Raw genomic sequence first — 57415 nt, 5'->3', positions numbered from 1 at the left:
CGGGCGAAGTCGACCATCCGGGCCAGTCGTGACCGGGTCAGGTCCCACTCTTCGGGTGGGCCGGCCGAGTAGAGGACGTATTCGACGCCGTTCGATTCCCAGAACGCGGTGGCCACGCGTTTCGGGCCGGAGGTCGTGTTTTCGTCGAATTCCCAACTGACCGCCGGGTGACTTCGGATCGTCGTCGCGGAGAGGGTCACCCGGCGGTGGCCCGGCTCTCGTTCTTGCTGCGTGGCGGCCTCGGTGATGCGGTCCAGCAGGGGTTTCGACGAGTTGGTGACCGGTGCTCCGCCGAGCCGCACCTCGCGGCGCGGGGATGTCGGGTCGGTGGCCACCAAGGTGGTGTCGACCGTTCCGGCGGTGACCTGCCACTCGACCGGAATCGCCGTGGTGAGGCCGTTCGCCGCCTCCACGCGTTTGAGATCCGGGGGGAGGTCCGCGGTGGTGGTGACCACGGTGGGCGGGGCGGGCGGCGAGGGCTCCGCAGTGGTGGTTGTCGTCGTGGTGATCACCGGGAGCGCCGGTGTCGTCGTCGCGGCGGCAGCGGTCGGCTCGGACGGGCGGGCGTCCAGCGTCAGATAGCCCGCCGCGCCGGCCACGACGACGTACACGGCGGCGAAGGACAATGCCAGCGGTAGAGCGCCGATCGTTTTTTTCGCATTCACCGGACGCCTCGCCATCGCCGATAATCTGGACGTCAACACTGCGGCGAGTAAATCGGAGCACCGGCGATGCCTGTCAATGGGCCGAACGAGTGGACCGAACTGCGGGAATGGCTCGCGGCCCGCATCGCGCGGCCGATCGACCTCGCCGCTTTCGCCGAACACGACCGCGCCCGCCTCACCCGCTCGCTCGCCGCCCTCGCCACCGCGCTGGACGTCGGCTCCACCGCGCCCGACGTCGTGCGCGGCCAGCTCGACCTCGGCGGCAGCCCGCGCGCCAACGACATCCTGAGCACACACCTGGCCATCGCACTCGCCGCGCGCACCACCGAAGTCCGCGCCGTCACCCCGGACGGCGGCCTCGCCGTCACCGACCGCCGCCGGCTGGCCGAGTGCCGCGCCCTGGCCGGCGACATCCTCGCCCTGAGCCCGGACCCGGAGCTGATCGCGTTCGCCGCCGACCTGAACCGCCGGCTGGACCGCGCCGGGCGCTGGCGCTGGGTCGAACCGAACGTGTGGACGGCGGCCGTCGTCGCCCTCGCGGTGCTGGTGCTGCCGTTCGTCGGCAGCGCGATCGACAACCCCGTCGTCACCGCGGGCGGCGTGCTCGTCGGCGGCGCCCTGGTGTTCGGGTTCGTGATGGCGCACCGCCGACAGCAGTGGGCGGTCGACGCCGAGGACGCATTCCGCCGCCCTCGGGCGTGACCGCCGTCGCGCTGTGCTTGGATCACCCAGGTGAGCACGGTCTACGATTGCAGCGTCCAGGCTGATCGGGCGGCAGGCCTCGCCGCCGCCGCGGGCGCGGTGCGCTCCGGACGCCTCGTGGTCCTCCCCACCGACACCGTCTACGGCATCGGCTGCGACGCGTTCGACGCGTCCGCCGTCCGCTCCCTGCTGGAAGCCAAGGGCCGCGGCCCGGACATGCCGGTACCGGTGCTGGTCGGTTCGTGGACCACGATCGACGGTCTGGTCCTCAGCGTCCCCCGGCAGGCCCGCGCGCTGATCGAAGCGTTCTGGCCCGGTGGGCTGTCCCTCGTCCTGCCGCACGCGCCGTCGCTGGCGTGGGACCTCGGTCACACCCGCGGCACGGTCATGCTGCGCATGCCGCTGCACCCGGTCGCCCTGGAACTGCTCCGCGACGTCGGCCCGATGGCCGTCTCCAGCGCGAACAAGTCCGGCTTCCCGCCCGCCGGCACCGCCGCGGAGGCCGTGGACCAGCTGGGTGAAGACGTCAGCGTGTACCTGGACGGCGGTCCGGCCACCGAGAACATCGCCTCCACCATCGTCGACCTGACCGGCCCGGACCCGGTGGTGCTGCGCGAAGGCGCGGTGCCGATCGCCGAGGTGTCGAAGGCGCTCGGAGTCGAAGTCGAGGTCGCCCGCTAGTGGATCTTCCCGATCGGAGTAGCGTGGTGGTCCTATCGACTGAACCGCACCGCGTCGATCCACCCGACACCCCATTGCCGAGGGGCTAGCCTGCCGTGGGCCAGTTGCCTGCCGTGTCCAACGTCCTCCCCGTCCGGGAGTACCTGCTCGTCGCGCTCACCTCCGCGGTCGTGACGTTCCTGCTCGTCGGCCTGGTCCGCGCGCTGGCGTTCCGCATCGGCGCGGTGGCCTACCCGCGCCAACGCGACGTGCACGTCAAGCCCATGCCGCGGATGGGCGGGCTCGCCATGTACGGCGGCGTGCTGGGCGGGATGCTGCTCGCCCACCAGCTGCCGGTGCTGCGGGCGGCGTTCGACTTCTCCTACGACCCGTACGCGGTGATCGTCGGTGGCGGCGTGATCGTCCTGGTCGGTGTGCTGGACGACCGGTTCGAGCTCGACTCCCTGACGAAACTCGCAGGCCAGGTCACCGCGGCGGGCATCCTGGTGCTGTTCGGCCTGCAGTGGCTGCTGTTCTGGGTGCCGTGGGGCGACGACGGCGAGGGCACCGGCTCGCTGCTGTCGCTGGACCAGAACCAGGGCGCGATCCTGAGCGTGCTGCTGGCCGTGACCATGGTCAACGCGATGAACTTCGTGGACGGCCTGGACGGCCTGGCCGCGGGCATCGGTCTGATCGCCGCCGCCGCCACCTGCGTGTTCTCCATCGGCCTGCTGGCCAACAACGGCGGTGACGTGGGCGCGTACCCGCCCGCGCTGATCGCCGCCACGCTGGCCGGCGCGTGCCTGGGCTTCCTGCCGCACAACTTCAACCCGGCGCGCATCTTCATGGGCGACTCCGGGTCGATGCTGATCGGCCTGATGCTCGCCGCGGCCACCATCTCCGCCTCCGGCAAGATCAACTACGAGTCGGTGCGCGCGACCGACGTCCTCGGCCTGCTCTCGCCCCTGGTCGTGGTCGCCGCGGTGCTGTTCGTGCCGATGCTCGACCTGCTGATGGCCGTGGTCCGGCGCACCCGGCGCGGCGAGAGCCCGTTCTCCGCGGACAAGATGCACCTGCACCACCGACTGCTGGAGATCGGCCACTCCCAGCGCCGCGCGGTGCTGTTGATCTACTTGTGGGCGGGCGTGCTCGCGTTCGGCGCGGTGGCGCTGACGCTGTTCGACGTGGGCGTGGTCGTGTGGTGCCTCGGTATCGGACTTCTTCTCGCACTGTTGGTATCCGCGATACCAAGACTTCGCGAAGTACGCCGTCCGTGACCCCCCGATGGTGGGGTGAGTACCAAGACCTCTTTACACTCGGTCTCGACCAGTGGACTGCATTCGACCAGTGGGGGGTGACATGGGCCAGGACAGCTCTCAGGGCAAGACCGAGTGGACCCACGAGGCCGTTGTGCAGCGGCTCGCCGGCGAGATGTACCGCGGCGCGCTGTGGGCGACGCTCGCGACGGTTGCCGTCGGCGTGGTTCTCTGGACTGTGTTGGCCGGTGTCCCCGGCCTGGTCAGCGCCCTCATCGGTGGTGCGCTCGCCTGCTTGTCGTCGGTTCTGACGCTGGTGGTGATGCGCAAGACCGCCGCGCTGCCGTTGCAGATCATCATGGTCGCCGCGTTCGCCGGCCTCCTCGGCAAGATCCTGCTGTTGGTCGCGGCGCTGCTGGTCGTGCGCAGGTTCCCGGAGCTGAACGACAACGCGCTCGCCATCACGATGGTGTCGACCATCCTGGTCACCACCTTCATGGAGGTGCGCGCCTCCAAGCGCAGTCGCAGTCAGATGGTCATCCCGACCCCTGGAAACACCTGATCTACCGGCTGGTACGGTGCGCGCAAGACGGGACACCCAGGTAGGTGGGGTGCCTCTCGCAGGCGCTTGCGGTCCGTAAGGTACGTTAAGTCCCGATCGTGACGATTCCCCCGGCGGAGTGAACGCCGGCCGGGAGAACCGGAAGGAACACAGTGACCACGATGGTGCTGGCTGCGGGTGATGAGTTCGTCGCACCCGGTGTGAAGGACTTCTTCCTCCCACCGATCTTCGGCGAGGTCACCAAGCCCATGGCGCTGTTGGTGCTGTCGATCATCATCATCGGCGCCTTCTTCATCGCCGCGACCCGGAACCTCAAGCTCGTCCCGGGCAAGTTCCAGTTCGCCGCCGAGTCGGTGTACGACCTCGGTCGCAACTCCATCGCCCGGGAGCAGATCGGCGCCAAGGACTTCAAGCCCTTCGTCCCGCTGATCCTCACGGTTTTCACCTTCATCCTGGTGAACAACCTGTTCGGGCTCATCCCGATCGTCCAGTTCCCGACGATGTCGCACATCGGGTTCCCGCTGGCCGTCTCGGTGCTCGTGATCTACCCCGTGTACCACTTCGTCGGTTTCAAGCGCCACGGATTCGTGGGCTACCTGAAGCACCAGACCATGCCGCCGGGCGCGCCGTGGTACGTGCTCATCCTGCTGATCCCGATCGAGTTCTTCCAGAAGTTCGTCCTGAACCCGCTCACGCTCGCGATCCGAGTTTTCGCGGCCATGTTCGCGGGTCACCTGCTCTTGCTGGTGTTCACCCTGGCCGGTGAGTACCTGCTCTTCTCCGGCGGTATCACCGTCATCGTCGCGCCCATCGCGTTCGCCTTCGCCATCGCGTTGACGTTCCTGGAGGCGCTGATCATGGTGCTTCAGGCCTACATCTTCGCCCTGCTGTCCGCCAACTACATCGGCGCGGCGCTGGCAGAAGAGCACTGAGAAATCACAAGCCTCCGATCCGCGAGAGTTCGCGGACCGAGTTGGAAAGGGAACAGCACAAGTGAGCGCTATCGTTCTTGCGCAGGAAGCCGCGACTGGAGTCAGCAACGCGGGTCTGGCTGCGATCGGTTACGGCCTCGCCGCGATCGGCCCCGGCATCGGCGTGGGTCTGATCTTCTCCTCGGTCATCAGCGGCACCGCCCGCCAGCCTGAGGCCCGCGGCGTGCTGCTGGGTCTGGCGTGGACCACGTTCGCCATCGTCGAGGTGCTGGCGCTGCTCGGCTTCGTCGTCTACTTCCTCGCCGCCGGCTGATCTCCAGTTCATCGCATCAGAGAGGTTTGTGATGAATACCCTCATCTTGGCGCAGGAAGAGGCCATCAACCCGGTCCTGCCGCACACGTCGGAGATCATCCTCGGCCTGGTCTCGTTCCTGCTGCTGTTCTTCGTCATCAAGAAGTTCGTGACGCCGCGCTTCGAGACGTTGTACGCGGAGCGTGCCGCCAAGATCGAGGGCGGGATCGAGAAGGCCGAGCAGGCCCAGGCTCAGGCGCAGCAGGCGCTGGACGAGTACCGGGCGCAGCTCGCCGAGGCCCGTGCCGAGGCGGCCCGCATCCGCGATGACGCCCGCATCGAAGGCGAGCAGATCATCACCGAGCTGCGCACCAAGGCGCAGGAGGAATCGGCGCGGATCATCGCCCAGGGGCAGACCCAGCTCGAAACGCAGCGCGCGCAGATCGTCGCGGAGCTGCGCGGTGAGCTGGGCCGGCTGGCCATCGACCTGGCGGACCGGGTCGTCGGCGAGTCGCTGGAGGACGAGGTGCGTCGTCGGGGCACCGTCGACCGGTTCCTCTCCGAGCTCGACGGCACGTCGGCTCCGGTAGCCAAGTGAGGGAACGCCGATGACGCTGCACGCCGCAAGCCGTGACGCCCTGGCCGCCGCCGAACTGCGGCTGCTGGAGGTCGTCGACGCCACGTTGGACAGCGCGGCCCTGGGCAAGCTGGGTGACGAGCTGTTCGCCGTCGTGAGCCTGCTTTCGGCGCAGCCACAGCTGCGCCGGGCGCTGGCCGACAACTCCTCCGACCCCGAGTCCCGCGAACAGCTGCTGCACGGCCTGCTCGACGGCAAGGTCGACGACGTGACCGTGCAGGTGCTGGTCACGGTCGTCATCGCACGCTGGTCCAGCCCGCGCGAGCTGGTCGACGGCATCGAGTCGCTGGCCCGCACCACGCTGCTGGTGCGGGCGGAGCGGGACGGCGTCCTCGACTCGGTCGAGGACGAGCTGTTCCGGCTCGGCCGCATCATCGCGGGCAACCACGACCTGGAGCTGGCGCTGTCCGACCCGGCGGCCGACCCCGCCGGCAAGGTCGCGCTGGTCGACAGCCTCGTGGCGGGCAAGGTCGAAGCGACCACCAAGACCCTGGTGGACCAACTCGTCCGCGAGCCGCGCGGCCAGACGGTCGTCAGTGGCCTGAGCGACCTCGCGTCACTCGCGGCCAAGCGCCGGGAACGTTCCGTCGCCCACGTCCGCACCGCTGTCGAGTTGGACGCGGCGCAGCAGGACCGCCTCGAAGCCACGCTGACCCGGATCTACTCCAGGCCGATCGCACTGCACGTGGAGGTCGACCCCACGCTGCGCGGCGGCCTGCTGATCAAGATCGGCGACGAAGTCATCGACGGAAGCGTGGCCGGTCGGCTGGCGTCACTGCGCCGCGACCTCGCCGGCTGACCGACCGGAACCGCGGCCCACAAGCCCCTTTCCCAGAACGAAGTGAGAGCAGGAACGACATGGCGGAGCTGACGATCTCGTCGGACGAGATCCGCAGTGCGATCGAGAAGTACGTCTCGGCCTACTCCCCGGATGTGAGCCGGGAAGAGGTCGGCGTCGTCGCGGAGACCTACGACGGGATCGCCATCGTCGAGGGTCTGCCCGGCACCATGACCAACGAGTTGCTGGAGTTCCCCGGCGGCGTGCTCGGCGTGGCCCTGAACCTGGACGTCCGCACGATCGGCGCGGTCATCCTGGGTGACTTCGACAAGATCGAAGAAGGCCAGGAGGTCAAGCGGACCGGCCAGGTGCTCTCCGTGCCGGTCGGCGACGGCTTCCTGGGCCGCGTGGTGAACCCGCTCGGCCAGCCGATCGACGGCCTCGGTGACATCGTGGCCGACGAAAACCGCGCCCTGGAGCTCCAGGCCGCGTCGGTGCTGCAGCGGCAGCCGGTGAACGAGCCGATGCAGACCGGCATCAAGGCCATCGACTCGATGACCCCGATCGGCCGCGGCCAGCGCCAGCTGATCATCGGCGACCGCAAGACCGGCAAGACCGCGGTCTGCATCGACACGATCATCAACCAGAAGAAGGCCTGGGAGTCGGGCGACCCGAAGCAGCAGGTCCGCTGCGTCTACGTCGCCATCGGCCAGAAGGGCTCCACCATCGCGGGCGTCAAGACCGCGCTGGAGGAGGCGGGCGCGCTGGAGTACACCACCATCGTCGCCGCCCCCGCGTCCGACTCGGCCGGCTTCAAGTGGCTCGCGCCCTACACCGGCTCGACCATCGGCCAGCACTGGATGTACCAGGGCAAGCACGTCCTGATCGTCTTCGACGACCTGACCAAGCAGGCGGAGGCGTACCGCGCCATCTCGCTGCTGCTGCGCCGCCCGCCGGGCCGTGAGGCGTACCCGGGCGACGTCTTCTACTTGCACTCGCGCCTGCTGGAGCGCTGCGCGAAGCTGTCCGACGACATGGGCGGCGGCTCGATGACCGGCCTGCCGATCATCGAGACCAAGGCCAACGACGTGTCGGCGTACATCCCGACCAACGTCATCTCGATCACCGACGGCCAGTGCTTCCTGGAGTCCGACCTGTTCAACGCCGGTGTGCGCCCGGCCGTCAACGTGGGCATCTCGGTGTCCCGCGTCGGTGGCGCCGCGCAGATCAAGGCGATGAAGACGGTCGCCGGCTCGCTGCGCCTGGACCTGTCGCAGTTCCGCGAGTTGGAGGCGTTCTCCGCCTTCGCCTCGGACCTCGACGCGGCCTCGCGTGCCCAGCTGGAGCGCGGCGCGCGCCTGGTCGAGCTGCTCAAGCAGGGCCAGTACTCGCCGGTCCCGGTCGAGGAGCAGGTCGTCTCGATCTACCTCGGTACGAACGGGTACTACGACGACATCCCGGTGGCCGACGTCCGCCGCTTCGAGTCGGAGTTCCTGGACCACGTCCGGCGCAGCCACGATGTGATCTTCTCGGGTATCCGCGAGTCCAAGACGTTGTCGAAGGACGCCGAGCAGGGCATCGTGGACGCTGTCAACGCGTTCAAGCAGCAGTTCACCGCCTCGAACGGCGCCACGGTTGTAGTCAACGAGGCGCCGGCCGACGCGATGGACGCCGACAAGGTCGGACAGGAGTCGGTGAAGGTCAACCGACCCGCTCCGACCAAGAAGTGACGTAGGCATGGCAGCACAGATTCGCGAGCTGCGCCAACGGATCCGCACGGTCAACTCGACCAAGAAGATCACCAAGGCGTACGAGCTCATCGCCACGTCCCGCCTGGCCAAGGCGCAGACGCGGGTTGCGGCCTCCCGGCCCTACGCGGAGGAGATCACCTCGGTCCTCTCCGCGCTGGCGACGGCGTCCGCGAACCTCGACCACCCGCTGCTGACCGAGCGCACGAACTCCCGTCGGGCTGGTGTGCTGGTCGTGACCAGCGACAAGGGCATGTGCGGCGGTTACAACGCCAACGTGCTGCGGGCCGCCGAGGAGCTGCTGACCCTGCTGCGGTCCGAGGGCAAGGAGCCCGTGCTCTACGTCATCGGGCGCAAGGGCATGAGCTACTACAAGTTCCGCAGGCGCGCGGTCGCGGGCGAGTGGAGCGGCTTCTCGCAGCTGCCGCACTACATCAACGCCGTCGAGGCCGGTGACGCGCTGGTCAAGGCGTTCGTCGCAGGCAGCGACGACGAGGGTGACCAGCCGGGTCCGGACGGCATCCTCGGTGTGGACGAGCTGCACGTGGTCTACACCGAGTTCAAGTCCATGCTGAGCCAGACGCCGGTCGCCAAGCGGATCGCGCCGATGGAGGTCGAATACGACCCGGAGCCGAAGAGGCTCCAGTCGGTGTACTCGTTCGAACCGAACGCGGAGACGTTGTTGGGCGCGTTGCTGCCCAAGTACGTCAAGACCAGGCTCTTCTCGGCACTGCTGGACGCGGCGGCCTCGGAGTCGGCGGCGCGACGGACCGCGATGAAGGCGGCGACGGACAACGCCACCGAACTCGTGCGGACGCTCAGCCGCCAGGCGAACCAGGCGCGCCAGGCCCAGATCACCCAGGAGATCAGCGAGATCGTCGGTGGCGCTTCCGCGCTTACCGGGGGCGCAGGAAGTGATGAGTGACATGAGTGCTACTGCCACCACCACCCGCACCGGCCGTGTGGTCCGGGTGATCGGTGCCGTCGTCGACGTGGAGTTCCCACGTGGCGCGGTGCCGGAGCTGTTCAACGCACTGCACGCCGAGATCACCGCGGAAGCGGTGGCCAAGACGCTGACCCTGGAAGTCGCCCAGCACCTGGGTGACAACCTGGTCCGCACCATTTCGATGCAGCCGACCGACGGCCTGGTCCGCGGCGCGGCTGTGAGCGACACCGGCAACGCCATCCAGGTGCCCGTCGGTGACGTCGTCAAGGGCCACGTGTTCAACGCGCTGGGCGACTGCCTCGACGAGCCCGGCCTCGGCCGCGACGGCGAGCAGTGGGGCATCCACCGCAAGGCTCCGGCGTTCGACCAGCTGGAGGGCAAGACCGAGATCCTGGAAACGGGCATCAAGGTCATCGACCTGCTGACCCCGTACGTCAAGGGCGGCAAGATCGGCCTGTTCGGCGGCGCGGGCGTGGGCAAGACGGTGCTCATCCAGGAGATGATCACCCGTATCGCCCGCGAGTTCTCCGGCACGTCGGTGTTCGCCGGCGTCGGCGAGCGCACCCGTGAAGGCACCGACCTCCTCCTCGAAATGGAGGAGATGGGCGTGCTCGGCGACACCGCCCTGGTGTTCGGTCAGATGGACGAGCCGCCCGGCACGCGTATGCGGGTCGCGCTGTCCGCGCTGACGATGGCGGAGTACTTCCGCGACGTGCAGGGCCAGGACGTGCTGCTGTTCATCGACAACATCTTCCGGTTCACCCAGGCGGGCTCGGAGGTGTCGACCCTGCTGGGCCGCATGCCGTCCGCCGTGGGTTACCAGCCGACGCTGGCGGACGAGATGGGTGAGCTCCAGGAGCGCATCACCTCGACGCGCGGTAAGTCGATCACCTCGCTGCAGGCCATCTACGTGCCCGCGGACGACTACACCGACCCCGCGCCGGCCACCACGTTCGCCCACCTGGACGCGACGACGGAGCTTTCCCGTCCGATCTCCCAGAAGGGCATCTACCCGGCGGTGGACCCGCTGTCCTCGTCGTCCCGGATCCTGGAGCCGTCGATCGTCGGCGAGGAGCACTACCGGGTGGCGCAGGAGGTCAAGCGGATCCTGCAGAAGTACAAGGAACTGCAGGACATCATCGCCATCCTCGGTATGGACGAGCTGTCCGAAGAGGACAAGGTCCTCGTCGGTCGCGCCCGTCGCCTGGAGCGCTTCCTCGGCCAGAACTTCATCGTGGCCGAGAAGTTCACCGACCAGCCGGGTTCGTTCGTGCCGATCAAGGACACGATCGAGGCGTTCGACCGGGTCTGCAAGGGCGAGTTCGACCACTACCCGGAGCAGGCGTTCTTCTCCTGCGGCGGGTTGGACGACGTCGAGGCCAACGCCAAGAAGCTCGCGGGCAAGTAAGCCTTCACCGGCTGACAAGTCCGCCAGTCACACCGAAGGGCCGTTCCCGTTGCGGGGACGGCCCTTCGGCTCGTTCCGGGGTTTGGCAGGGGTTTGGTCGGGGCTTTCAGCCGGAGGCCCAGCCGAGGGCACGGGAGATCGCCAGGCCGCACGTCCGCACGGCGGGCACGAGGGTGTCCGTGCGCGTCCCCGTGGGCACCACGGCCGACACAGAGGCCACCACGTCACCGTCCTGGCCGCGCACGGGTGCGGCGACCGAGTACGTGATCATCTCGATCTGGCGGTCGCTGATGGCGTAACCGTCGCGGCGCACGCGGGCCAGCACTTCGCGCAGTTCACCGGACGACACGATCGTCTTGGGCGTGAACCGCTTCAACGGCGCCGCCAGCACGGATTCCTGCACCGCGACCGGCGCGGTGGCCAGCAGCACCAGACCGACGCCCGTGCAGTGCAACGGCATCCGGCTGCCGACGCGCGTCACCACGTTCACCGCGTCACGCGCCGAGATCCGCTCCAGGTACACCACCTCCGTGCCGTCCCGCACGGCCAGCTGCACGTTGTGCCGCGTGACCTCGTGCAGGTCCTCCAGGAACGGCAACGCCCGGTCCCGCAGGTCCAGGCTGCCCCGGGACAGCGCGCCCAGCTCCAGCAGCCTCAGGCCCACGGAATACCGCCCGTCCGGGTCCCGGTCGAGGGCGCGCAGCTCCACCAGGGACGCCACCAGTCGGTGCGTGGTGCTCAGCGGCAGGCCGGAGTGGCGGCTCAGCTCGGACAGCGTCACCGCGGGTCGGTCCACGGTGAACACGGACAGCAGTGAGAACGCGCGCTCCAGCAGCGACTTCGGTGTCGACACGAGTCCAGTCTTCCACTCACCGGAATTGTCGCCCGCCGATGCGGTGGTGACTCGTCTCACCGGCTTCATGGGTGCACCCGTCCGCACGACCTGCGGTGACTGCTGCCGGACCGCACGTAAAGAGCGCCTGGGGGTGGCTGGTGCGGCGGGGTGTTCCGGTGACCGTTTAGACTGCGGTTGACTCCAGTCGACGAGGGAGATGCGCGTGGCCGAGATGACTGTCCAGTTGGTCGCCGTGGAACGCCGCCTGTGGTCCGGCAAGGCCACTTCGGTGGTCGCACAGACCCTTGAGGGCGAGATCGGCATCCTGCCGGGCCACGAGCCCGTGCTCGGGCAGTTGGTCGAGGGCGGCGTGGTCCGGGTCCGGACCACCGACAACGAACTCGTGACGGCGGCCGTGCACGGCGGGTTCCTCTCCGTGACCGGTGAGGGCGTGAGCATCCTCGCCGAGGATGCGGAACTCTCCCACGAGATCGACGTGGAACAGGCCCGCGCGGACGTGCAGAACTCGGACGACGTCCAGCGGGCAAGGGCCATCGCGCGGCTCCGCGCCGCGGGACATTCGGCCTGACGCGGACGAACGGACAAACGCCGTGGGGATCGCCGAACTTGTCGGGGTGGTCCTGTTCGCTGCGGTGGTGGTCCTCGCGTACGTCACGTGGCGCCGCGTCCGGCTGCTGCGCGCCGGTGGTGTGCACGTCGCGCTGAGGTCGAGGCTCGACGACTCCGGTCGGGGTTGGCACCTGGGCGTCGGGCACTACCGGGGAGACGAGTTCACCTGGTTCCGCGTGCTGAGCCTGCGCTCCGGCCCGGACATGGTCATCTCCCGTGAAGGCTTCGAGATCGACGATCGCCGTGAGCCCACCGCGCCGGAGGCGTACGCGATGCCCGCGGGCGCGGTGGTACTCCGCTGTCGCGGCACCAGGGGCGAGGTCGAGATCGCGATGGGCCCGGACGCGCTGACAGGATTCCTGTCCTGGTTGGAGTCAGCGCCTCCGGGCCGATCCATTCCCTGGGCCTCCTGACGCCAGGGGCGTCGTAGCTCAGCCGTGGCTCAGTAGCTCAGCCGGGGTGGCTCAGCCGGGTTGTTTGATGCTCTCGATGATCCGGGCGAAGCCCTCTTTGCCGTGACCGGCGTCGATCTGGCGGCGGATCAGGTTCTGCACCATGTCGACCACCTCTGTGCTGATGCCCTGCGCGGCGCTCGCTTCGACCATTTTGCCGAGGTCGGAGAATTCGAGGCTCTGCTGGTCGTCGACGGTGTAGTCACCGCCGTCGATCACGGCGGCGAGCCCGGCGAACGCGCTGGTCATCGCGGACAGCCACGCCGCGGATCGCCCGGCGAACTCCGTCGCCGACACGCCCGCGCCCGCGACCATCGCCGCGCCGTGCATGAAGCCGGCGAACATGACGTACATGCCGGCGAGCAGGGCGATGTCGTACAGCGATGCCAGGCCGGCGTCCTCGCCGAAGTACGCGCTCTCGCCCCACAGGTCCAGCAGGGGCCGGTACTGCTCGAACGCGGCGGCCGAGCCGCTGTAGAGGACCGACGAGCCGGGCCCGCCGATCATCGGCGGCACGGCCATGATGCCGCCGTCCAGGTACACCACGCCGTGCCCGGCCGCCCAGTCGGCGATCTCCCTGGCCTGTTCCGGGTTGGTCGTGGTGACGTTGACCAGCGTCCGGCCGGTGAGCAGGTCGGCCACCGGGTCGAGGACTTCGTGGACCGAGGCGGCGTCGTAGAGGCACGCGACCACCACGTCGCCCGCCGTGACCGCGTCGCGCACCGTGGGGGCGGCGGTGGCGCCCAGGCCGACGAGGGCGTCGGCCTTGCCCTGCGACCTGTTCCAGACCGTGGTGGTGTGCCCCGCGTGCACCAGGGCGGCGGCCAGGGCACTGCCCATCTCGCCCAGCCCGAGAACGGTCACCTTCGTGTTCGTGTTCGTCATGACTTGATCGTCGTCGGTGCCGGTAGTCTCAACCAGTACGGACTATTTTGTGCAGTACACACCTTTTGGTAAGTGAGGGTTTGAGGAGGGCGGATGGCGACGACGGCGCGACGTGGTCCCTACTTCTGCGGTATCGACGCCGCGATGGACGTGGTGTCCGGGAAGTGGAAGTCGCTGATCCTCTGGGAGCTGGACCAGTACGGGGTGCGGCGGTTCGCCCAGCTCCGCCGCGGCCTGCCGGGGGTGAGCGAGAAGATGCTGGTCCAGCAGTTGCGGGAGATGGAGGAGGACGGTCTCGTGCACCGCGAGGTGTTCCCGGAGGTGCCGCCCAGGGTGGAGTACTCGCTGACCGGGCACGGGGTGTCGCTCAACCACGCGCTGGCCGCGCTGGGGGCGTGGGGCACCGAACGCATCCAGCGCATCGGCGCCGAGAAGGTGGCCGTCCCCGTGGCCTGACTCGCCGACCGGTGTCAGGCGTTGGCGCCGGGCCGCCAGAGCACGTCACCGTCCGGGTTGGCCACCCGGGCGAGGATGAACAGCAGGTCGGACAGCCGGTTGAGGTACTTCGCGGTCAGCACGTTGGTCTGCTCCGCCTCGACCTCGATCAACGCCCACGTGCCGCGCTCGGCCCGCCGGGCGATGGTCCGGGCCTGGTGCAGCAGGGCCGCGCCGGGTGTGCCACCGTTGAGGATGAACGACTCCAGCTTGCCCAGTCGGGAGTTGAAGGAGTCGCACCACGACTCCAACCGGTCCACGTAGGCCTGGGTGACCCGCAGCGGCGGGTACTTGGGGTCGGGCACGATGGGCGTGCACAGGTCCGCGCCGACGTCGAACAGGTCGTTCTGGACCTGCCGCACCACCTCGGCGACGTCCGGCTCCAGCGCGCCGAGCGCGAGGGCCACGCCCAGCGCGGCGTTGGTCTCGTCCACGTCGGCGTACGCGGTGATCCTGGGCGAGGTCTTCGGCACCCGGGAGAAATCGCCGAGCCCGGTGGTCCCGTCGTCGCCGACACGGGTGTAGATCTTCGTCAGGTGCACGGCCATGCACAGCACTGTAGACACCGGGGCGAACCACCGCGGACGTGCAGGATCCAATCCCGTACGTAGGATTGCGCCACAACGAGCAAGGAGTTCCTTACGTGAGTGAGCACTTCCGGGTTCACGGCGGTGCGCGCCTCGTCGGCGAGGTCGACGTCGTAGGCGCGAAGAACAGCGTGCTCAAGCTGATGGCGGCGGCACTGCTGGCCGAGGGCACCACCACCATCACCAACTGCCCGGAGATCCTGGACGTGCCGCTGATGGCGGACGTCCTGCGCAGCCTGGGCTGCGAGGTCGTCCTCGACGGCGGCGTCGTCACCATCACCACGCCGAAGGAGCTGAACCACCGCGCCGACTCCGAGGCGATGGGCAAGCTCCGCGCGTCCGTCTGCGTCCTGGGCCCCCTGGTGGGCCGGTGCCGGCGTGCCGTGGTCGCCCTCCCCGGTGGTGACGCGATCGGCAGCAGGCCGCTGGACATGCACCAGAACGGCCTGCGCAAGCTCGGCGCGACCAGCGAGATCGAGCACGGCTGCGTGGTCGCCGAGGCCGAGGGCCTGCACGGCGCGCAGATCTGGCTCGACTTCCCCAGCGTGGGCGCGACGGAGAACATCCTGATGGCGGCGGTGCTGGCCAACGGCACCACGGTCATCGACAACGCCGCCCGCGAGCCGGAGATCGTGGACATCTGCGTGATGCTCCAGCAGATGGGCGCCAAGATCGAGGGCGCGGGCACGTCCACGCTGACCGTGCACGGCGTCGAGTCGTTGCAGCCGACCGAGCACCGGGTCATCGGTGACCGGATCGTCGGCGCCACCTGGGCGTTCGCCGCGGTGATGACGCGCGGTGACATCACCGTGCGCGGGGTGAACCCGCACCACCTCGACCTGGTGCTGGAGAAGCTGCGGATGGCGGGCGCGGAGGTGACCACGTTCGACGACGGCTTCCGCGTGGTGCAGCGCGACCGGCCGCTGTCGGTGGACTTCGTGACGCTGCCCTACCCGGGTTTCGCCACCGACAACCAGCCGTTCGCGATCGCGCTGTCGGCGGTGTCCGACGGCACGTCGATGATCACCGAGAACCTGTTCGAGGCGCGGTTCCGGTTCATCGAGGAGATGGTGCGGCTGGGTGCGGACGCGCGCACCGATGGTCACCACGCGGTGGTGCGGGGCGTGGAGCGGCTGTCCAGCGCGCCGGTGTGGGCGTCGGACATCCGCGCGGGCGCGGGGCTGGTGCTGGCCGGGCTGTGCGCGGAGGGCGTGACCGAGGTGTACGAGATCTTCCACATCGAGCGCGGCTACCCGGGCTTCGTGGAGAACCTGCGCAAGCTCGGCGCGACCGTGGACCGCGTCAGCGCCTGACCGGGTGGGAGCCTTCCCGGTCTTCGATCAGGAAGGCTCCCCTCGCAGCAGCAGTTTGGCGTCGGGCACGTCGGCCGGGAAGACCATGAGTCGGTGCAGGCCGCCGCGTCGCACCACGGTCACCTTGATCCGGGCCGCCCGCAAACGCTTGGCCAGCACGTCGGCCGCCGCCCCCGTGGGCACCGCGGCGACTTCGGTCAGCAGGCCGAAGTCGTCGCCGGTGTAGTCGGGCACGGCCCGCCGGTCGTTGCCGAACGCCCAGAACAGCACCCCGCCGAGCACTCCGAACACGACCACCAGCAGCAGGAACGACGTGAGCACGGTCACGCCGTCCATGCTCCACCAGGCTCGATTCAGTGAGCAACGGCACGCGCGGCCCGTGTTACCCGTCAGTACGCTACGGGGGAACAACGCGAGGTCGCGTCGGTCGTTCGTGACTCGTTTCCGGCGATCACGCTTTTCGATGGTCGGAAACGAGTCACGAACGACCGACTCCCCCGGCGACCGAGCTCGCCGTCTGCGGAGCAGCGGCAATCCAACACCGTAGGAGGTTGCCGTGCCGTACCCGGCCGACCGAGAGCGCGACCGCCCGTGGGTGATGCGGACGTACGCGGGCCACTCCAGCGCCACCGCCTCCAACGAGCTGTACCGCCGCAACCTGGCCAAGGGGCAGACGGGTCTGTCCGTGGCGTTCGACCTGCCGACGCAGACCGGTTACGACCCGGACGACGAGCTGGCCAAGGGCGAGGTCGGCAAGGTCGGCGTGCCGATCGGCCACATCGGCGACATGCGCAAGCTGTTCGACCGGATCCCGCTGGGTGAGGCGAACACGTCGATGACCATCAACGCGACCGCCATGTGGCTGCTCGCGCTGTACGTGAGCGTCGCCGAGGAGCAGGGCGCGGACCGCGCCACCCTCTCGGGCACGACGCAGAACGACATCATCAAGGAGTACCTGTCCCGCGGCACGTACGTGTTCCCGCCCGGCCCCAGCCTGCGGCTGATCACCGACATGGTCGCGTGGACCGTGTCGAACGTGCCGAAGTGGAACCCGATCAACATCTGCTCGTACCACCTCCAGGAGGCGGGCGCGACGCCCGTGCAGGAGATCGCGTACTCGATGTCCACCGCGATCGCGGTGCTGGACTCGGTGTTCGACTCCGGCCAGGTGCCCGAGGAGCGGCGTGGTGAGGTCGTCGCCCGCATGTCCTTCTTCGTCAACGCCGGGGTGCGGTTCGTCGAGGAGATGTGCAAGATGCGGGCGTTCGTCCGGTTGTGGGACGAGATCACCCGTGACCGGTACGGCATCGCCGACGCCAAGCACCGCCGGTTCCGCTACGGCGTGCAGGTGAACTCGCTCGGGCTGACCGAGGCGCAGCCGGAGAACAACGTGCAGCGGATCGTGCTGGAGATGCTGGCGGTGACGCTGTCCCGCGACGCACGGGCCCGCGCGATCCAGCTGCCCGCGTGGAACGAGGCGCTGGGACTGCCCCGGCCGTGGGACCAGCAGTGGGCGCTGCGCATGCAGCAGGTGCTGGCCTACGAGACGGACCTGTTGGAGTACCAGGACATCTTCGACGGCTCGCACGTCGTCGAGGCCAAGGTGGACGAGATCGTCGAGGGCGCGCGGGCCGAGATCGACCGCGTGCAGGCGATGGGTGGCGCGGTGGCGGCCGTCGAGTCCGGGTACATGAAGTCGGCGCTGGTGTCGTCGCTGGCGGAGCGGCGTCGACGGGTGGAGTCCGGTGAGGACGTCGTGGTGGGCGTGAACAAGTTCGCCACCACCGAGCCGTCGCCGTTGCAGGCCGAGGGCGCGAACGCGATCCTGCAGATCGACCCGGTCGTGGAACAGCACGCGGTCGAGGCGATCCGGGCGTGGAAGTCCTCGCGCGACGACGTGCTGGTGCAGTCCACTTTGGACGACCTGCGGGCGGCGGCGAAGACGGACCGGAACCTGGTCGAGGCCACCATCGCGTGCGCGCACGCCGGGGTGACGACCGGTGAGTGGGCGTCCGCGTTGCGTGAGACGTTCGGCGAATACCGTGCTCCTACGGGTGTTTCCGCCGCGTCGGCGTCCGGTGACGCGGGTGTCGAGATCGGTCGCGTGCGCGAGCGCGTGCGGGCCACGGGTGAAGAACTGGGCGAGCGGCTGCGGATTCTGGTCGGCAAGCCCGGTCTGGACGGGCACTCCAACGGCGCCGAGCAGGTCGCCGTGCGGGCCCGCGATGTCGGCTTCGAGGTCGTGTACCAGGGGATTCGGCTCACGCCCGCACAGATCGTCGCCGCCGCCGTGCAGGAGGACGTGCACGTGGTGGGCCTGTCGATCCTGTCCGGTTCGCACCTGGAGGTCGTGCCCGCCGTGGTCGACGGCCTGCGTGCGGCCGGGGCCGGTGACGTGCCGGTCATCGTCGGGGGGATCGTCCCGCCCGACGACGCCGACAAGCTGCGGGACCGCGGTGTGGCGCGGGTGTTCACGCCCAAGGACTACGAGCTCACCCAGATCATGGACGAGATCGTGACCGTCGTGCGCACCGCGAACGGGCTCTAGACCACGTCACAGCTGGATCACTTCCGGGGTGGTCACGATCTCGGCGAACCCGCCACCACGCAGGTTGGTGGCGGTGGCCTGGGCGAGCTGGTCGGCGGTCAGGTCCTCCAGGCCGAACGTGAACGTGGCGTCGAGGACTACGCGGACGCGGTAGCCGAGGTTGCCGCCGACCCGGGCCGTCGTCTCCACGCACATGTTGGTCTGGATGCCGGCGAGCACGATGTCGGTGATCCGGCGTGCTTTCAGCCACCCGTCCAGGTCGACTTCGCCGTGGAACGCGGAGTTGACGTTCTTGGCGAACACGAGGTCGGGGTTGGCCCGGTCGAGTTCCGGCTTGAACCGGTTGCCGTCCTGGCCGGGGCGCAGCGGTGAGCCGGGCTTGGTCGAATCGTGCCGGACCAGCACCAGCGGACCGGTCCAGGAATCGAGGAGGCGAGCGATGTTCGCCTCCGCGTCGGGGTTGTTGCGCTTGCCCCAGAACGGGTCGTCGAAGCCGCGCTGCACGTCGATCAGGATCAGGACGGTGTTGGCCTTGTCGGTCATGGGGTCAAGTCTGAGGCGGTTCTCGGTCCGGTGCAGCGCGTGCAGCTGGCGCAACGCCTGCTGGAGACCACGGACCTGCCAGTGCACCGCGTGGCCGAGCGCTCGGGCCTGGGCACTCCCACGAACCTCCGCCGCCGGCTACGCGCCGAACTGGGCGTGGCCCCCGACGCTTACCGCCGCACGTTCCGCGTACCCGCCACTTCCTGACCGGCGCTCGGGTTCGGCAGTTGTCCACAGGCTCGGCCTGACGGCCGGAGATTGTCGGTGGTCTCCGGTGAGTAAGTCATCGCGGCCGATCCCCGCGAAACGACGCCCGGCACGGCAAACGCAAACGACCTACCGCGTGGTTACGGGAATGACGCCGTTGTTCTCGTCCAACAACACCCGCGCGCCCAACGGCTCCTTCAGCCTCACGGTGTGAGTCCGAGTGCGGTACATCGCGTCGCGGGCGCAGTTCCCGTCGCCTTCGCTCACCGTCCGCAGACCGACCGTCACGGACGTCGCCGCCTCGACCACCACGGTCTCGGTGACGGTTTCCGCCTCACCGGGGCAAGGCGGGGTGGGCGCGGGCAACTCCACCTCCAGCTGCACCCCGTCGCCAGTGGTGGTGGCGTGGTGCAGCGCGTAGCGCACCTCGCCGAACTTCCAGAACGCGTCCGGTGTGATCGCGGGCCACGCCAACACGCTGCCGGACGGCGTGCGGAACTTCCACGCGGGCAGCTCCAACGCGCCCCGGTCGGTCTGGAACACCACGGTGCTCAACTCGGCGCTCACCAGTTCCAGCGTCATCCCCTCGCCGCGGTCCGCGGACATCGCGGCCACCGCGTCCCGCGCGCCGATCAGCGGGAACGTCGCCCGACCGTCGGGCAGGAACACCGACGTCGGCCCCGGCGTCGCGGGCTCGGCCCCGGTGAACGAGAACCGGCCGCTGCTCGCCGCCACCTTCTCCGCGTCGCTGCCGTAGCCGACCACGTTCACCAGCGGCGGGCCCATCAGCACGATCGGGCGCGGCACGGCGGCCACCGGGAAGTCGACCGCGGCGGGAGTGGTCGGCGTGCTTGGCGCCCAGGCGGGCGGAACCGGCGCGCCGGTCGACCCGCAACCCGCCAACAGCACGCCGAGGGCTAACAGACGAAGTCTCATAGTCCGTGGACGCTAGTCCGCAAGCAGGTGGTGGCGGGGCCGGTTACCGTCACAACATGGCCGAATACCAGCACATCCGCGTCGACCGCACGGATGACGTCGTACGGATCACCATGGACCGCGCCGCACGGCGCAACTCGCTGTCCGCCGAGCACCTGGCGGAACTGCTGACCGCGTTCCGCGACGTCGCCGCGTCGGACGCGGTGGGTGTGGTGCTCGCGGCCGAAGGGCCGGTGTTCTCCGCCGGGCACGACTTCGCCGACGTGTCGGCGCGCGACCTGGAGGGCGTGCGCGAGTTGCTGATGCTGTGCACGGACCTGATGCGCACCATCGAGTCCGTGCCGCAGGTGGTGATCGCCCGGGTGCACGGCTTGGCCACCGCGGCCGGCTGTCAGCTGATGGCGTCGTGCGACCTGGCGGTGGCGGCCGAGGAGGCGGCGTTCGCCCTGCCCGGCGGCAAGGGCGGCTGGTTCTGCCACACCCCGGCCGTGCCGGTGGCACGTGCGGTGGGGCGCAAGCGGCTGATGGAGATGGCGCTGACCGGTGACGCGGTGGACGCGCGGACCGCCGAGCAGTGGGGCCTGGTGAACCGCGTCGTGCCGCTGGCCGAGCTGGACGAGGCGGTGGACGACCTGATGCGCCGGGCCACCCGCGGCAGTCGGGCCAGCAAGGCGTTGGGCAAGCAGACCATCTACGCCCAGCTCGACCGACCCGAGGCCGACGCGTACGCCATCGCGGTGGAGGTGATGGCGGCCGCGTCACAGACCCCGGCGGCCAAGGAAGGAATGTCCTCGTTCCTGGAAAAGCGCCCGGCCACGTGGACCGACTAACCCACCCTTGCAGACACCGCCGTCGCCCGCTGCCCGCAGACCCCGACCACCCCGCGAGGTCGACTTCCAGGCGACCGAGCCCGCCGTCTCCGGAGGAGCGGCAATCCAACACAGTTCACGGCTGGGCGTGCTCGTGCAGCAGGAGCAGGGTGTAGGCGGCGATCGACTGGGCGTCGGTGATCTCGCCGCGCGCGACCATCGCCTCGAAGTCCGCCCGGGGGAACCACGCCGAGCGCATGTCCTGCTCCTCGTGCTCCCGCTCGTGGAAGCCCTCCGTGAGCTGGGTGGCCAGGAACACCCGGCCGCGCTGGCTGGACATGCCCGGCGCGACGTCCAGCAGACCGAGCTGCACGAGCTTGCCCGCCCGCAACCCGGTCTCCTCCCGCAACTCCCGCGCCGCCAGCTCCATCGGGTCCGAGTCCGCTCGTTCCGGCGCGGTGCCCTGCGGGAACTCCCAGCGCCGCAGCCCCAACGGGTAGCGGTACTGCTCGACGAGCCGCAGCCGCTCGCCGTCCATGGGGATGACCAGCGCGAAGTCGGGTTTGTCCACCACACCGTAGATCCCGGTGGTCCCGTCTGCCCGCCCGATGGCGTCCTCCCGGACCACCATCCACTGGTTCGCGTACACCTCACGCGATCCGAGGGTTTCCACGATCACTCTCCCTGTGCCGGTTGCTCCGGGCCGGACCGCGACCGGGCCAGTTCCGATCGCCGCCGCCCGTACCCGAAGTACACCACCAAGCCCCCCGCGGACCAGACGCCGAAGGCGGACCACGTGGCGGGCGTCATTGCCCCAGTCCTGACCGCGGTGACACGTCGGCCGACGGTACCTGCCGGTGGATCGGGTCCCGCACCCCGTAGCCTGTCGGCCGTGCGCCTCGTCATCGCTCGCTGCCAGGTCGACTACGTCGGACGCCTCACCGCCCATCTGCCGATGGCCCAGAGGCTGTTGCTGATCAAGGCCGACGGCTCGGTGTCGATCCACTCCGACGACCGCGCGTTCAAGCCGCTCTATCCGGGGTTGAAACACCTGTCTCTGTTCGCTGCGTCGGCGCTTGGTGCCCTTCGAGGGCTCGCCGGATACTCGCTCGCTGGGGGGTACGCACAGTGAGGCTCGTGATCGCTCGCTGCCAAGTTGACTACTTCGGTCGGCTCACTGCCCATCTGCCGATGGCTAATCGGCTATTGATGGTGAAAGCGGATGGGTCCGTTCTTGTGCACTCGGATGGCGGCTCCTATAAGCCGCTCAACTGGATGTCGCCACCTTGCTGGCTGATCGAGGATCCGGACATCTGGACGGTGCAGAACAAAGCAGGCGAGAAGATCGTGATCACGATCGACGAGGTCATGCACGACTCGAAGCACGAGCTAGGCGTCGACCCCGGCTTGCAGAAGGACGGCGTCGAGGCGCACCTCCAAGAGTTGCTGGCCGAGCACGTCACCACCCTTGGAGAGGGGTGGACCTTGGTGCGTAGGGAGTACCCGACCGCGATCGGTCCGGTGGACCTGATGTGTCGGGACGCGGCCGGGGGCAGCGTCGCGGTAGAAATCAAGCGCCGCGGAGAGATCGACGGGGTGGAGCAGTTGACCCGCTACCTCGAACTGCTCAACCGCGACCCGCGACTGGCCCCCGTGAAAGGGGTCTTCGCTGCGCAGCAGATCAAGCTCCAGGCCCGCACCCTTGCTGAGGACCGCGGCATTCGATGCGTGGTGCTGGACTACGACGCCCTGCGCGGCACCGACTCCAACGAGTTCCGCCTGTTTTGACACGGCCCCAGGCTATCTGCGGTCTGTCGACAGGCGGCAGCGGTGCGCGCGACCGAGGTCGTCACCGCTCGGGCCTCCTGAAGCCGCTGCGACCGGGACGGTGAGGTAGCTGGGATCAGAGCGGCAGGTGCCTTTCAGCCCACGAGATCACTTTGCGCAGGACGCGGGTCTTTAGCCCACGCTGGCGCAGGTTGCGTGCCGTTTGACTGTCGTGGACGCGCGGATGCGGGCCAGTAAGGGGAAGGCGGCAGTCGCCAGTCGCCGTCGCGGCTTCGAACGCGCAGTTCGAAAGGGTTGTTACTCGGACGTGTTCAAGCCAGTGCGGGGCGAGGGCGTACCGGAGCGGGCCGGGTATTCCCACCCCGCCGGGCGCGACCATGAGGCTGACGAACTGGGCAAGGAGCCCGGCGCTGACACTCGCCGACAGGACGGCGACGTTCTGGCGTGCGGGAGTGAGCGTCCTGCCAGCACCTCGGATGTAGGTCTCGTCTTCGAAGAGCCCCAGCTTGTCCTTCTGCGCAGTCGCTGGATCGAGTTGGCCGTTGCAGACCATGCACGGTTGCCCAGGCATGATCGTGTGCGTTCGCCAGGTTGCGCTGCGCATGGTGCCGTCGTCGAAGGTGTCGATCCCGATGCCGCCGTCGAGCACGGGGATGAGGTCGGCGTAGGCGAGGGTGTTGAGGACGCCTCGAGCCCATGGCTTGTCGACGCAGCTAATGATCACGTCGTAGTCGAGCGCGGCGGCCATGCCTTCGGGTTCGCAGACGCTCATGTCGAGCAGCGCGAACTCAGGTCTGTCCGCTGTGGCGGCGCGCATCATGAGGCGGTGCGCGACTTCGACCTTGCTGCGCGCGAGCAGGAGATCGCCTCGCGTGGCCCCGATCATGCGGTCGAGGTTGACGATCTCCAGGCTGTCGAAGTCCATCACGGCGATGTTCACGAGGCCGGTGGCCGCGAGTCGCAGTGCGACATCGAGGCCGACGCTGCCAGCACCGACCACGAGTACTCGGGTCCGCGCCAGGCATGCCTGCGTGGCTTCGCCCCACGAGGAGACGGCGCGCTCTTGGCTGGCAGTCGTAGCTGGCGCGTGGCGGAGGCGGTCGTTCCAGGTGATCCGGAGGCGGTCGCTGAGGACCCGCACGGATTCGCCGTGGGTTGGTTCGCCATCGGCGGACCACTGGCGGCAGGACCAGTCGCCGCTTCCTGCCAGCGTCATGCCGATCATTGGCAGGCCGGTCAGTTCCTGGACGAGGTGGGCGTACGAGCGCTCGGTCGTGTAGTCGGGCTGCGACATACCCTGCCAGCCGTCAGCGCCAGGATGTGAATGGAGGAGGACGAGTCCGCCTCCGGCAGCAGCGGCTTCGATCGCGCCCCGCACGATGTAGTCGCCGGTGAATGAGGCGTTTCCATGGACGGCGCGCTCGCCGTGTCTAGGCAGCAGCGGAGCGTTGATCAGAGCAGTGATGCGCGTTCGCCCGGTCGACGGGTTGTAGATCGCCAGGCAGACGTCTTCTTGACCGTCGTCGCGAAGGAGGTGCCGCTGCAGTTCATGATCGACGGTGTCGATCATGGCGGCGGAGACGGTCACCGAGCGTCCAGCAGAACCGAGCGGACGTGGGCAAGCCATGCCTGCGCTGCCTCAGCAGCATTGCCCCAGTTCCGGATATCCCGGGAATGTCGCGTCCATCCCGGCAGGGTCTCGGTGGCGTTCGCGTTCGTGTTCGTGAACTGGATGCTGTCCGGAAAGTGCACCCAGTGTGGGGGTACCGCTGGCCACGCCTGCAGTTCGGCGGCAGCGACACCGGTCTGGACGATCTGAGGTCCAGAGCTGGTCACTGCTTCGACCGGGAAGGTCACAACCGCAGCCTGCTGGGCAGCTGCAACGCCGCAGCGACTGAGTCCGGCGATGAACGCGTCGGCCCCGACAGTCGGGATGGTGGCAGTCATCAGGCGACCGGGGCGACCTGGCGGATCGAGACAAACTTCTTACGCGGGCGGACAGTGACGATCTCCGCGTCCTCGAACTTGACGATCTCCCCCTGCCCTCGGATCTCTGCGAGGTCGTAGCCGCTCGGGTCGAGCCCGGCCAGCTCCAGCAGTACAGCAGCGGTGAGGTGGTGACCTGGTTCGACCTGGAACGGACGACCGTCGATGGTGATCTGGACCGTGTGCTCGGTGCGGCCGGTGTCGCTCATCTCCAGCTCCAATCTGACCGTGTCAGCAGAGATGCATTCCCTGGCTGTTGACATAAGAGTGACACGAGGTTCGGGTATCCGCAACTACCCACGTTGTTGCACCAAAGTTGCGTTATTGGCCTATGATGTGACCCATGGCTCCCTCGCGCGCGCGAAACACACGTGGCTAGCTCCGGCAAGCAGGCGGCGACTCCTGCCGAACGATTGGACGGTGCGCAGCTCGGTGCCCTCGTTCGGCAGCACCGGGGCGCGCAGTCCCTCCGGCAAGCCGCAGCAGAAGCGGGTGTCAGCTTCAGCACGCTCTCTCGCGTTGAAGGTGGCGCCCAGCCGGACCTCGCCTCGTTCACGGCGATCTGTGCCTGGATCGGTGTTCCGCCAAGCCGCTTCTTCTCACCGGTCGCCGAACGCCGCGAAACGCCGCTAGAAGAAGCGATCTCGCATCTGAGCGCGGACCCTCGGCTCAAGCCGGAGGCTGCGTCGAGCATCGCGTCTGTCATCCGGCAGATGTACGAGGCGTTGGCAGAGGAAGTTCAGCCAACGCAGCCGCTCGTCGCCTGTCATCTCAGAGCCGCACCGACGATGCGGCCCGGGGTGCCTGAGCGACTGGGGCCGCTTCTCGTCGACATGCACGATGGGCTCCGGGAACTCGTCGAGGCGGGTGAACTGTGAGCCTGCCGCGCGGATTCAAGGCGCACGCCGAGCGCGAAGCGGTACGGCTGCGCAAGGAGATGGGTCTCCAGAGCAGTGCCCCTGTCGATGTCGCCCAGCTTGCCGAGCACCTGCAGATGAAGGTCGTAGGGGCCGACAAGCTTGTGGACATCGAGCGGCTGCATGAACTGGAGCGCATCCAAGCCTTCGCGTTCTCAGCGGCTACCTTCGAGATCGCGGGCCGCTTGTTCATCGTCTTGAACCCGGTTCGAAGCCCCGGTCGCCTCGCCAGCGATGTCGCGCACGAGGTGGCCCACCGCCTGCTCGACCACCAGCTATCCGAGGTCCGTGAGATCGAGGGCATCCCGTTTCGGACCTGCAAGCCCGACGAAGAGGAGCAGGCCACCGCATTCGGTGGGACCCTCCTGCTCCCTCGCCCACTGCTGACCGCCGCCGCCTATCAAGGCTGGGGCCCTGATGAGATCGCCAAGCGGTACAACGTCACGACGGAGATGGCCAGGTATCGCTACAACTCCACCGGCGTGGCCAGGCAGGTCAAGGCGAAGACCGGGTGACCTAGAGTTCCTGCAGATTGATCGTCGGGTGCGACCGAGAAGAGCGCAGTGTGAACCGAGCCATTTTCAGCGTGTGCCCTCGGAAGTCAGAACGTGCTCCAGGGCTTGCAGGAATGCGCTCACGCCCCTTCCGGTCGGGAACAGTTGCCTGTCGCGGGGACGCACCGCGTCGATGCCGTTAGTCGCTGAATGTGAGGCGTGCCACGTGTCGACGATCAGGTAATCGACACGAGCGGCCAATGAACGCAGCCCGGGGGTGGCGACCGTGTCCGAGTTAGCCTCGATCGATCGTGGTGTGCAGAGCGCCGACAGCCGTCTGTCGAGGGAGTGGGCTGCACCTGTTAGGAGTGAATATACGCCGATGGTCTTGCCATCAAGGCGCCGCCACGGCGACTCCGTCTCATCTGAGGCTCGCTCCACGAAGTGCGTCGGAATGCCGCACTCTTCTCCTAGAGCGGTCAGTTCGGACAGTTGCCGGATGCTGAGCCGTTGTTGGAAGTCGTGAACCCGCGTCAGGACGTCTGCGGTCACCGCGAGCCGTACATCGGCGTCTGGAGTCGGGGCGTTCAGCACGATCTCGACCAGGGCGATTCCCCAGTCGACCGACGCCGGCGCAGCCACCCGGCGCCACAGGTTCGCGGTCAACTCCACCACGCTTCGATAGGTGGACTCCCCAGGACCGCTCTCGAGCACGTGCTCCAGGAGGAGCAGGTAGGCGTTCCTCACGGGCGAACTGAGGTTTTCCTGTTCCGCGAGCACTAGCAGGACGGCCTCGCGGAGATCACCGGAACCACCACCACCGGCGGCGACGCTTCGGCACAGCACGTCCAGACTCGCGATGACCTGGTCCTGGTTGACGCCTCCCCAAGCCTCGAGCAGCGCGTCGGCGGAGGCCTTCGAGTCTTCGGTCGACAGTGCAGAGGGGACTTCCCACTGGTCATACTGCGCCCGAGCGACCTTCGACGCATCCGACCAGCGGATGGAGCGTGCCAACCGCTCGCACCACTCCTGCCATCCGCCGCACGAACCGTTGACCAAACGACCAAGGTCTTCCAGGTCGCGCTGGAGTCGGCGATCGAGCCGGAGGCGGCCATCTGCTTTGAAACGGTCGACGATGTCCAGGACATCAGGGGCGTGGGTGAAGTCGTCGCTGTCGAGCGTGGCTTGCACCGCCAGGTCGGCGATGGACGGCTCCGGTGAATCGAGGAAAGCGCGGATGAACGCGCCGTACCGGCCCTGGGCGTGCAGATCCCGGACATCCACCCCGGCACGGACGTCACCGGCGGCCGCCGTGGGTTCCAGCGCGATCAACCGGTTGAGGAGTGAGCGCTCCAGCTCGTCCTCGGCGGCAGTCACGAGTCGCTGCACGCGCTCGAGGTCACCCAACGCTGACGCGGCGATGAGGCCGACACCGCGGCCGGCCGCAGTGGATGGCACCTCCACCGCGCTGACCAGCGAGCCGTACCGGGCCCCGAGATCGATCTGCGCGTAGATCGCCCGAGGCGATAGACCCGCGTTGACGAGGTCAGCAACCTCGGTGTGCCACACCATCTCGAGTAGCACCTCGTTGACGACGCGCGGGCGCCGAGCCCGCAGCAGTTCACCGACGTGCGGGAGATCGGCGAGTTCACGCCACCGGTGAAGCCTGCCAAGCATCTCGACCGTGAGGAACCGCAGGTTCTCAGCACTGAGACGACCGGTGAACCTCAGATCTCCGAGGAGGCGATCAGCAAGGCGCCCGTCGCGCTGGAGCAGGGCCAACCGCAGATCGCGCAGCAGGTCGACGTGCGACGGGCGCACGGGCCGAAGACGGGCGTCCTTGCCCTTCATCGTTGCGACGGCATCCTCGAGCCTCTCAAGCATGTCCTGGGCCGTGCTGGCGATCCGCGCTACGCGGGACATGTGCGTCAAGCCCTCGAGTTCGAGCAGCCGATCCACCCGTTGGGACTCCGGGGCCGGCGTACTGGAGGTCACGGACACCGCCGGCCCAAGGAACGCCTCCAACACCTCACGACCGCGACGCTGACCTTCGCGGTCCTCGGACAAGAGGTAGAAACCTTGAGGACTGCGGTTCAACGGCACGATCAGCCAACCGCTGTTGCCCCCGACCCAGGTCCGTGCCTGCTCGTCGACCAGGAGTTCGACCCGCTCTCGGAGGACGCCGAAACGGGCGGGGTCGCCCACGCAGTCGAGCAACGTCTCGGCTGCGGTCACATCACACCGCCGAAGCGGTCGAACGCGTCCATACGAGCCTGAGCGACGTAGGACTGCTCGGTGTGCAGTTCCACCTGTTCCTCGCGCAGGTTGATTCCGGTGTATGTGATGTTCATGCTGCCCGCCACCACGTAGTCGTCCCCGGTCAGGGCCTTCGTGTGCAACTTGCCTGTCCGGTCGATCATCACTTCGACGTGCTCGGCAACCCGGAGATCCTGCTTCAGCAGGTCCAGTCGGCGCAGGAACAGGTCATTGTGAGAATCGGGTGTGGTGGCCACGATGACGCGAGCGCCGGCCGAGGCCAACGTGACAAGGACCTCCGCCAGGCGGATCGGTCTGTGGCCGAAGCGGGCCAGCGCTGAATAGGTGCCCGCGCTGTTGTCGAGCACCTCGACGTCCGACACCCAGGGAGAGACCAGCCAGAGGCATCGACTGGGAGAGACCAGTTCGGCGGAGAACAGGGCCGCGAGCATCTCGAGCACCTCGCTCGAGCTCTGCGCCCGGGACTTCCGGATGACCCGGTTCACAGCGCCTCCCTGAGCAGGAGGCGACATTCCCGATACCGGGCCGTGGCCCGTTGCCCGACCACGACCGGATGACACAAAAGCGGTCCCACCTCTACTGGGTGCACCTGCAAGTCGACCAGAGCGGCGCGCAGGTGGAGCCGTTCGGCGTGCCCTGCCCGGAGCACGACTTCACGATGTTCGCGGAGAGCATCATGCAACGCGACCCGCCGAGCGTCGTCCCACGGGACGACTCCGAACTCCGGCGGTCCTAGCTTCACGTGCGCCCTGATCACGCTCGTCGACGGCTCCAGAGGAGGGCCGTAGAGCGACGAGCCCGAACCCGACTCGCCCCAGGGCCACAGCACGTTGGCCACCGCTCGTGCCCTGCGTTGTGCAGCGGCGTGATCACCCAGGTGCAGCACTTCGTCGAGTCGCTCATCGTCCGCCATCAATGCGCCGAGTGTTCTCGGGCCCACGTCCAGGCCTGCGAGTTCGACAGCGGTGTTCCGCAGGTCGAGCCAGGAGATGACGTCCTCCAGCAAGCGGGGGTGGGCGCCGGGACCCGCCAGTCGGGTGCTCAGTGACGACCTGGCAGGGCCGCCAAGCGTCAACCCCTGTTCATGCGCCGCCGCGTCGACCTGCTGCACGGCGGCGCCGACCGCGGTGTGACCTGCGGTCCACGCCTCGCGAAGTCCCACGAGGGAGGCGCGCACCTCTTCAGACTCGCTGGTCAGCAGTGAGACCAGTTCTTCGTCCAGCGTGTCGACCGAGGTCGGCTCCAGCGCGTCTTCAAGCGCACGGGAGAAGGCTTCGGGTTCGTGGACCAAGAGGCGCAGGAACGTCTCCACCTGGCCGGTGCCACCCGGTGACGGTTCCGACACCCAGAATCGGGTGTCGCCGTCCGGTGCGAGATCAATCGTTAGCTCCTCGACGTCCACGCCCCGGACCAAAGACGACAGGGCGCTGACGACGAGGTGCGCCACAGACAGGGTGTAGCGCCGCCTCCACCACGTCGTCCAGGCGGGGGAACGGTCTTCCTCGAGCACTTCCGTGGCAGCGGTGGCAACAGCCGAGATGACATCGTGGTCGTTGCACCAGGTGACCCACTTCATACCGTGGTCCGACGGTTGGTGATCGTCGTCATCCGGGGTCAGGCCGAGTGTGCGGGCCGCATCGACCAGTGCGTCGGCCCACTGCTGGTCGTCGGCAGGGTCCTCGCCCTTCAATCGGGAGGAGACGATCGCCAGCAACGCGATCTCGGTCAACGATTCCCGGTCGAACGACGACAATTCGTCGGGCAAATCCGCTTCAACGAGGATGTTGTGCCGCAGTCGGCTGGTCCGCTCGGTCGGATCCGGCCGGTGAATGGTCTCCGGGAACCGCACCTCGCCTTCGAGCGCGTCGCAGTGAACGTCCACACCGATGGCAGCGGGACGCCACGCGTCGCCGTCGCCCACCCCGTAGTGGAGCCGCACCACACGCGCTTGTGGCTGCCAGATGGTGCCGACGGCGGTGCGGGCGTACCGGATGGTGCGGACGCCGCCGCCCTGCGCGTGCACGTGGGCGGTCAGCGAGGTCAACAGTTCGCGGGCGCCACTGTCCACCCGGATCGGAGTTCCCGACCCGAGCCTCGACACGTGGAACTCCCAGTCGGGTTGCACCGCTGAGTAATCCCGAACCGGAGCGGGTACGGGTTGCAGTTCGACCGACACCGGGGAGTAGACCTCCACACGCGTGCCCGCCAGGTCCAGGAGGTCGACCGGACTCACCACTGCGTAGGTCTTGCTCATGTCGACCCGCAATTGTGCGTCGTCCGTCCCGGCGGGGAGGGGCAGCCAGTGTCGTTTGTGGGTGGCCCACACACCGAAGTGGCGGGTGACGTTGCCCGGCGTGAACTCCCGGAGCGCGCGGAGTGCGGGGAGGTGTTCGACATCGCGCTTGCCCTGTTTGCCGGGCACGACCAACTCCACGTCGGGAACGAGGAGGTCGTCGAAGAGGTTGCCGGGGACGAACGACCGCAGCGGGGTCCGCGTTCTCAGACCGGTGTCGTCCGGCCTCGGTTCCTCGCCGCGCCACTGGTCGACCAGTCGGCGCCGGATCGTCGGCACGACCGCCAGCAGCAATGGCCGCGGCGCGTCCCACAACAGGCTGTCGACCACCGACTCGGCGATCTCACCGCTGCCCAGACCGAGCGCGAGGAGCAGGTGCCGGCGAAGGCGCTGCCGTTCGGGGCCGGACCTGAGCAGCCTGCTGAGCAGGTCCGCCATGGCCTCTTGGCGCCGGGCGGTTGCTGCCTGCCGCTCAGGGCCATTCGGGAACAACGCCGAGGCAGGGCCCGACAGGTCCGCCCACGTCGACTCCTGTCCGTCGTACCGCAGTTCAGCGGCCAGCCAGTCCATGAGGGCATAGACGGCTTGGATGCGCAGCACGTAGAGGTTCTCGATCGGAAGGTTGCGAGGCGGCAGGTCGGGGTCGAAGAGAGCGTCGTACCCTTCCCACGCCTGGCGGTCACGTCCCCAGTCACTGAGCACGACCACCGTCCACGGTCGCGTTGCCTGGTTGCGCCCCGCACGCCCTTTGCGCTGCAGGAACTGCGCCGCGTCGTGAGGTGCCTTGTGCTGCACCACGGCGCCTACGCGGTCGTCGTCGAACCCCACTTCGAGCGTGGCCGTCGCCACGATGACCTGGGCGTCACCGGACACGCCCCGGTCTTGGGAACTGGTCCGCCCCAGGCGCAACTGCCGGTCGGCCTCGACACCGTGACCGAGAAGTTCCGGCATCCACCACCACTGCCCGTCGGCATCCCGATCGGCCGCTTTCTCCTGGTGGTCACCCTTGAGCCGCTCCTGCTCCTCGGCTCGGAGGTGGGCGAGGGTGAGAGGGGTCCTGTCGGCGGCTTTGCCCGGCCACAGCCAGCCCTCGGTATCCAGCAGGCTCCAGTAGAGGCGGTTCGTGCTGTCGAGCTTGTCGGTGAACACGAACAACCTGCTGCCGAACACCCCTCCAGAGGACGATGGTGGGTTGAAGGGATCGTCCGCGAGCGAGTCGAGGCTGCGAGCCAGCACCATGGTCGTCTGGATGCTCGTCGACAGCGGGCCGGCCTTCGAGTGCGGGTCGCTCCTGACCGCGAGCAGGTACTCGGCGCCCGCTTCCTCGAGTTCCTCCAGTCGTGGGTGCACTACACCGACCGCGCTTGGGGGAAGGTCCACCAGTCGGGCGAAGAACTCGCCAGCGTTGCTCAGGGTCGCAGACAGGCCGACCCACACCGGTACGCGGTTGAGCATGTGCTTCAGTCGGCGCAACAGCAGGGCGTTCTGCGCGCCGGTCGTGCCCTCGTAGGTGTGGACTTCGTCCAGCAGGACGGCGGCGAGCGTGCTCGGCCGCACCCCGAAGGCCACGAGATTGCCTGGTGCAGACAACTGGCGGTTCAGCGACTCCGTGGTGCTCAGCATCAGGTCGGCGGGACGTCGCCGGGCACTCTCGCGGGTCAGCCTGAGGAACTTGCCGTCCACCTCCGCGCCGCAAGAGCGATCGACGCAGACGAGTCGCTCCACACCTCTCGTGAGATCCGAATTGGGCCAGATGAGTTCGTTGTCGCACACCAGGCATCGCAGGTAGGGGCACGCGACCCCCGCCGCCCGCCTCTCCCAATTCTCGGACCACCCCTTGCCCACCGCGTACGCCGAGTGCGGAGTCGGCCCAAACCAGGTGGCCAGGCTCAACACGGGTGCATCCGGAGCGGAGGCGTGCAGGCTCATGACGTACCCAAGCAAGGTCTTCAGTTGGTCTTTGAGGAGTTCATTGCGGGGGTAGAGCGCCAAACCGAGCGTTCCGCCCCGGTGACCTGACGCCGTCCGATCGGCCAGCCAGGCCAGCAGGGGGAGGTAGAAGGCAAGGGTCTTGCCACTACCGGTACCGGCGGTGACCATCACGCCTGCGGGCTGATCGCTTCGCAGCGCTTCCAGAACGGCCTGGGTGCTTCTGCACTGGAAGCCGGACAGTTTCGGCGGAGCGAGGTGGTGAACTGCACTCAGAGCGGCCGGACCGATCAATCCACCCAATTCGGTCAACATGTGCTGTACCGGGACGTTCCGTTCGGGGCGGCGCCGCGGGCGGTGCAGGAACCGGTGGTCCAGTACGAGCGGTTTCCCCTCGCTGACCCGCTGCCCACGGAACGACTGACGGACGTTGGCGATCAACCTGACCGTCTCGGCGCTTCGCGAGCGGTACCCGTTGTTCGGAGTCCGAACGATGAGCGCCGCGTCGAGCAGTTCGGCGAGCAACTTTTCCGCAGGACCGTGCTCACCGAGTATGGCGAGGAGTTCCTGTTCCTCCCACTCGGCGCCCACCGCGCCCCAGGACAGGAGTCGCGCCTCGCTGAGTTCGACAGCGGTGAGCGCCTCCAGGGTCACGTCATCCACGTGCCACTCCCGATGGGTTGCCGGCGGTCACTTTGAAGTTCCCCACCGCGTCGTTGTCGTGGAGCCACTGCATGACGTCGGCGTTCAGCATCGTGACGGGTGCGCCTCCACGGGCTGCGGCCGTGATGAACGCCCTCACCGTGCTGGGCAGAGCAGCCTCGAACGCCTCGGACAACGCGACGGTGTCGGCCAACGCGCGTACCGATGCTGCGTCGGGTATCCGTGTGGTGAGGCTCGGCAGCGAACCCAGTGCTCGTTTCAAGTCGGTGGCGGCTTGGGCCAATCGTCCTTCGCCCGCCATCAAGTCGACCAGTTCCCCCAGGTCGGCGGCAGCACCGAAATAGGAGTTCACGTGGTTCCGCCACGCCTCCAGGATCGACTTCTGGGCTTTTCTCGTGAGTTCCCTCAGGTTCCGCACCAGGATGGGCAGTTGTCGGCGTTCCAACTCCCCGTCGGTGACCTCGGCTCCTGGAGGGAGCGGTCCACCGATCACAAGACCCGACCACCACGAACCACGCCCGAGCGCGCCTGCTGCCTTGAGCCGTTCCAGTTCGGCGCGGATCTGCTCGAGTTCTCGCAGCGCGTCGTTCAAGGCTTTGAGTTCGTCCTGCGCCTGGACCGCGTCGCCGGCCCTCCTCACCGCACGGCCTGTCGCCGTGATCCATTCGGGTGCGTTGTCAGTCAAGGCCGCCCTCCGGCGTGCGCAGTTCGTCCAAGTGTCCGCGGATGTCGCCAAGAGCCGTGCGCACCGCCCGAATCCTGGCTTCCAAGTCCTCCGCCGTCGCGTCGTTGCGCGCGCACTCGGCACGTGTCGCTTCCATGTTGTTCTTCAGTTGAGTGAGCGCTTTCGCGCCGTTGATCGCAGCGCTCGCCCATCCCTGCGCCGCGAGCACCTGGTCTGCGGGCGATCGATCATCGTCTTCCGGCCACCTGCGTGGCAGGGAGGAGGGGATCTGTTCGACCACGGTGGCTGCTTCCATGAAGCTTTCGAACCCGTCACCGGGGCGGAACAGACCATGATCGCGAGCGGCTCTGGCGACTTCTCGAGCGCTGTCCGCCACGTCCTTGGGCGCGTATCCATGCAGTTCCGTGGAAATATAGTCGACGGCTTCGGTCAGTTCGGGTGACCGGGCACTCGCCGCCTTCTCGACGGCGTTGGCCAACTTCTTGGCCCAGTTGGCCACGTCGGCATTGCCTTCCGCAGCCGAACTCTCCAACCCGCGGAGGTACTCGACCGGCCGTTTGACTACTGTTCTGAGGTCGAACTTCAATCCGATCGCGTCGATCAATTTGGGCCCGCCAGTGTCGCCCTGGCGCACCGCCGCGAAGTTTGCGATCAGGTCTGCGGCGGAAACGGCGTTCAGGACATCACGCGCCGTCCTGTCCACCTCGGCCCACCCTGGGAGGGCATCACCGACTTTCGGTTTTCCGGTCAGGACGCTGTTGGTGCTCTTGAGCCGGTCGGGAATGGTGCCGAGCGCGAGCAGTGCAACCGCGCGAAGCCCGATGGCGGCGCGGACGACCTCGCGTTCACCGACCTGTTCGAGGAAACGACGTCGAACCTCTGCGGCCCACCGATCCAGTCGGTCCTCCAGCGTCAGCATCAGGTCGACCAGATCGTAGTCCTCCGGTACCCAGTCGGCGTCCTGTGCGTTCCACCGACTGTGGTCGTCGAACCACTTCGCCGCGATCATGGCTCGGACGTCTTCCGGGTCGCGGGTCAAATCGAATCGCACGTTCGTTCCGGAAGGGATCCTTCCCCTGGAGTCCTCGATCACGAAGGAGTAGCTGCGGAACAGTTTCTTGAGCAACGTCCCGCCGGTGCCGTTGCCCGCGGTGTGGAACAGGTCCTGATCGAGATCGAGTCGCTCGCTGACCAGCTTGTACAGGATTGATCGATACTGGTCGGCGTCGCGGCCAGGCAGTTCTTCACCATTCTGCCACTGGTACAGGGGAAGGAGTGGATTGACTGCGGGCGAAGCGGTGGGTGCTTCGGCCTTCGGTGTGCCGCCCTGTCGCCCGGGCTGGGCCAGCGCAGGAGCGCTGATCACACTTCCGGAGGTCGGCTGTATGGAGAAAGCCTCGGCCACCGCAGGCGGCAATTCTCGTTCATCACCCCACAGGACGAGTGCGCGGTACAGTCGTTCGGCCTGCTCTCCGGACCGGCCTCTCAGCACCATCTCCTTCGCGCGCTGGACCGTGAAATCGAAACGCTCACGTACCCCTTCGTGCGGGTAGGTGCCGTCCTCGATGCGAGCGTCGGCTTCGATCAACTCCTGGGTCACGCACACGTCCAGCACCTCGCGGGGTGTGGGGCTTTCCCCCTGGCCCTTCAGCGCTCGTGTCAACGCCACGTCGTTGTAGGGGTAGAGGCCGACCCTGCCCAACCCCGCGATGTCGACGGCACCGAATCCCGCATGACACTTGTCGCGGAAGCGGCAGGGGTTGCCGTCCTCCAGCGTGTCGCACGCGTTCCGCATCCAACTGCCGTCCCGATCGGCTTCGGCCCACGCTTTTTCCACGTCGGGACGGCCGACTCGAACGAGGTTGAGGTAACGCCCGATGAACTGCTCCCGGTCGGTGGTCGCGTTCGGCGTGACTGCGAACCTGTGGGTAATCCGGGTCGTCACCGTCTCGTGGAGACGGTCGAACGCACCGTTCGTCACCGCGAAGACGACGCGCAGCGGCGCCATATCGTCACCGGGCTGAATGGTGAACTGGTCGTACAACTCGCCGTCGATCAGGCCGAACTGCACCAGGTCCTCGAAGAGCAGGACCAGTTCCTTGTTCTCACTGCGGAGGATCTGTCGTGACCGGTGGAAGAGTGAAGCGAGCGTTTCACCGTTGTGACCGCGGAAGCCCAGAGCCCGCGGCGCCGCTTGCGCCAGCGCTTCGTTGAGCAACTGCATCGCCGAATCAGGGGCGAGTTCGATGACGTTCCACAGGTCGCGCAGTTCTCTGTTGTCGGCGAGCGCCCGCCGCATGCGAGCCTCACGCAGAGGCAGGTCGTCTCTCGTGAAGCCCTCCTGCTGGTCGTCGCGACTGGACGTCTCTTCGTACACCGAACCGGTGAACCGGTCGAGCAGTCCACCCGGACGCAGCAGGGCCTGGTTCACGGGCGGCAGTTCGAGGAGATCAGCCAAGCCGTTGCGCCGCTTGCCCTGCTCGTCCGCCAACCCGAGGAGGCTGGTGCGCATCTCGCGGGCCTGAGCCTCGTGCTTGTCCTCACCCGGACGTGCGGGCGCCGGTTCCAACGTCCAGGTCAACACCAAGCGGATCTCCGCCAGCAAGCGGTCTCGCAACTCGCCCGGAGTCGTCTTGCCGACTGCCGCGTCAACCCGCTCCATCAGTTCTGTCCCGCCGCCGCCGGGCAGTCCCTCGACGATCCGCTTGAGCAGTTGGCGGATCGTCTGGACTGCCCTGGGTACGTAGAGGACGTGGTACCGGTCGTCCTCGCGGTCGAGGTTCGCGTGAACCCAACGGACCACGTGGCTCTTGCCTGCTCCCGAAGCTCCGGTGATCGCGATCAGCGTGTTCCGCGAATTGTCCCCCATGGTCGCGAGCAGTGCGTTCAGCACTCGGCGTTCACCGGTGTCGCCGTCACGGATCTCGGAACCCCGCAAGTGCTCCAACACCATTGGGGTGTGCGCTGCCATGAACACCGCATCGGTGTCGGTGGGCATGGCACCGATGTCGGAGAACACCGTTTGCCGCACGGACTCCGCCGTCCAGCATCGGAAGGTCTTCATCGAGATGGTCACGCGGACTCCTTCACCGTGTGAACCTGGGCGATGCGGCGAACGCGGTCGCCCAAGCGCAGCGCCACGGTGTCTGCGGCGTCATCCGAGGAGATCAGTCGCAGACGGCCAGCGCGTTCCAGCTTGAACATTGCCAACACCGTCGCGGCCAAAGGGGTGGTCTCCGCTTGTTGACCGGCCGGCAGCGATTCCAGCAAGCGCGGATCGCCAAGCAGTGGCACCGCAGTGTGCAAATGCTTAAGCCATTCGACGGCCGAGCTTTGTTGCGGCAGCTCGTCGAGCACACCCTCGACCGCTTTAGTGGGGTCGATCAGCACACGTGGCTTGTTGCCCGCGGAAACCATCGTGATCAGGCCGAGCGCTCGTGCCCAGCGGATGAACGGGCGCCACTGCTCCTCGTTGTAAACGGCTGATCGCATGCCCGCCTGGTCGAAGGTCCTCTGGAGTTCTTCGTCCCACACTTGGGGAAACGTCGACAGCGGGTCCTTCGTCATGAGCCAGACCAGGGCGAACGGCACATCTGGAGGACGCTCCCCCTCTGCCACCGACGCCAGTGCCCGAGCGCCGAACAGCCGGAGGAGGAGGTTTCGGAACCCACGGGAATCCGTCGTGGGGACCGCCTTGACAGGCGCCACGTACTCGCCGCGCAGCGACCACAGCCGACGGGCGCCACTTCCTTGGGCGTCGAGAATGCCGAGGTCAACGCCGATGGACAGGGAGTCGGTCAGCATCGTGGGCACGTCCGCCGTCCGGCTGCCACGTCCGACCTCACTGTTCGCGGGTGGAACCAGTTCCTTCACCAGGAGGTCCAACGACTCGCCGTCGCGGTGCTCGGCGAGGTAGCGGCAGATCACGAACAAGGCTTGTGCACTCGCAACCACCTGGTTCTTCAAATACGTCACGATCAACTCCTGATGACTTCCAGAGCGGTCCAGGCGTCGAGGGCCGCGAGTTCGCGCCCGACCTGGCGCCCGTTGATCGACGTGCCGTGTTCCACGAGCAGCACGTCGTACATCTGCTCGATCTGCTGCCGTTGTGCTGCCCTGGCACTCGGCACCAGCCAGGTGCCCGGCACCCGGTAACCGGCCGGGTGGATGACGAACGACGAACAGGGTGTCAGTTCACTGGGGCCGACTGGTTCAGCGTCGCGGAAGACCCACCGGTCGGCGGGCAGATCGACGTCAAGCGAACCGGCGATGTGCCGAACGCCTCGCCGGATCAGGGCGAGTGCGAGGGTCGACGCCACCCGCTCGTGGTCGTCTGTGGTCAGCAGGATCAAACCGTCATGGGCTCCGGAGGCGGCAGCCAGGCGTGCCAGATCCGCAGTGGCGTCGCGGGCCAGCGGCCAAGACTGCGGCAGCCCAGGAGACGAATCCTCCGAAGGAGCTGTTCCATCACGCCGGCATCCGGGGCACCTGCCGCACGGTGCCGTCGGGGCCGTGCCCTCTGCAGCACGACCGAACAGGCCGAACACTCGATCGGAAGCCTTGTAGTAGCGAGCGATACCCTCGCACGCCCTGATTGACAGTGAGGCGACCGCCTTAGCGGCGTCCAACGATTGCCGAGACCGCATCATCTCCGTTGCTTGCCACTTCTGCCACGTCTCGGTCCAGAACGTCGCGGCACGCAGGTCGCCGCGACGCAGTTCGACCGCCACCCAGTCGGACGGTTCGTCGACGCTCGCCGCCAATTCCGCGCGTTCCTCGAAGTCGGACTGAACACGTGTGCATGCATCCAGTTCGACCAGTGCCTGGACCACTTGAGCGTTCCACCGCCGGTTGTAGGAACCCCGCGCGACGCCGCGGCTGCCCTCCAAGTCGACGAACGTCTTGCCGGAATGCGTCCGCCTGTGTCCCCAGAGGTCGTTCCAGCGGTCCTGGGCGGTTGGAGGGCTGAGGACCTTGGTCGTCAGATTGCCCGCTTCGGCCTCGTCCTTCGGTGCGGTGATCAGGAGACCTGCCGAGACGTGACCGTCTCTACCACCGCGCCCCAGTTCCTGGTACCAGCGGTCGACCGTCTCGGGGAGACAGGCGTGGACCACGGTACGGATGTGGGGGTAGTCGATCCCGAGTCCGAACGCCGAAGTGGCGACAACCAGGTCGATCGACGCAGGGGAGTGCTCCGTGTTCCGCAAGCCTTCCAGCACAAGCATCCTGTCCTCGGCGCTGGTCTGCCCGGTCACCGTGGCGAGGCGGCGATAGCCGTGTTCCCTTAGCCGGGCCGCCCACTGCTCGGCGATCTCCGGTGAGGTGAGGTACAGCACCGCCGGGCGCGGCAAGCGCGCGAGTGCCTCAAGCACGCGGTCCTGTCGGACCTGCTCGTCATCAGCGGCCGAGATCCACAACTCGGGCTCCGCACGCAACGCGTTCGCGGCGATGAGGGTGCACGGTCCGGGCTCGCTGAACAGGAAATGCAGGTCCTCGAGCTCGTACGAACCGAGTGTCGCGCTGAGGAGTAAAGTCGTGGGTTCCGGGTGCTCGCGTTCGGCCGCACGTCGCAGGAGGTCACGCCGCAAGTCGGCCAATGTGCGGAATTCTGGCCTGAAGTCGCGCCCCCACTGGGTGACCAGATGCGCTTCGTCGATCACCAGGCCGCCGAGCCGACCGGTCTTCGCGGCGTCGAGCAGCAGTTCGCGCAACGATCGGGTCATCGATTCGGGTGAAGTCACGAGCAGCGGCTGCCGTCCCTCGCGCACCCGGGACTTGAACACTTCTCGTGTCTCGGCGGGGGTGTCGCCCGTCCAAGCGAACTTGAATGCTGACTTGTCGACCGCCGGATTGCGCCTGGCGTAGTGCTCCCTGAACCGGCGTTCGAAGTCGTACGCCAACGCGACCGTCGGTACGACCACCAGCGTCAGGGAATTCTTCCGCTGGTCCGCGAGGCACAGGGCGACCTCGGTCTTGCCGGAACCGGTGGGTAGCATCGCGATGATCGTGCTACCCGCGGGTGCCGAGACCACTGCGCGGCACGCTGCACGTTGCCCTGGTGTGCGGTAGTACGCGTAACCCGTGCACCGCTCGAAGAACGGATCCGCGATCAGTTCGCTGCTGCGGAATCTCCTCCCGGCTTCGATACCGGCGGCTGCCGCCGCGTCCGGTGTACCCGGACCCAACCAACCCGGTTCCCAGGGATCTGCCGACCACCTGTCCGGTGTGTCCTCTCGTAGGAGCACCGCGTCCCGTACGCAGCGGAGGCGGGTGGAGATCACCGCGGCCGTCGTGACCCGCACGTCGCGCCGGTCTCGAAGCGACCAGCGTCGAAGCAGGTGACGCACCAACACCCCGAGATCCAGGTCGCTCACCCCGTCGGACGTGATGGCGTGTGCCAACCTGGCGTGCAGGTCGTCCCGGAATGCGACGGGTTCCGTTCCCTCCGGGTCTCGAAGCAGACGCAGCAGGATCTCATCGGCGTCCTCCTCGGTATGCCGGATCACAGCGCCGGCCAGAGCACGACGGCCCCACATGCGACGATGGATACTGCGGGTTCCCGTACTCCGCCGAGCAAAGCCGCGCCGAGTTCCTCTTCGCGGCGCAGCTCCTGCAACGCGCCCTGACGTTCGGTCGCGAACGGGAGCCGTTGTGATCGCGTCGTGAGGACCGCACGCCGTCGCTCGGTCTCCTCATGTGCTCGTTCGACTGCCGCCACCGGAGCGGTCGTCAACGCGGGCGTGGCCCGCAAGCTGTCCCAGGCCGCTTCAGCGCTTGCCTCGCACAACACCCTCCAGTCGGGTAGTTCGGCCAGCACTTGAGTCCACTCCCTTCCCTTGAGCAGGCGGTCCGAACCGCCTTCGTAGGGCTTCTCCAGCACTTCGAGCAGGGTGTGGTCGGCGGGACCGGCGCTATCGGTCCAGGTGCGCTCGATGACGGGGGGCAACAGGGCATCGCCTCGTCGACGCAGGCGACGACGTACTGCCTCGCTCTCCGCTTGTAGGCGGGATGCGTCGAACTCCACGAGGAAATCGCACGACAGCCAGAGCGTGGGCACTTTGACCTCGCGATACGGGCGTACGACGGCCCGGGCACGGCCGCGCTCGTCGATGCGGAGGTACTCCTCGAGCCAGTCGATCAGCGGGTCACCGAGCCGCAGCGGTGCGATTCCGCTATGGCTCGTCGCCACGGCTCGGGCGTATGCGCGTCGGCGCTTGAGCAACGGCAGGACCTGGATGGCAACGTCCTGGGAGACACCGAAGATCGACCTGCCTGCCGAACCGTCGAATTCGACGACTCCGGTGGCGGGGTGCTCGACCGGACGCAGGTCCAAGCCACCCCGCATGGACGTCAATCGGGTGAACGCCTCCTTGAGCGAACGGGAGTCCTCTTCCTCCTCCCGGAGTTCCGCTACGCCGGCCGGGTCGAAATCTGAAGCGACGGTGACGGATTCCAGTTCTTCCAGCAGGTCTACGTCCGTCTCCTCGTCCTTCAGGCTCTCCCGGAGAGCCATGAGGTCCATCTCGAACGCCAGGCTGCCCTTCGACGGCAGATCGCGGGCCAACTCGCCCAAGATCTCACTTAGTTTCTGCTGCAAGGTGGCGACCGAGGTGCTGAAGATGCCGATGCCGTCCCGCAGTAGACGCAGGTGGGACGTCAACCATTCGCTGTTCGGCTCCGTCACCACCAGTACGTTCGCCCGTTCTCCCGACCTGCTGGCGAACCTGTCGAGGCGTCCGATCCGCTGTTCCAGGCGGTTCGGGTCCAAGGGGAGGTCGAGGTTCAGCAGGACATGCGCGTCTTGAAGGTTGCGTCCCTCTTCCACCGTGTGGTCGCCGACGAGCACGCGACCACCGTGAGAAGCCAGGAAGTGCTCCACGTCCTGTTCACGGTCGGCTGGCGACATCGAACCGAGATGCCCGCCCACCTGCTTAGGCCACCGTGATCGAGCCGCCTGGATGAACTCCTGTGCGATGTCCGTCGACGTCACGACGACAACCACCTTGAGCCCATCCCGCAATGCGTTCTCCACCAGGTCCAGCGCGAGAGCGGTGCGTGCCCCGGTGCCGATCAGTTCGAGTTCCGCTGTCGTGGTGCGGAACAGGGCTCGGTGGTGCTCCGGCACGAAGAGATCGCTGCTCTCCGGGGCACTCAACCTGCGGTCCAGGTATCGGAGCAACGCGCGTGGTCCACCCAGGCCGGAGACCACGGCACGACCGAACACGGTCGGGTCGGACCCCTGGTCGAGCAGGTCCCGGTATTGGTCGAGGAACTCGTCCACGACATCACGAGCCGGGTCGTCGAGAGGGATGAACGTCGTCTCGCGACCGGTGACCGGGTACTCCACGGTCGCGTCGGTGTTGCGCCGGTGGCGGATGATGCGTCGGCTGATGCGGTAAGTCTCCCGCACGTAGTTGACCAGCTTCGACCAGGCGGGATCGTCGGGTTCCGCGGCGACGCGGCAGGAGTCCACCAAGTGGACCAGGACCGGGTCGTTGCCGTGTGCGGTACTCAATTCGTCCAGCACCCCGGAACGCAGCAGGAGACCGGCCCGGCTCGAGGTGAGCACCTCAAGGCTCGTCGCTTCCCTCTCGCGTGCCCGCATGCGCTCCCGGAAGGCATCGACAGCGTCGCGCGGGAACGCGGTGGAGTCGATCAAGTGCAGTAGTTCAAGGAGAATACGGGGGTCTCCTCGCATGGGAGTGGCGGACAGCAGCAGAAGCCCTCGTGTGGCGAGCAACGCCGTCCGGAGCATCGGCGTCCGGTCAAGGTGCGGTATCAGGCGGTGTGCTTCGTCCACCACGACCACCGCATGAGCACGCAGGTCACCCTCTGCGCACAACTGCTCGTGAGCGATCAACCGGATTCGACCTCGGGACAGAGCTGTGCCCAGCAGGAAGCGGTCGCGCAGTTCGCCGCGCCACTGTTGTAGCAACGATGTCGGCACCGCCACCAATGAAGTGGCCCTTGCGTCGTCGAGGAGTAGTTGACGGAGGATCAGACCCGCTTCGACTGTCTTGCCGAGACCGACTTCGTCGGCCAGGAGGTATCGAAGCACAGGATCGGACAGGACCCTGGCCACGGTGTCGAGTTGGTGTGGGTAGAACTCGACCGGTGCGGACAGGACTGCGGTGAACCCTCGGGAGGTCTGGCGTTGGCGCAGTAACTCGTCGCGGAAATCCCGCCGAGCTTCGTAGTACTCGGGTGAGTCGCAGAAGCCGTTGGCCAACGCCTCGACCGGATCGGCGAGGGGGCGGTTCCACCGCACGACGAAGCGATCGCCCGTCAGCTTGACGTCATGCGGGATACCGGGAACCCGCACGTGGTACGCGTTGAACCCCGCCGGGGCGGTGATCTCCGCGGCGTGCCACCCGTAGGGGTCACCCTTCAACCAAACGCGGGTGCCCTTGGGTACCTGCACCACGTCCAGGTGTTCGAAGGGAACGATCACCCGCTTCTCGCGGACCCTCGGTACGTCGGTGTACACGACCAAGGCGCCATCCGGTCGCTTCTCCGTGCAAAAACCGAAGCCGTAATCGTTGGCCCGGGACCGCACCCACCGGCGAACGTACCTCTCCGGCGAGGAATGCTTGTTCAACAATCGAAGGCTCGCAATGCTCAATACGTCGTACCGGTGTTCCGGCTTGGCCCGCTTGAACTGAATGGCACATCCGGTGGAACGGTCCTCCGTCCTCCGGTCGCGTATCGACCATGCTGATCGATTTGTGCAATTTGCGCACCGCAATATTGCGGCCTGTCGCGGCGTGGTCGACCTAAGAGAATGGCGTGGTGTGCACCGGACCTCGTGCCCGGCCGATCATGCACGGTGTTGCCACCTCCGATCCATGGGCCCTGCATGGAGTCTGGACTCCATCCCCTACTGTTTCGTCGAGGTAGCTTCCATCGTTACACCATCGCGATCCGAGGGTTGATCCGACCGACTGCTCGTGGTCGGTGCGCCGGTCTACCCGTGGCCGGTCAGGTGTTCGTGCTCGCCCCGGTCACTCGTGGGTCGGCCGGTGCTGTGCGCCTGAGAGTCGAACGACGATCGGCGTCATGTCCGGTAACGAGGGAGCGACGCGACGGAAGAACGGTGCGAGAAGCAAACCAGTTCATCGCACCGCTCTTCCGATCGGCTCGTTGTCGGAACCGGTGTCGGAGTCCTTCGGCATGGACTACCGCGTGTGCTTGCGCAACAACTTCAACAGGTGCGTGGTCAGTTGGCGGACGTCATTCGGAGTGTTCTGGAGGTTGTTCCAACGCCGTTCGCCGTCACTGAAGTTCCACGTTCCGGACATCCACGCCACGTGGGGGCGCAGGCTTTCGAGTATCTCGCGGAGTTCCACGGTTTTCACCCCTTCGGCCGGTACGTCGTCCGTCAGGGTATCCATGACGAAGCCGAGCGACTGGATGCCGACACCGTGGGTGAGGCGCGACTGGCGGGGCGGCTTGCTCCACTCCTCGGGGAACACCTCGCGCACGACTGACCAGAAACCGATCAGGTGGCTGAGCATCCGGTCTACGTCACCGGAGCCGTCGACGGGGTTGCGGTACTGGTAGAGCGCTCCCTCGAAGAGGCTGTGCTCGACCATTTTGAGGACGCTGTTGTCCTTGATGTAGCCGTCCGGGGCGGTCGGCGACGCGATGATACGGAAGAACGGGCTGCGGCGACTGCCGTTCAGGCGGGTCATCAACTGGGCGGGCAGACGCCGGCGCACGTAGGAGTCCGGCAGGTGGCCGGTGGTGTCGGGCAGCAGTTCGTAGATGAGGCCCTTCGGCAACGCCCTCGTGGAGTTGACCAGGATAAACTGCGAGCGCTGCTCCTGTTCCGAGTCGGTGATGAACCCGACGACCGCGATGGGGAACTCGGCGAGGTCGGCATCGCGGATCGCGGCACTGCGCTGCTGGCCGTCGACGAGCCAGGCGGGTTTCTCGGCCTCGGAGAGGCTTTCGTCCACCGGGATGACGAGCTCCCCGGGCACCGAGTAGTCGACCGTGTCCGAGGGGATCATCAAGGACGGGGTGAACTGCACGCGTTCGTCGAAGGCAACGACGATCGCGTTGGGCAGCATCGCCCCGCCCGACTCGAGGTACTTGCGAATACCGCGGATGTGGCTGAGCACCTCCGGACGCTGGTAGCCGTGCAACTGTTCGCCATCGTCACGGCGGATGCGCGACACCGCTGCGAAGCTGTGCAGCTTCTTGCCGTCGACGGCGAAGCAGTAGATCCGTCGACGCCCCTGCCGGACCTCGAGGGCAGGGAGTCGCAGGGTGTACCTGTCAGCCACTATCTCTCCTAGTTGAGGGAACGAACTCACCGCGGGCCGGTCGCGGGGTGACTTTGCGCATCTTGGCTTCCAGAACGGCCAGGTTGTGGAACCCACGCCGCTTGTTGCGCTCCGTACCTCGGAAGATCGCTATCTCGATACCGTGCTCCCTGCACAACGCGCAAGGGCAGGACTTCCAGGGGCGCGCCTCCAGCGTTCTGCGGTACTGGACGAGGTAGCTCTTCTTCTTCGCAGGGTTATCCCCCAGCACGAGCGCCTCGTAAGCGGTCAAGGCAGTCATGACGTCTTCGAGGTCTACGGCGCCCTGGTCGTACCCCCGCAGGGCGCTCAGACACTCCCGCTCGGCGAGGATAGCGTCGCGTTGCGACACCGCTCCCGACAGGATCGACCGCTTCAGCGCCGGGTTGCCGTCGACCTGGGGAACCCGCACGGCCGTATAGGCACCGTCGGCGGTGTGGTAGTTGTTCCGCTCGTCCATGAACGACTGCCGAAAAGCGGATGTACTGTCGAAGCTGGTCACCCCGAGTTCGGCGAAGCGCTCCATGCTATCCACCCTGGTGATCCCGAGGAGGTGCAACTGCGTTTCCGGTCGCAGGATGGTCGAGATCTCCTCCAGGCACGCCACGATCTCGTGGGTCTTGAGCGGCACCATGCCACCGAGCGCGACCCTGCGGTACCCCATCTCCTGCAAGCGGGCCACGCTGTCGGCGTAGCTGGCGGGGCTCCACCCCTGTGCGGCGCCGACCGGTTCGACGAGGCTGTCCCGTTCCTGCACGGCGGCGAGGAACTTTTCCGCCAGGTCCAGGGAGATGTGCCGCCGTTTCGCCCAGGCGGGGTCCACGTCGTCCTCGCCCGCCTCCGGGATGTACCCGAAGATGACGTGGTCGATGCTGACGCCCGAGTCGAACCCGCATTCGTCGTAGAAGTCGAGGACCTCGTCGACCGAGTAGGGCGGATACTCCTCGTCAGCGTAGTTGAAGGCGCCGCAGTCGCCGAGGCTCGCGGTGCCCGACGGCAGCCTGAAGAACTTACGCACTCCCAGGCGGTAGAGCCTGGCGCGCTGCGGTGCGGTGTACTTGCCCGCTCCCTTTACCGAGCCGTCGACGATCGCCTTGCTGACGAGGACACCGTCGTAGGGAGACGGTGTGACCACTTCGTGTGCGTACACGTCGTCGCGCTGGCGAACCCGCGTGGGCAGGTACTCGTCGTTGAGAAAGTCGTACGTCGGGCTGACCAGGTCTTGGCTGTCGGGGAAGTAGAACTTCACGACGCGTTCACCCGAGACTTGACGTAGACGCGGATGATGAAGTTGGACAGGACGCTGATGTGTCGCGGAGTGTTCTGGAGTTCGTTCCAGGCGATGTTCAACTCACCCCACCGCCCCTTGGTCCAGTGACAGTGGTCCGCGATCAACGTCAGTTCCCTCCTCATCTGCTCGACGACATCCGTCGCTTCCAGGTCCACGTTCGGGACGATCTTGTCCATGAGTCGCCCCATGGCCCTGATCCCGACACCGTGCATCAGCCTGCTCTTGGTCGGCGGCAGACCCCAAGCTTCGGGAAAGGTGTGCTGCACGGCGGTCCAGTAGGAGACCAGGATCTTGCGTATCGCACCCGTGTCTATGGTGCTGTTCGACAGGTTGCGATAGAGGAACAAGATGCCAGCGGACGAGTTGAGGGACTCTTCGACCGCGGCTGTGAGGCTGTTGTCGGTGACGACGGCGGTGCCGCGCTGTTCGGGACTGGTCGACGGCCGCTTGATCAACCCGCGGAAAGGCGAATCCGAATCCTGGTTGAGCATGGTGACCAGGGCGGACGGCAACTTGCGTGCGGACAGCTTCGCGGGCAGGGCCGTGCCCACCTCGGGCAGCAGTTCCGACACGAGGTTGGCGGGCAGCGGGGACACCGTGTTCACCCGCAGGAACTGGTCGCGCTGGGTGGCGATGTCCTCGGCCACGAACCCGGCGACCGTCACGGGCAGGCGTGTCCTCTTCGTCCGTGCGAGGGCCAGGCTCCGCTGCTGGCCGTCCACGATCCATGCCGGGCGCGGCTCGTCCGGGGTCTGCGGGAGGGGGATCTCGATCGTGCCGCTGATAGCCAATTTGTCGGAGGCTGCTGGACCGGGGCTGGACCGGAAACGGACGGAGTTCGGCAGGGCCATGATCAAACCATTGGGGAACAGTACCTCGTCGCCATCGAGGTACTCGAGGATCTGGTTCACGTGCTGCTTCTTCTCCGGGCGCTGGTAACCAATCAGTCGACCCGCATCGTCCCGGGAGATCCGCGCCACGTCGGCGATCAGGGCGACTTCCTCGGCCGCGAGGGTGAAGATGTAGAGGGGGATCGTCGGGTGCTGGAGTACCTTCAACGCCCTGCGCTTGAGGTTCACCGCTCTCCCATCGTCTCGGAGTAGAGGTTGGCGAACCTCTTCTGCTCGCAAGCCCTGCCGCTTTCTCTGAGCAACCGGTGCAACCTGGTCCGTGAGACGCCGGGTTGCTCGGCTGCTGAAGCCCGGATGAAGTCCTTGACCTCCGCGTCCGTCATGGGCGTGCGGTTGTAGGTCTCGCGGTGTGCCGAACGCTCGACCCAGCGTGTCCACGACTCCGTCGTGGCAGGTGAGGTGAGTACACCGTCCTCGCAGTGGGCCAGCCAGGAAACGGCCATCCGCGCGTTCAGCCCGGTGAGGGTACCGCCCAGCGCTTTGCGAAGCGATCCGTTGGCTGGTACGCGCTGCACACCGGAGATGTCTTCGGTCCCGCCGACCAGCAGCGCATCGGTGCCCGCTTGGCCGAGTTCGCGCAGTTCCGTTGTCAGGACACTTCCGTAGACCTCGGACAACACCAGGAGCATGGGGCCGCGGGAGCCCAGTTCTGCCAGGGTCGATGTGCCCATGCGTTCCTGGAGTTCTCTCCACCACAGCCGCCGGTCGACACCGGTCGGCGCGACGCTGTCCTCGTGGCCGGCGTTGAAGGTTGCCGCGTATGTCGGGAACGAGGCGGTCACAGGCTGCAGGCCCAGTCCTGCGGACACGACCCACAGTTCGGCCGTGAACCCCGCTCGGGCTGCCGCATCGACCACGGCGTGCGCCTGGAGCCAGTGCTCACCCTTGTAAAGACCGCTCAGGGGAGTGCGGTGCGTCTCGGCATGGATCCGGTCCGTCCACGTTCCGAGCCGACTGCTCACCGTGCCCGTCGGGAGGGAGCTCACACGAAGAGCCGGAGGCGGGACGAACATCTTACGGTCCGTGCAGGTCACTATCACGGATAGTTTCTTCACGCCTCGCTGGCTCCCTTGGGCCCTAACTCGCATCCGATGCGGTTTACTCTACAACCTAGTTAGCTCGGTATGATCTTGCCCAGCTGTCCACCAATTGAAGGGTGACGTCGATGGAACGACCGGCGATCGTACTGCTCAGCGGCGGTCTCGACTCGACGACGGTACTGGCCATAGCGAAGGACCAGGGTTTCACCCCGTACGCGCTGAGCTTCCGGTACGGACAGCGCCACAGTGTGGAGTTGGAAGCTGCCGCGCGCGTCGCCGAGGCGCTCGGCGCGGCCGGGCACGTGGTCGCCGACGTCCCCATCGGGATCTTCGGCGGCTCCGCGCTCACGGCGGACATCGCCGTGCCGAAGCACGACAGCGTCGACGAGGTTGATGCCGACAGTATCCCCGTTACCTACGTGCCGGCTCGCAACCTGATCTTCCTCTCGTTCGCGGTCGCGTACGCGGAGACCGCTGGTGCCACCGACATCTTCACCGGAGTCACAGCGGTCGACTACAGCGGTTACCCGGACTGCCGACCCGAGTTCATGGACTCGTTCGAGGAAACGGCCAACCGCGGCACCCGGATGGGCGTCGAGGGCGAGTCCCGCATCCGCCTCCACTCCCCGCTGATCACCCTGTCGAAGGCGGACATCATCCTTGAGGGCCTCCGCCTCGGGGTCGACTACTCGATCACCTCAAGCTGCTACGACCCCGACGAGCAAGGACGGGCGTGCGGTCGCTGTGACACCTGTCTGCTGCGGCTTAAGGGATTCTCCGAGGCTGGTGTCGCCGATCCTGTGACGTACCGAAGCGCGAGCGCATGACCTACCTCATCAAGGAAATTTTCTTCACCTTGCAGGGAGAAGGCAGCCACGCCGGCCGCCCGGCTGTCTTCTGCCGGTTCTCCCGGTGCAACCTCTGGACCGGCTTGGAGAAGGATCGGTACCGGGCGATCTGCAAGTTCTGCGATACGGATTTCGTCGGTACGGACGGCACCGGGGGCGGGCGGTTCGCCACGCCCGACGAGCTGGCCGAGGCGGTCGAACGGGCATGGCCGTCGGATGCCAGGGACAACCGCTTCGTGGTGTGCACAGGCGGGGAACCGCTGTTGCAGTTGGACGCGGCCGCCGTCGACGCCTTCCACGTCCGGGGCTTCGAGGTCGCCGTGGAGACGAACGGGACCCGCGTCCCCCCGGCTGGGATCGACTGGCTCTGTGTCAGCCCGAAGATCGGAGCTGACCTGGTGGTGACCTCGGGTGATGAGCTGAAGTTGGTCTACCCGCAGGTCGGCGGCGATCCGGCGCAGTTCGAGCACCTGGACTTCCGCTCGTTCCGGCTCCAGCCCCTCGACGACCGGGAGCGGGAGAGCCACACCCGGGCGGCGGTGGAGTACTGCATGAAGAACCCGCGCTGGTCGTTGTCCCTGCAGACACACAAGTACCTGGGGATCCGTTGATGGAGATCTTCCGAGAGTTCACCTTCGAGGCCGCTCACCGGCTTCCCGAAGTGCCGGAGGGGCACAAGTGTGCTCGTCTCCACGGCCACTCCTACCGCGTGACTGTGCACGTGGAGGGGCCCGTCGACGAACGCGCCGGTTGGGTGATGGACTTCGGTGACCTGAAGACCGCGTTCAAGCCTCTCGAGGAACAACTCGACCACCACTACCTGAACGAGGTGGAGGGGTTGGAGAACCCCACGAGCGAGAACCTGGCGGTGTGGATCTGGGACTGCCTGTCGCCGGAACTGCCCACGTTGTCCGCTGTGACGGTGCGTGAGACCTGCACTTCCGGGTGCACTTATCGGGGGCGGTGACGTGCACGACATCCAGGCCGAGGTGGACCGCCGGGGGATCGAGGTCGACCAGGTCGGCATAGCCGGCTTGCGGTACCCGGTGGTGTTCGACGATGGCGTCACGAGTCAGCGGAGCATCGCCGAGGTGTCGGTCACCGTCCGGCTCCAAGCGGACCGTCGGGGCACGCATATGAGTCGGATGGTCTCACTCGTCCATGAACGCTTGCAGGCCTTCGATCCGCGGGACATGGCCCAGGTGTTGAAGGCGGGCGCCGACGAGCTGGACGCGCCCGGTGTCTCGGTGTCCTTGAGCATGCCGATCTCGGAGGTGACGTCCGCGCCGACGAGCGGGTTGGAGTCCGTGTCGGTCCACGACGTCGATGTGACCGGCACCTGGCAGGACGGCTCCTGCCGGGTGACCACGGCGGTGACGTCGGAGGTCACGAGCCTGTGCCCGTGCTCGAAGAGCATCTCCGACTACGGTGCGCACAACCAGCGCAGCAAGGTCACCCTGTCGGTCACCGGTCGTGGGGACGACCTGTACCCCCTGCCGGTGCTGGACGCGGTCGGGATCATCCGCGGCAGCGGGTCGGCCCCAGTGGTTCCGCTGGTCAAGCGCGTCGACGAGCGCACGCTAACGATGCAGGCCTACGACCACCCGGTGTTCGTCGAGGACATGGCGCGTGACATCTCCCTCGCATGTCGCACCCGCGGATTGGTCCACGAAGTCAGGGTGCGCAACCTCGAAAGCATCCACAGCCACGACGCCGTGGCCGTGATCACCGGATGACGGCGCACCGTCAATCGCTTCGTGCTGCAGGGTCGAGCGCGAATCCGTCACTCAGAAGTCGGCCGACCGGCCTGTATCGAAAGAAGGTCCTTTGAAGAAGATCACTCCGAGCGGGGTGATCCTGCTCGCCGCCTACGTCGCCACCATCCCCTTGGCGAACCTCGTCGTGACCCATTTCGGTGCCGTTCCGGTCGGTTTCGGCTTCATCGCGCCCGCAGCTGTCTACTTTGCCGGGTTGGCTCTGGTCCTCCGGGACCTGGCCCGTGAGAGCGCTGGACGAGGAGCGGTCCTGGCCGCCATCGTGGTAGGTACCGTCCTTTCCTACCTCCTGGCCGACTCCGCACTCGCCACCGCTTCGGCCGCTGCGTTCATCGTGGCTGAACTCCTGGACTTCGCGGTGTACGAACCGCTGCGGAAACGCGGCCTCATCGTCGCCGTGGTCGGTTCGAACATCGTCGGCCTGTTGGCGGACAGCCTCATCTTCCTCAAGCTGGCTTTCGGCTCCTTCGAGTTCCTGCCGGGGCAGATCATCGGCAAAACGTGGATGACTGTTGCCGCGGTTGCCATCCTTGTGCTGCTCGGTCGCAGGAGGACGCTGACCTGACATGCTCAGTAACCAGCCTGTCGCGGTGGTGCATCCAGCGATCACGCAGGTGCGCCAACGTCGGGTCCGCCGTTCATGGGATCAGTCTCGGTCTGAGGCTGAGGCAACGTGCGCACGTTTCCGCCCTCCAATCGGCGGATCCTAGCGCGGAGCCGCTCGAGTTCCGCCTGTTGGTGCTCGTTGTCGACTACCAAGGCGGCGATCTCGTGCTTGAGTACACGCACCAACTCTTCGAGTTCCGCCTTCTCGGCGCGGAGTCTCGTGATCTTCGCAGCTTGCTTGTCGCGCTGCTGGGTGAGCTTGCCGACCACCGTCACCGCGGGCGGAGCCGGGGCATCGGAACCGGCGGCCCGACGCTTGAACTCCGTCAGTAGGCTGGTGTCGGCCTTCCAGAGAGTGGAGTAGCCGACACTGGCCTCTTTGGCGAGGTTGGTGTAGGTGAGCTTGCCGTCGCATCGGGTCGGTTCGCCGTTGAGCAGGCGCTCCATTGCGGCGCGGATCTTCTTGTCGGTGGCGGCGCTGACACTCACGTGCTCTCCTGTCCCTCAGCGCTCTGGAGACGGTCCAGGATGCCTTGCCAAGCCTTGCGCTGCCGCAGTAGCACTTGCCGCTGGACATCGTTGAGCTTCTTGTCCTTCAGGTGCTCGTCGACCTCGGTGACCATGCGCCGCCAGGGTTCGCGGTGTTTCTCGGTCTGGCAGGCGTTGACGCAATTCGCGGGCTGGCAGGCGTCCAGGATCGGCAGAACGCGCTTGGCCTTGCTGCTGCTCTCCGAGAGGCACACCGCCTTGTCCAAGTTGGCCTCGTCGAACGCGCAGTCGGCCAGCACGCCAACCCGATAGGTGCGGGCCATCCCGCGCAGCATCTCCCGCACCCGCGCACGATCCGCGCGTCGGACAGGGGAATCGCCCAGCTCAGCGCGGACCTTGGCGAAGTCGGATTTCAGCCGCGGTGCCGCTCCGCCGGTGAACGGCCTGCCGAGTAGGTCGTCTTCGTAACGCTCCACGATGTCGTCGAGCTGGGCTTCGGCGCGCTCCTTCTCCACTTCGGCGCGGAATCCCGACTCGCTGGTGCCAGCGTACCCCTCGAAGATAGCCACTGACGTCTGCTGGTACTGGATCTTGCCAGCGACCAGGCCGAACGGCTGGCGGGCGATGTGCCAGGCCAGCGTGCGCCGGAACTGTCGGGTGGTGAACCACCACGCCTCGGTGGTCGTCTCTCCGTCGATGCTCTTCTGGGTCACTGGTGGGATCGGCAGCAGCCCGGTGCGCCCCGCGAGCGTGTTCACGTGCTCCGCAAAGTCGTTGATCATCTGCACGATCTCACTGGCCGGGACCTGGCTGCTGTGTCCGGGCCTGATGAACAGCGACTCCTGGTCGGTGAGGGTCTCTAGGATCTCGATGGCGCGCGCTACCTCGGGCAGCACCACCCAGGTTGCGCGTCTACGTTCCCTGCGGCGGCCTTTGACCACCCAACCTCGGAGCTTGTGGCGGATCAGTACGCCGTCGCCGCTGGGCTCGGTGAAATGGCAGCTGCGCTCAAGGCCCTGCACCTCGCTGTCGCGCATCCCGGACAGGTAGGCAACGACGATGTAGCAGGCGGCCAGCAGGTGTTTGGACTCCTCCGTGATTCGCTTGGAGTCGAACGGCTCCCGCCAAGGCAGGCCGGTGTCCTCGCACACCGTGATCGGAGTGTCGTACCCTCCTGGCTCCAAGCCCAACTCGTCCACTCCGTCCTGGATGAGCTTGAGAACCTTCTCGTGACCGCGTTTGCGCGGCATGTAGACACTGCGGTCGAGACCGGCGAGTCGGCATAGCAGGGTCACGTTGACATTGCGGTCGACTCCCTGCACGCGCCACCTGGCGGCAGGGTAGTCCGGCCGGCGCCCAGGCATGCCCCGGCCGTCGGCGCGTCGACGAGCGATGAACTCGGTCAGCCGCTCAATGGCCGCTCCAGCTGTGTAGACCAGCTTCCGAGAACGCAGGAGTTGGTGTTCGTCGCGGGCAGCCAGGATGTTCTCCGCTGCGGTATCGAGGTAGAACAGCGCCCACCGCAGCAGGGCACCGATGACAGGCTCAGGAATCCTCTGGGTTGCGTTCTCGTCGTTCTGCTTGGCCTTGCACACTTGGGTCGCCCGCCGGGCTCCCCACAGGACACTCTTGATCTCGGGAGCCGACAACTTCACACGTGCCCGGTGCGCAGGCCTTTTACTGCTCCTAACAGAATCGCTGGACGTGTCGGTAGCAGATGATGCAGGTGGCGAGGCCGAGGAAGGCTTCGTGGATGTCGTCGCGGCGTTCCCAGCGGATGCGCAGGCGTCTCATACCGTGGTACCAGGCGATCGTGCGCTCTACCACCCACCTGACCGTGCCCAGTCCGGAGCCGTGGGGTTGGCCGCGGCGGGCGATCCGCGTGCCGATTCCCCTGGCGCGCAGGCGCCTGCGGTACTTGTCGTGGTCGTAGGCGCGGTCGGCGTAGACCGTTCTCGGGCGTCGACGGGGACGCCCCCGTCTGCCGCGCACGTTCGGTACCGCGTCCAGCAGCGGTTCCACCTGGGTGACGTCGTTGCGGTTGCCGCCGGTCAGGATCACCGCGAGCGGGATGCCGCCGCCGTCGGTCAGGACGTGGTGCTTGGAGCCCGGTCGGGCGCGGTCGACCGGGGCTCGGACCGCTTTTGGGCCGCGACGCGCGGCCCGGACGTGCGAGGAGTCGATCGCCGCGCGGTCCCAGTCCAGCCTTCCCGCGGAGTGCAGTTCGGCGAGCAGTACCTCGTGCAGCCTGGACCACACGCCCGCCTCGTTCCAGTCGCGCAACCGCCGCCAGCAGGTCATACCGGAGCCGAATCCCAGCTCCTGCGGCAGGAACTCCCACTGGATCCCGGTGTGCAGCACGAACAGGATCCCGCACAGCACCTGACGATCCGGCACCCGCTTACGGCCAGGGTTGCGGGTCCTGCGCGGCACCACCGGCAACAACGGCTCGATCCGCTCCCACAGATCGTCCGGGACGATCCACGGCGGCGACTCACCCCTCCTCACGACCCAAAATGATCCACAACGGACACACTCGATGCCACCGCGTTGATCATTTTGTTAGGAACAGTTAGCCGGACGCACCCGCGTCCAGCCGCACGGCGCGTCCAGCCGAACGCACGCCCGCCGGTCCGCGAATTGCGGACTGGCGGGTAAGCCGTTTGGGTGCGTGGCAGGGTGGATTCGGCGATATACGCTGACTCCCCCGTCATCGGACCTGGGAAGGCGCGCTGTGCGAAGACGAAGACCCGGTCCACCAGTCCTGGTCCTGTTGGCTTCCCTGGCGTTGACGGGCTGCGCCGAGGAAAGCCCCCTGCCGAAGCCCGTCGTCGCGGCGTTGAGTTCCACCGCCGTTTCCTCCTCGGCCGCGCATCTCGCGGCCCAGCCGCTCGCCGGGCACGCCGGTGGTGAGGTCCGGCTCAGTGGTGAGGGTTATCCCGCGCACGGTCGAGTGGTGTTCACCTTCCACGGTTTGCAGGTCGGCGACACGACCGCGGACGCGGTCGGCCGGTTCGTCGAGGTCCCGGTGCGGGTGCCGGACACGTTCCGAGACTCCGCTCCCGGCACGCAGTTCACCATCGGTGCCACGTCCGGTCCGGTCTACGCCGAGACGCCGTTCGTCCTCACCCGGTAGAGCTCGTCCAGCACCTCGTCCCGGCGCAGCGCGAACCGGGCCGCCAGGTGGTCGGCCAGCCGCGCCACCTCGGGCACCTCGGGACCCTCGCCCTCGAACTCGGCCAGGTCCACGTACGCCTTGAGCAACCCTGCCTCGATCCGGCCTGGGTAGATGCGGCCGTTGCTCCAGCGGTAGAACGCGATGCCCTCGCGCATGTTCGACTCGTCGCCGTTGAGCACGAACCCGGCCGCCGCGCCCCGGTCCTGGGCCGCGTGCACGATGTCGGCGCCCGCCGAGCACCAGGTGCGGGACAGACCGACGATCTCCGCCGCGCCTTGCAGGTAGTCCAACGCGGTCGGCAGGGTGAACGACGACGACAACGCGGAGCCGCACACGAACACGAACGGCAGGTGTTCCGGGTAGCCCTCCTCCCGCGCGTCGGTCAACGCGGCCAGCGCGTGCGCCCGCCCGGCGTCGTGGCCGCCGGCGAAGTCGTCCTCCCCGATCTGGTGGTACAGCAGCACGAGCCGGCCCTCGGCCCGGTGCTTGGCCAGCGCTCCGGGGCGGTGGCTGACGCACCTCGGGTTGCCGGGGTAGCCGATGTGGCGGATCAGGAACCGCAGGTCGTACCCGCCGGCGCGGGTGTACTCGGCCAGCTCCCACGGCATCAGCTCGCGTGCGGCGTAGTCGGCGCCGTAAGCAGTGACGGTCGGCACGATCACCTCCAGGAGTTACCTCCGGTAGTACGAGGTTTAGCCCTGGGTAGTTCAAACCGGCGGCGCGTGCGCGGGGTGCACCGGCGTCGGCAAGGTCGGCTGTTGAGTGATGTGGGATATTGTTTGATGTGCGTTTGATCGGCGTTTGATCAGGGGAGGTGGGCGGAGGATGCCCGTGCTGGCCCAGGTGGATCTCAGGCTCGACGCCGGACCGCTGGACTACACCTTGCTGGCGGTCTACTTCGTGTTCGTGCTGGGTATCGGCTTCCTCGCCCGCAGATCGGTCTCCTCCAGCCTGGACTTCCTGCTCTCCGGCCGCTCGCTGCCCGCGTGGGTGACGGGTCTGGCGTTCATCTCCGCCAACCTCGGCGCCATCGAACTGCTCGGCATGGCGGCCAACGGCGCGCAGTACGGCATGGCGACGGTGCACTACTACTGGATCGGCGCGATCCCGGCCATGGTGTTCCTCGGCCTGGTGATGATGCCGTTCTACTACGGCTCCAAGGTGCGCAGCGTCCCCGAGTTCCTGCGCCGCCGCTTCGGCAAGGGCGCGCACCTGGTCAACGCGATCAGCTTCGCCGCGGCCCAGGTGCTGATCGCGGGCGTGAACCTGTACGCGCTGGCGTTCCTGCTCAACCTCATGCTCGGCTGGCCGATCCCGTTCTCGGTGGTCGCCGCCGCGCTGATCGTGCTCGCGTACACCACGTTGGGTGGGCTGTCCGCGGCCATCTACAACGAGGTGCTGCAGTTCTTCGTCATCGTGGCCGCGCTGCTGCCGCTCACCATCGTCGGCCTGCACAAGGTCGGCGGCTGGCAGGGCCTGGTGGACAAGGTCACCGGCGGTCCTGGTGGGTCCGAGCAGCTGTCGGCGTGGCCGGCGACCGAGTTGACGGGGATTCAGAACCCGGTGCTCAGCGTGATCGGCATCGTGTTCGGGCTCGGGTTCGTGTTGTCGTTCGGGTATTGGACGACGAACTTCGCCGAAGTGCAGCGTGCTTTGTCGGCCAAGAGCATGTCCGCCGCCCGGCGCACGCCGATCATCGGCGCGTACCCCAAGATGCTGATCCCGTTCGTGATCATCATCCCGGGCGTCATCGCCGCGCTGATCGTGCCGGAGATGGCGGCGCTCAAGGCCGGTGACGACAGTTCCGGTGTGGTCTACAACAACGCGCTACCGGCGTTGATCGGCGAGTTGCTGCCCAACGGGATGCTGGGCATCGCGATCACGGGCCTGCTGGCGTCGTTCATGGCGGGTGTCGCGGCGAACGTGTCGTCGTTCAACACGGTGTTCACCTACGACCTGTGGCAGGACTACATCCGCAAGGACCGCCCGGACGAGTACTACCTGCGGGTCGGGCGACTGGCCACGATCGGCGGCACGGTGGTCGCCATCGGGACCGCGTTCCTGGCCGCTGGGTACGGCAACATCATGGACTACATCCAGGCGCTGTTCTCGT

The 57415-nt window shown here is 67.2% G+C and carries 56 protein-coding genes and 1 pseudogene (2 of these 57 cut by a window edge); 29 read left to right on the top strand and 28 right to left on the bottom strand.

Features of this window, described 5'->3' with window-relative positions; all coding sequences use genetic code 11:
- Positions 1–665, bottom strand: the 5' portion of a protein-coding gene (locus tag ALI22I_RS33645; protein WP_143532577.1) for a hypothetical protein. It extends 7 nt beyond the left edge of the window; the window shows 665 of its 672 coding nt (coding positions 1–665); the start codon lies at positions 663–665; its stop codon lies beyond the left edge, outside the window.
- A 66-nt stretch (positions 666–731) separates the two neighbouring features.
- Here ALI22I_RS33645 and ALI22I_RS33640 point away from each other — a divergent pair, with 66 nt between their 5' ends.
- The 11 genes from ALI22I_RS33640 to atpD all read left to right on the top strand — a co-directional run bounded on the left by ALI22I_RS33640 (position 732) and on the right by atpD (position 10586).
- Positions 732–1367 (top strand): hypothetical protein, encoded by a 636-nt coding sequence (locus ALI22I_RS33640; protein ID WP_077009588.1) that lies wholly within the window; start codon positions 732–734, stop codon positions 1365–1367.
- 30 nt (positions 1368–1397) lie between these two features.
- Positions 1398–2048 (top strand): L-threonylcarbamoyladenylate synthase, encoded by a 651-nt coding sequence (locus ALI22I_RS33635; RefSeq protein WP_077009587.1) that lies wholly within the window; start codon positions 1398–1400, stop codon positions 2046–2048.
- A gap of 95 nt (positions 2049–2143) precedes the next feature.
- Positions 2144–3304: a glycosyltransferase family 4 protein gene (locus tag ALI22I_RS33630; protein WP_083752214.1), complete on the top strand. Its 1161-nt coding sequence runs from the start codon at positions 2144–2146 to the stop codon at positions 3302–3304.
- A gap of 82 nt (positions 3305–3386) precedes the next feature.
- Complete coding sequence (locus tag ALI22I_RS33625; RefSeq protein ID WP_077009586.1) at positions 3387–3845, top strand: hypothetical protein; 459 nt, start codon at positions 3387–3389, stop codon at positions 3843–3845.
- A 152-nt stretch (positions 3846–3997) separates the two neighbouring features.
- The gene (atpB, locus tag ALI22I_RS33620) at positions 3998–4777 is read left to right on the top strand and encodes a F0F1 ATP synthase subunit A (RefSeq protein ID WP_143532576.1); all 780 of its coding nucleotides are present in this window, start codon (positions 3998–4000) and stop codon (positions 4775–4777) included.
- 61 nt (positions 4778–4838) lie between these two features.
- Entirely contained in the window at positions 4839–5090 is a 252-nt protein-coding gene (locus tag ALI22I_RS33615) for an ATP F0F1 synthase subunit C (protein WP_179118449.1), read from the top strand.
- 31 nt (positions 5091–5121) lie between these two features.
- A complete protein-coding gene (locus ALI22I_RS33610) occupies positions 5122–5667 on the top strand; it encodes a F0F1 ATP synthase subunit B (protein ID WP_077009585.1) in 546 nt (181 codons plus the stop codon).
- A 10-nt stretch (positions 5668–5677) separates the two neighbouring features.
- On the top strand, positions 5678–6505 hold the full coding sequence (locus ALI22I_RS33605) for a F0F1 ATP synthase subunit delta (protein ID WP_077009584.1): 828 nt from the start codon (positions 5678–5680) through the stop codon (positions 6503–6505).
- A gap of 59 nt (positions 6506–6564) precedes the next feature.
- A complete protein-coding gene (gene atpA / locus ALI22I_RS33600) occupies positions 6565–8214 on the top strand; it encodes a F0F1 ATP synthase subunit alpha (RefSeq protein WP_077009583.1) in 1650 nt (549 codons plus the stop codon).
- A 7-nt stretch (positions 8215–8221) separates the two neighbouring features.
- Positions 8222–9157, top strand: coding sequence for a F0F1 ATP synthase subunit gamma (locus ALI22I_RS33595; RefSeq protein WP_077009582.1), 936 nt, complete (start codon positions 8222–8224; stop codon positions 9155–9157).
- Complete coding sequence (gene atpD / locus ALI22I_RS33590; protein ID WP_202971133.1) at positions 9150–10586, top strand: F0F1 ATP synthase subunit beta; 1437 nt, start codon at positions 9150–9152, stop codon at positions 10584–10586. Before ALI22I_RS33595 ends, atpD begins: the two co-directional genes overlap by 8 nt.
- A gap of 106 nt (positions 10587–10692) precedes the next feature.
- On the opposite strand, the gene ALI22I_RS33585 is transcribed toward atpD, so the two are convergent.
- Positions 10693–11439 (bottom strand): IclR family transcriptional regulator, encoded by a 747-nt coding sequence (locus tag ALI22I_RS33585; protein WP_077009580.1) that lies wholly within the window; start codon positions 11437–11439, stop codon positions 10693–10695.
- 205 nt (positions 11440–11644) lie between these two features.
- Between ALI22I_RS33585 and ALI22I_RS33580 the strand changes: the two genes are divergently transcribed.
- Both ALI22I_RS33580 and ALI22I_RS33575 read left to right on the top strand, forming a co-directional pair.
- Positions 11645–12010, top strand: coding sequence for a F0F1 ATP synthase subunit epsilon (locus ALI22I_RS33580; protein WP_077010120.1), 366 nt, complete (start codon positions 11645–11647; stop codon positions 12008–12010).
- Positions 12011–12032: 22 nt separating this feature from the next.
- Complete coding sequence (locus tag ALI22I_RS33575; RefSeq protein WP_077009579.1) at positions 12033–12464, top strand: DUF2550 domain-containing protein; 432 nt, start codon at positions 12033–12035, stop codon at positions 12462–12464.
- 51 nt (positions 12465–12515) lie between these two features.
- Here ALI22I_RS33575 and ALI22I_RS33570 read toward each other — a convergent pair whose 3' ends face one another.
- A complete protein-coding gene (locus tag ALI22I_RS33570) occupies positions 12516–13388 on the bottom strand; it encodes an NAD(P)-dependent oxidoreductase (protein ID WP_077009578.1) in 873 nt (290 codons plus the stop codon).
- A 93-nt stretch (positions 13389–13481) separates the two neighbouring features.
- On the opposite strand from ALI22I_RS33570, the gene ALI22I_RS33565 reads away from it, so the two are divergent.
- The gene (locus ALI22I_RS33565) at positions 13482–13844 is read left to right on the top strand and encodes a winged helix-turn-helix transcriptional regulator (RefSeq protein ID WP_077009577.1); all 363 of its coding nucleotides are present in this window, start codon (positions 13482–13484) and stop codon (positions 13842–13844) included.
- Between the two features lie 14 nt (positions 13845–13858).
- Here ALI22I_RS33565 and ALI22I_RS33560 read toward each other — a convergent pair whose 3' ends face one another.
- Positions 13859–14431 (bottom strand): cob(I)yrinic acid a,c-diamide adenosyltransferase, encoded by a 573-nt coding sequence (locus tag ALI22I_RS33560; protein WP_077009576.1) that lies wholly within the window; start codon positions 14429–14431, stop codon positions 13859–13861.
- Positions 14432–14526: 95 nt separating this feature from the next.
- Here ALI22I_RS33560 and murA point away from each other — a divergent pair, with 95 nt between their 5' ends.
- Complete coding sequence (gene murA, locus ALI22I_RS33555) at positions 14527–15783, top strand: UDP-N-acetylglucosamine 1-carboxyvinyltransferase (RefSeq protein ID WP_077009575.1); 1257 nt, start codon at positions 14527–14529, stop codon at positions 15781–15783.
- Positions 15784–15810: 27 nt separating this feature from the next.
- On the opposite strand, the gene ALI22I_RS33550 is transcribed toward murA, so the two are convergent.
- Positions 15811–16119, bottom strand: a complete 309-nt coding sequence (locus tag ALI22I_RS33550; protein WP_077009574.1) for a hypothetical protein — start codon at positions 16117–16119, stop codon at positions 15811–15813.
- A 220-nt stretch (positions 16120–16339) separates the two neighbouring features.
- Between ALI22I_RS33550 and ALI22I_RS33545 the strand changes: the two genes are divergently transcribed.
- Entirely contained in the window at positions 16340–18331 is a 1992-nt protein-coding gene (locus tag ALI22I_RS33545; protein ID WP_077009573.1) for a protein meaA, read from the top strand.
- Positions 18332–18337: 6 nt separating this feature from the next.
- On the opposite strand, the gene ALI22I_RS33540 is transcribed toward ALI22I_RS33545, so the two are convergent.
- On the bottom strand, positions 18338–18874 hold the full coding sequence (locus tag ALI22I_RS33540; protein WP_077009572.1) for a cysteine hydrolase family protein: 537 nt from the start codon (positions 18872–18874) through the stop codon (positions 18338–18340).
- A gap of 33 nt (positions 18875–18907) precedes the next feature.
- Between ALI22I_RS33540 and ALI22I_RS33535 the strand changes: the two are divergent.
- A pseudogene (locus ALI22I_RS33535) lies at positions 18908–19081 on the top strand (helix-turn-helix domain-containing protein); the annotation flags it as partial.
- Positions 19082–19210: 129 nt separating this feature from the next.
- Here the strand turns inward: ALI22I_RS33535 and ALI22I_RS33530 are convergent.
- The gene (locus ALI22I_RS33530) at positions 19211–20017 is read right to left on the bottom strand and encodes a hypothetical protein (protein ID WP_077009571.1); all 807 of its coding nucleotides are present in this window, start codon (positions 20015–20017) and stop codon (positions 19211–19213) included.
- A gap of 56 nt (positions 20018–20073) precedes the next feature.
- Here ALI22I_RS33530 and ALI22I_RS33525 point away from each other — a divergent pair, with 56 nt between their 5' ends.
- On the top strand, positions 20074–20847 hold the full coding sequence (locus tag ALI22I_RS33525; RefSeq protein ID WP_077009570.1) for an enoyl-CoA hydratase-related protein: 774 nt from the start codon (positions 20074–20076) through the stop codon (positions 20845–20847).
- A gap of 115 nt (positions 20848–20962) precedes the next feature.
- On the opposite strand, the gene ALI22I_RS33520 is transcribed toward ALI22I_RS33525, so the two are convergent.
- Positions 20963–21499: an NUDIX domain-containing protein gene (locus ALI22I_RS33520; RefSeq protein WP_077010119.1), complete on the bottom strand. Its 537-nt coding sequence runs from the start codon at positions 21497–21499 to the stop codon at positions 20963–20965.
- Positions 21500–21501: 2 nt separating this feature from the next.
- Positions 21502–21636 carry an amino acid permease C-terminal domain-containing protein gene (locus ALI22I_RS55175; protein WP_338013527.1) on the bottom strand — a complete coding sequence of 45 codons (135 nt, stop codon included), beginning with the start codon at positions 21634–21636 and terminating at the stop codon, positions 21502–21504.
- 82 nt (positions 21637–21718) lie between these two features.
- Between ALI22I_RS55175 and ALI22I_RS55725 the strand changes: the two genes are divergently transcribed.
- Together ALI22I_RS55725 and nucS are read left to right on the top strand one after the other, a co-directional pair.
- On the top strand, positions 21719–21958 hold the full coding sequence (locus ALI22I_RS55725) for an endonuclease NucS domain-containing protein (protein WP_077009569.1): 240 nt from the start codon (positions 21719–21721) through the stop codon (positions 21956–21958).
- Positions 21955–22614: an endonuclease NucS gene (nucS, locus tag ALI22I_RS33510; RefSeq protein WP_077009568.1), complete on the top strand. Its 660-nt coding sequence runs from the start codon at positions 21955–21957 to the stop codon at positions 22612–22614. Before ALI22I_RS55725 ends, nucS begins: the two co-directional genes overlap by 4 nt.
- Before the next feature lie 115 nt (positions 22615–22729).
- Here nucS and ALI22I_RS33505 read toward each other — a convergent pair whose 3' ends face one another.
- Genes ALI22I_RS33505 through ALI22I_RS33500 form a run of 3 tightly spaced genes read right to left on the bottom strand, consistent with a single transcriptional unit; the run spans position 22730 to position 24809 of the window.
- A complete protein-coding gene (locus tag ALI22I_RS33505) occupies positions 22730–24202 on the bottom strand; it encodes a ThiF family adenylyltransferase (protein WP_077009567.1) in 1473 nt (490 codons plus the stop codon).
- On the bottom strand, positions 24199–24561 hold the full coding sequence (locus tag ALI22I_RS49840; RefSeq protein ID WP_143532575.1) for a hypothetical protein: 363 nt from the start codon (positions 24559–24561) through the stop codon (positions 24199–24201). Before ALI22I_RS49840 ends, ALI22I_RS33505 begins: the two co-directional genes overlap by 4 nt.
- Positions 24561–24809, bottom strand: coding sequence for a multiubiquitin domain-containing protein (locus ALI22I_RS33500; protein ID WP_077009566.1), 249 nt, complete (start codon positions 24807–24809; stop codon positions 24561–24563). The genes ALI22I_RS49840 and ALI22I_RS33500 overlap by 1 nt, the downstream gene beginning before the upstream one ends.
- 162 nt (positions 24810–24971) lie before the next feature.
- On the opposite strand from ALI22I_RS33500, the gene ALI22I_RS33495 reads away from it, so the two are divergent.
- Both ALI22I_RS33495 and ALI22I_RS33490 read left to right on the top strand, forming a co-directional pair.
- Entirely contained in the window at positions 24972–25478 is a 507-nt protein-coding gene (locus tag ALI22I_RS33495; RefSeq protein ID WP_077009565.1) for a helix-turn-helix domain-containing protein, read from the top strand.
- Complete coding sequence (locus ALI22I_RS33490) at positions 25475–26032, top strand: ImmA/IrrE family metallo-endopeptidase (RefSeq protein WP_077009564.1); 558 nt, start codon at positions 25475–25477, stop codon at positions 26030–26032. Before ALI22I_RS33495 ends, ALI22I_RS33490 begins: the two co-directional genes overlap by 4 nt.
- Positions 26033–26098: 66 nt before the next feature.
- On the opposite strand, the gene dpdD is transcribed toward ALI22I_RS33490, so the two are convergent.
- The 12 genes from dpdD to ALI22I_RS33430 form a co-directional block, all read right to left on the bottom strand.
- Entirely contained in the window at positions 26099–28246 is a 2148-nt protein-coding gene (dpdD, locus tag ALI22I_RS33485; protein ID WP_077009563.1) for a protein DpdD, read from the bottom strand.
- On the bottom strand, positions 28243–28773 hold the full coding sequence (gene dpdK, locus ALI22I_RS33480) for a phospholipase D-like domain-containing protein DpdK (protein ID WP_083752211.1): 531 nt from the start codon (positions 28771–28773) through the stop codon (positions 28243–28245). The genes dpdD and dpdK overlap by 4 nt, the downstream gene beginning before the upstream one ends.
- On the bottom strand, positions 28770–33173 hold the full coding sequence (dpdJ, locus tag ALI22I_RS33475; RefSeq protein WP_143532573.1) for a protein DpdJ: 4404 nt from the start codon (positions 33171–33173) through the stop codon (positions 28770–28772). The genes dpdK and dpdJ overlap by 4 nt, the downstream gene beginning before the upstream one ends.
- Positions 33166–33813, bottom strand: a complete 648-nt coding sequence (locus ALI22I_RS33470; RefSeq protein WP_077009561.1) for a hypothetical protein — start codon at positions 33811–33813, stop codon at positions 33166–33168. The genes dpdJ and ALI22I_RS33470 overlap by 8 nt, the downstream gene beginning before the upstream one ends.
- Before the next feature lie 37 nt (positions 33814–33850).
- Complete coding sequence (locus tag ALI22I_RS33465; RefSeq protein ID WP_077009560.1) at positions 33851–36934, bottom strand: ATP-binding protein; 3084 nt, start codon at positions 36932–36934, stop codon at positions 33851–33853.
- Positions 36931–37833, bottom strand: coding sequence for a hypothetical protein (locus ALI22I_RS33460; protein ID WP_077009559.1), 903 nt, complete (start codon positions 37831–37833; stop codon positions 36931–36933). The genes ALI22I_RS33465 and ALI22I_RS33460 overlap by 4 nt, the downstream gene beginning before the upstream one ends.
- A 2-nt stretch (positions 37834–37835) precedes the next feature.
- Entirely contained in the window at positions 37836–40394 is a 2559-nt protein-coding gene (dpdF, locus tag ALI22I_RS33455) for a protein DpdF (RefSeq protein ID WP_083752210.1), read from the bottom strand.
- Positions 40361–43414, bottom strand: a complete 3054-nt coding sequence (dpdE, locus tag ALI22I_RS33450; protein WP_274523024.1) for a protein DpdE — start codon at positions 43412–43414, stop codon at positions 40361–40363. The genes dpdF and dpdE overlap by 34 nt, the downstream gene beginning before the upstream one ends.
- Positions 43415–44033: 619 nt before the next feature.
- Complete coding sequence (dbpB, locus tag ALI22I_RS33445; RefSeq protein ID WP_077009556.1) at positions 44034–45146, bottom strand: DGQHR domain-containing protein DpdB; 1113 nt, start codon at positions 45144–45146, stop codon at positions 44034–44036.
- Positions 45139–46413 carry a tRNA-guanine transglycosylase DpdA gene (gene dpdA, locus ALI22I_RS33440; protein WP_077009555.1) on the bottom strand — a complete coding sequence of 425 codons (1275 nt, stop codon included), beginning with the start codon at positions 46411–46413 and terminating at the stop codon, positions 45139–45141. Before dpdA ends, dbpB (ALI22I_RS33445) begins: the two co-directional genes overlap by 8 nt.
- Positions 46410–47534 (bottom strand): DGQHR domain-containing protein DpdB, encoded by a 1125-nt coding sequence (gene dbpB / locus ALI22I_RS33435; RefSeq protein WP_179118447.1) that lies wholly within the window; start codon positions 47532–47534, stop codon positions 46410–46412. Before dbpB (ALI22I_RS33435) ends, dpdA begins: the two co-directional genes overlap by 4 nt.
- Entirely contained in the window at positions 47531–48454 is a 924-nt protein-coding gene (locus ALI22I_RS33430) for a hypothetical protein (protein WP_179118446.1), read from the bottom strand. The genes dbpB (ALI22I_RS33435) and ALI22I_RS33430 overlap by 4 nt, the downstream gene beginning before the upstream one ends.
- A 77-nt stretch (positions 48455–48531) precedes the next feature.
- Between ALI22I_RS33430 and queC the strand changes: the two genes are divergently transcribed.
- The 5 genes from queC to ALI22I_RS33405 all read left to right on the top strand — a co-directional run bounded on the left by queC (position 48532) and on the right by ALI22I_RS33405 (position 51594).
- Complete coding sequence (gene queC / locus ALI22I_RS33425) at positions 48532–49233, top strand: 7-cyano-7-deazaguanine synthase QueC (RefSeq protein WP_077010117.1); 702 nt, start codon at positions 48532–48534, stop codon at positions 49231–49233.
- Positions 49230–49865, top strand: coding sequence for a 7-carboxy-7-deazaguanine synthase (gene queE, locus ALI22I_RS33420; RefSeq protein WP_077009552.1), 636 nt, complete (start codon positions 49230–49232; stop codon positions 49863–49865). Before queC ends, queE begins: the two co-directional genes overlap by 4 nt.
- Positions 49865–50221 carry a 6-carboxytetrahydropterin synthase QueD gene (gene queD, locus ALI22I_RS33415; RefSeq protein WP_077009551.1) on the top strand — a complete coding sequence of 119 codons (357 nt, stop codon included), beginning with the start codon at positions 49865–49867 and terminating at the stop codon, positions 50219–50221. The genes queE and queD overlap by 1 nt, the downstream gene beginning before the upstream one ends.
- Position 50222: 1 nt before the next feature.
- Positions 50223–50990, top strand: a complete 768-nt coding sequence (locus ALI22I_RS33410; protein ID WP_077009550.1) for a GTP cyclohydrolase I FolE2 — start codon at positions 50223–50225, stop codon at positions 50988–50990.
- Between the two features lie 115 nt (positions 50991–51105).
- Positions 51106–51594 (top strand): VUT family protein, encoded by a 489-nt coding sequence (locus ALI22I_RS33405; RefSeq protein ID WP_202971132.1) that lies wholly within the window; start codon positions 51106–51108, stop codon positions 51592–51594.
- A gap of 41 nt (positions 51595–51635) precedes the next feature.
- Here ALI22I_RS33405 and ALI22I_RS33400 read toward each other — a convergent pair whose 3' ends face one another.
- The 3 genes from ALI22I_RS33400 to ALI22I_RS33390 form a co-directional block, all read right to left on the bottom strand.
- Positions 51636–52124 carry a TMF family protein gene (locus ALI22I_RS33400; RefSeq protein ID WP_077009548.1) on the bottom strand — a complete coding sequence of 163 codons (489 nt, stop codon included), beginning with the start codon at positions 52122–52124 and terminating at the stop codon, positions 51636–51638.
- Entirely contained in the window at positions 52121–53719 is a 1599-nt protein-coding gene (locus tag ALI22I_RS33395) for a hypothetical protein (RefSeq protein WP_143532570.1), read from the bottom strand. Before ALI22I_RS33395 ends, ALI22I_RS33400 begins: the two co-directional genes overlap by 4 nt.
- A gap of 91 nt (positions 53720–53810) precedes the next feature.
- Complete coding sequence (locus ALI22I_RS33390) at positions 53811–54605, bottom strand: IS5 family transposase (protein ID WP_077010116.1); 795 nt, start codon at positions 54603–54605, stop codon at positions 53811–53813.
- A gap of 253 nt (positions 54606–54858) precedes the next feature.
- Here ALI22I_RS33390 and ALI22I_RS33385 point away from each other — a divergent pair, with 253 nt between their 5' ends.
- Positions 54859–55260, top strand: a complete 402-nt coding sequence (locus ALI22I_RS33385; RefSeq protein ID WP_143532568.1) for a hypothetical protein — start codon at positions 54859–54861, stop codon at positions 55258–55260.
- On the opposite strand, the gene ALI22I_RS33380 is transcribed toward ALI22I_RS33385, so the two are convergent.
- A complete protein-coding gene (locus ALI22I_RS33380; RefSeq protein WP_143532567.1) occupies positions 55227–55958 on the bottom strand; it encodes a hypothetical protein in 732 nt (243 codons plus the stop codon). The genes ALI22I_RS33385 and ALI22I_RS33380 overlap by 34 nt on opposite strands.
- A gap of 169 nt (positions 55959–56127) precedes the next feature.
- On the opposite strand from ALI22I_RS33380, the gene ALI22I_RS33375 reads away from it, so the two are divergent.
- Positions 56128–57415: the 5' portion of a sodium:solute symporter family protein gene (locus ALI22I_RS33375; RefSeq protein ID WP_077009544.1), read on the top strand. Its footprint extends 398 nt past the window's final position; the window shows 1288 of its 1686 coding nt (coding positions 1–1288); the start codon lies at positions 56128–56130; its stop codon lies beyond the right edge, outside the window.

It is taken from the genome of Saccharothrix sp. ALI-22-I, assembly GCF_001984175.1.
In the GTDB taxonomy this organism is placed as follows: domain Bacteria; phylum Actinomycetota; class Actinomycetes; order Mycobacteriales; family Pseudonocardiaceae; genus Actinosynnema.
This window is presented reverse-complemented; position numbering and strand designations above follow the sequence as displayed.

Coding starts and splice junctions, on each gene's coding strand:
- ALI22I_RS33640 (WP_077009588.1), top strand. CDS start 732: ATGCCTGTCAATGGGCCGAACGAGTGGACCGAACTGCGGGAATGGCTC.
- ALI22I_RS33625 (WP_077009586.1), top strand. CDS start 3,387: ATGGGCCAGGACAGCTCTCAGGGCAAGACCGAGTGGACCCACGAGGCC.
- ALI22I_RS33610 (WP_077009585.1), top strand. CDS start 5,122: ATGAATACCCTCATCTTGGCGCAGGAAGAGGCCATCAACCCGGTCCTG.
- ALI22I_RS33605 (WP_077009584.1), top strand. CDS start 5,678: ATGACGCTGCACGCCGCAAGCCGTGACGCCCTGGCCGCCGCCGAACTG.
- atpA (WP_077009583.1), top strand. CDS start 6,565: ATGGCGGAGCTGACGATCTCGTCGGACGAGATCCGCAGTGCGATCGAG.
- ALI22I_RS33595 (WP_077009582.1), top strand. CDS start 8,222: ATGGCAGCACAGATTCGCGAGCTGCGCCAACGGATCCGCACGGTCAAC.
- atpD (WP_202971133.1), top strand. CDS start 9,150: ATGAGTGACATGAGTGCTACTGCCACCACCACCCGCACCGGCCGTGTG.
- ALI22I_RS33570 (WP_077009578.1), bottom strand. CDS start 13,388: ATGACGAACACGAACACGAAGGTGACCGTTCTCGGGCTGGGCGAGATG.
- ALI22I_RS33565 (WP_077009577.1), top strand. CDS start 13,482: ATGGCGACGACGGCGCGACGTGGTCCCTACTTCTGCGGTATCGACGCC.
- ALI22I_RS33560 (WP_077009576.1), bottom strand. CDS start 14,431: ATGGCCGTGCACCTGACGAAGATCTACACCCGTGTCGGCGACGACGGG.
- ALI22I_RS33550 (WP_077009574.1), bottom strand. CDS start 16,119: ATGGACGGCGTGACCGTGCTCACGTCGTTCCTGCTGCTGGTGGTCGTG.
- ALI22I_RS33540 (WP_077009572.1), bottom strand. CDS start 18,874: ATGACCGACAAGGCCAACACCGTCCTGATCCTGATCGACGTGCAGCGC.
- ALI22I_RS33530 (WP_077009571.1), bottom strand. CDS start 20,017: ATGAGACTTCGTCTGTTAGCCCTCGGCGTGCTGTTGGCGGGTTGCGGG.
- ALI22I_RS33525 (WP_077009570.1), top strand. CDS start 20,074: ATGGCCGAATACCAGCACATCCGCGTCGACCGCACGGATGACGTCGTA.
- ALI22I_RS55175 (WP_338013527.1), bottom strand. CDS start 21,636: ATGACGCCCGCCACGTGGTCCGCCTTCGGCGTCTGGTCCGCGGGGGGC.
- ALI22I_RS49840 (WP_143532575.1), bottom strand. CDS start 24,561: ATGACTGCCACCATCCCGACTGTCGGGGCCGACGCGTTCATCGCCGGA.
- ALI22I_RS33500 (WP_077009566.1), bottom strand. CDS start 24,809: ATGAGCGACACCGGCCGCACCGAGCACACGGTCCAGATCACCATCGAC.
- dpdF (WP_083752210.1), bottom strand. CDS start 40,394: ATGTGGGGCCGTCGTGCTCTGGCCGGCGCTGTGATCCGGCATACCGAG.
- ALI22I_RS33430 (WP_179118446.1), bottom strand. CDS start 48,454: ATGCGAGTTAGGGCCCAAGGGAGCCAGCGAGGCGTGAAGAAACTATCC.
- queC (WP_077010117.1), top strand. CDS start 48,532: ATGGAACGACCGGCGATCGTACTGCTCAGCGGCGGTCTCGACTCGACG.
- queE (WP_077009552.1), top strand. CDS start 49,230: ATGACCTACCTCATCAAGGAAATTTTCTTCACCTTGCAGGGAGAAGGC.
- queD (WP_077009551.1), top strand. CDS start 49,865: ATGGAGATCTTCCGAGAGTTCACCTTCGAGGCCGCTCACCGGCTTCCC.